This window comes from Nitrosospira sp. Nsp13, assembly GCF_900101945.1.
GTDB lineage: Bacteria > Pseudomonadota > Gammaproteobacteria > Burkholderiales > Nitrosomonadaceae > Nitrosospira > Nitrosospira multiformis_D.
In genome coordinates this window covers 57,672-114,256 of record NZ_FMVD01000007.1, presented here as the reverse complement: position 1 = coordinate 114,256, position 56,585 = coordinate 57,672, and the positions used below count along the sequence as shown (strand labels likewise).

At 52.2% G+C, this 56,585-nt stretch carries 59 protein-coding genes, 1 tRNA gene and 1 pseudogene (2 of these 61 cut by a window edge); 36 read left to right on the top strand and 25 right to left on the bottom strand.

The features are described 5' to 3' along the window. The 3 genes from pepP to BLO43_RS10180 all read right to left on the bottom strand — a co-directional run. A protein-coding gene (gene pepP / locus BLO43_RS10190) for a Xaa-Pro aminopeptidase (RefSeq protein WP_090906978.1) crosses the window boundary here: on the bottom strand, positions 1-531 show its 5' portion. Its footprint begins 792 nt before the window's first position; 531 of the gene's 1,323 nt are visible here — the first part of the coding sequence; the start codon lies at positions 529-531; the stop codon falls past the left edge of the window. A gap of 66 nt (positions 532-597) precedes the next feature. Continuing rightward, the gene (murU, locus tag BLO43_RS10185) at positions 598-1,302 is read right to left on the bottom strand and encodes an N-acetylmuramate alpha-1-phosphate uridylyltransferase MurU (RefSeq protein ID WP_090907018.1); all 705 of its coding nucleotides are present in this window, start codon (positions 1,300-1,302) and stop codon (positions 598-600) included. A gap of 19 nt (positions 1,303-1,321) precedes the next feature. Then, positions 1,322-2,326: an aminoglycoside phosphotransferase family protein gene (locus BLO43_RS10180; protein WP_090906977.1), complete on the bottom strand. Its 1,005-nt coding sequence runs from the start codon at positions 2,324-2,326 to the stop codon at positions 1,322-1,324. Positions 2,327-2,372: 46 nt separating this feature from the next. Here BLO43_RS10180 and BLO43_RS10175 point away from each other — a divergent pair, with 46 nt between their 5' ends. From BLO43_RS10175 to BLO43_RS10115, 13 genes are all read left to right on the top strand, one after another. Further along, a complete protein-coding gene (locus tag BLO43_RS10175) occupies positions 2,373-2,720 on the top strand; it encodes an accessory factor UbiK family protein (RefSeq protein ID WP_081346616.1) in 348 nt (115 codons plus the stop codon). Positions 2,721-2,830: 110 nt separating this feature from the next. Further along, positions 2,831-4,330, top strand: coding sequence for a YifB family Mg chelatase-like AAA ATPase (locus tag BLO43_RS10170; protein WP_175443930.1), 1,500 nt, complete (start codon positions 2,831-2,833; stop codon positions 4,328-4,330). A gap of 18 nt (positions 4,331-4,348) precedes the next feature. Then, a complete protein-coding gene (locus BLO43_RS10165) occupies positions 4,349-5,560 on the top strand; it encodes a tyrosine-type recombinase/integrase (protein ID WP_090906976.1) in 1,212 nt (403 codons plus the stop codon). An 85-nt stretch (positions 5,561-5,645) separates the two neighbouring features. After that, positions 5,646-6,383, top strand: a complete 738-nt coding sequence (locus BLO43_RS10160) for a hypothetical protein (RefSeq protein WP_139149267.1) — start codon at positions 5,646-5,648, stop codon at positions 6,381-6,383. A 99-nt stretch (positions 6,384-6,482) separates the two neighbouring features. Continuing rightward, positions 6,483-7,112 (top strand): hypothetical protein, encoded by a 630-nt coding sequence (locus BLO43_RS10155; RefSeq protein ID WP_090906974.1) that lies wholly within the window; start codon positions 6,483-6,485, stop codon positions 7,110-7,112. A gap of 213 nt (positions 7,113-7,325) precedes the next feature. After that, positions 7,326-7,526: a helix-turn-helix transcriptional regulator gene (locus BLO43_RS10150; protein WP_090906973.1), complete on the top strand. Its 201-nt coding sequence runs from the start codon at positions 7,326-7,328 to the stop codon at positions 7,524-7,526. Beyond that, entirely contained in the window at positions 7,526-7,951 is a 426-nt protein-coding gene (locus BLO43_RS10145) for a hypothetical protein (RefSeq protein ID WP_090906972.1), read from the top strand. Before BLO43_RS10150 ends, BLO43_RS10145 begins: the two co-directional genes overlap by 1 nt. Then, entirely contained in the window at positions 7,948-9,501 is a 1,554-nt protein-coding gene (locus BLO43_RS10140; RefSeq protein ID WP_090906971.1) for a YfjI family protein, read from the top strand. Before BLO43_RS10145 ends, BLO43_RS10140 begins: the two co-directional genes overlap by 4 nt. Further along, positions 9,498-10,004 (top strand): hypothetical protein, encoded by a 507-nt coding sequence (locus BLO43_RS10135; protein WP_090906970.1) that lies wholly within the window; start codon positions 9,498-9,500, stop codon positions 10,002-10,004. Before BLO43_RS10140 ends, BLO43_RS10135 begins: the two co-directional genes overlap by 4 nt. 96 nt (positions 10,005-10,100) lie before the next feature. Next, a complete protein-coding gene (locus BLO43_RS10130) occupies positions 10,101-10,382 on the top strand; it encodes a hypothetical protein (RefSeq protein WP_090906969.1) in 282 nt (93 codons plus the stop codon). After that, a complete protein-coding gene (locus BLO43_RS16795; RefSeq protein WP_175443929.1) occupies positions 10,370-10,537 on the top strand; it encodes a hypothetical protein in 168 nt (55 codons plus the stop codon). The genes BLO43_RS10130 and BLO43_RS16795 overlap by 13 nt, the downstream gene beginning before the upstream one ends. Before the next feature lie 468 nt (positions 10,538-11,005). Continuing rightward, positions 11,006-12,148, top strand: a complete 1,143-nt coding sequence (locus tag BLO43_RS10120) for a phage major capsid protein (RefSeq protein ID WP_090906967.1) — start codon at positions 11,006-11,008, stop codon at positions 12,146-12,148. A gap of 615 nt (positions 12,149-12,763) precedes the next feature. Further along, entirely contained in the window at positions 12,764-13,765 is a 1,002-nt protein-coding gene (locus tag BLO43_RS10115) for a hypothetical protein (RefSeq protein ID WP_090906966.1), read from the top strand. Between the two features lie 287 nt (positions 13,766-14,052). On the opposite strand, the gene BLO43_RS10110 is transcribed toward BLO43_RS10115, so the two are convergent. Further along, on the bottom strand, positions 14,053-14,271 hold the full coding sequence (locus BLO43_RS10110) for a hypothetical protein (RefSeq protein ID WP_090906965.1): 219 nt from the start codon (positions 14,269-14,271) through the stop codon (positions 14,053-14,055). Positions 14,272-14,632: 361 nt separating this feature from the next. Between BLO43_RS10110 and BLO43_RS10100 the strand changes: the two are divergent. From BLO43_RS10100 to BLO43_RS10065, 8 genes and pseudogenes are all read left to right on the top strand, one after another. Continuing rightward, positions 14,633-14,833 (top strand): annotated as a pseudogene (locus BLO43_RS10100) (ATP-dependent protease); the annotation flags it as partial. 385 nt (positions 14,834-15,218) lie between these two features. Continuing rightward, positions 15,219-15,950: a hypothetical protein gene (locus BLO43_RS10095; protein WP_090906962.1), complete on the top strand. Its 732-nt coding sequence runs from the start codon at positions 15,219-15,221 to the stop codon at positions 15,948-15,950. 27 nt (positions 15,951-15,977) lie between these two features. After that, entirely contained in the window at positions 15,978-17,096 is a 1,119-nt protein-coding gene (locus tag BLO43_RS10090) for a hypothetical protein (RefSeq protein WP_090906961.1), read from the top strand. 12 nt (positions 17,097-17,108) lie between these two features. After that, complete coding sequence (locus BLO43_RS10085; RefSeq protein WP_090906960.1) at positions 17,109-18,692, top strand: radical SAM/SPASM domain-containing protein; 1,584 nt, start codon at positions 17,109-17,111, stop codon at positions 18,690-18,692. Next, on the top strand, positions 18,689-19,936 hold the full coding sequence (locus tag BLO43_RS10080) for an aKG-HExxH-type peptide beta-hydroxylase (RefSeq protein ID WP_090906959.1): 1,248 nt from the start codon (positions 18,689-18,691) through the stop codon (positions 19,934-19,936). Before BLO43_RS10085 ends, BLO43_RS10080 begins: the two co-directional genes overlap by 4 nt. Beyond that, positions 19,933-20,607 carry a hypothetical protein gene (locus tag BLO43_RS10075; RefSeq protein ID WP_090906958.1) on the top strand — a complete coding sequence of 225 codons (675 nt, stop codon included), beginning with the start codon at positions 19,933-19,935 and terminating at the stop codon, positions 20,605-20,607. Before BLO43_RS10080 ends, BLO43_RS10075 begins: the two co-directional genes overlap by 4 nt. Next, a complete protein-coding gene (locus BLO43_RS10070; protein ID WP_139149266.1) occupies positions 20,588-21,211 on the top strand; it encodes a tetratricopeptide repeat protein in 624 nt (207 codons plus the stop codon). The genes BLO43_RS10075 and BLO43_RS10070 overlap by 20 nt, the downstream gene beginning before the upstream one ends. After that, positions 21,201-23,183 (top strand): flavin monoamine oxidase family protein, encoded by a 1,983-nt coding sequence (locus tag BLO43_RS10065; RefSeq protein ID WP_090906956.1) that lies wholly within the window; start codon positions 21,201-21,203, stop codon positions 23,181-23,183. The genes BLO43_RS10070 and BLO43_RS10065 overlap by 11 nt, the downstream gene beginning before the upstream one ends. Before the next feature lie 111 nt (positions 23,184-23,294). Here the strand turns inward: BLO43_RS10065 and BLO43_RS16790 are convergent, their stop codons facing one another. After that, positions 23,295-23,438, bottom strand: a complete 144-nt coding sequence (locus tag BLO43_RS16790; RefSeq protein WP_175443928.1) for a hypothetical protein — start codon at positions 23,436-23,438, stop codon at positions 23,295-23,297. On the opposite strand from BLO43_RS16790, the gene metH reads away from it, so the two are divergent. From metH to BLO43_RS10055, 3 genes are all read left to right on the top strand, one after another. Then, positions 23,437-27,162, top strand: coding sequence for a methionine synthase (gene metH / locus BLO43_RS10060; protein WP_090906955.1), 3,726 nt, complete (start codon positions 23,437-23,439; stop codon positions 27,160-27,162). The two genes, BLO43_RS16790 and metH, sit on opposite strands and share 2 nt — an antisense overlap. A 2-nt stretch (positions 27,163-27,164) precedes the next feature. Continuing rightward, positions 27,165-27,314 (top strand): hypothetical protein, encoded by a 150-nt coding sequence (locus BLO43_RS16785; RefSeq protein WP_175443927.1) that lies wholly within the window; start codon positions 27,165-27,167, stop codon positions 27,312-27,314. 696 nt (positions 27,315-28,010) lie between these two features. Further along, positions 28,011-29,156, top strand: a complete 1,146-nt coding sequence (locus BLO43_RS10055; RefSeq protein WP_090906954.1) for a GGDEF domain-containing protein — start codon at positions 28,011-28,013, stop codon at positions 29,154-29,156. Between the two features lie 75 nt (positions 29,157-29,231). On the opposite strand, the gene BLO43_RS10050 is transcribed toward BLO43_RS10055, so the two are convergent. The 4 genes from BLO43_RS10050 to trxC all read right to left on the bottom strand — a co-directional run bounded on the left by BLO43_RS10050 (position 29,232) and on the right by trxC (position 32,940). After that, positions 29,232-31,376: a RelA/SpoT family protein gene (locus BLO43_RS10050; protein ID WP_090906953.1), complete on the bottom strand. Its 2,145-nt coding sequence runs from the start codon at positions 31,374-31,376 to the stop codon at positions 29,232-29,234. 151 nt (positions 31,377-31,527) lie between these two features. Continuing rightward, complete coding sequence (gene rpoZ / locus BLO43_RS10045; RefSeq protein ID WP_074630586.1) at positions 31,528-31,734, bottom strand: DNA-directed RNA polymerase subunit omega; 207 nt, start codon at positions 31,732-31,734, stop codon at positions 31,528-31,530. A 101-nt stretch (positions 31,735-31,835) separates the two neighbouring features. Further along, entirely contained in the window at positions 31,836-32,462 is a 627-nt protein-coding gene (gmk, locus tag BLO43_RS10040) for a guanylate kinase (RefSeq protein ID WP_090907017.1), read from the bottom strand. Positions 32,463-32,508: 46 nt separating this feature from the next. Further along, positions 32,509-32,940, bottom strand: a complete 432-nt coding sequence (trxC, locus tag BLO43_RS10035; RefSeq protein WP_090906952.1) for a thioredoxin TrxC — start codon at positions 32,938-32,940, stop codon at positions 32,509-32,511. A gap of 266 nt (positions 32,941-33,206) precedes the next feature. Between trxC and BLO43_RS16780 the strand changes: the two genes are divergently transcribed. After that, entirely contained in the window at positions 33,207-33,371 is a 165-nt protein-coding gene (locus tag BLO43_RS16780; RefSeq protein ID WP_175443926.1) for a hypothetical protein, read from the top strand. 516 nt (positions 33,372-33,887) lie between these two features. Here the strand turns inward: BLO43_RS16780 and BLO43_RS10030 are convergent. Continuing rightward, positions 33,888-34,754 (bottom strand): YicC/YloC family endoribonuclease, encoded by an 867-nt coding sequence (locus BLO43_RS10030; protein WP_090906951.1) that lies wholly within the window; start codon positions 34,752-34,754, stop codon positions 33,888-33,890. Positions 34,755-35,030: 276 nt separating this feature from the next. Between BLO43_RS10030 and rph the strand changes: the two genes are divergently transcribed. From rph to hemW, 3 genes are read left to right on the top strand one after another with little or no spacing between them, the layout of a single operon-like run. Next, complete coding sequence (rph, locus tag BLO43_RS10025; protein ID WP_090906950.1) at positions 35,031-35,747, top strand: ribonuclease PH; 717 nt, start codon at positions 35,031-35,033, stop codon at positions 35,745-35,747. Then, complete coding sequence (rdgB, locus tag BLO43_RS10020; RefSeq protein WP_074630603.1) at positions 35,744-36,355, top strand: RdgB/HAM1 family non-canonical purine NTP pyrophosphatase; 612 nt, start codon at positions 35,744-35,746, stop codon at positions 36,353-36,355. Before rph ends, rdgB begins: the two co-directional genes overlap by 4 nt. Before the next feature lie 44 nt (positions 36,356-36,399). Then, complete coding sequence (hemW, locus tag BLO43_RS10015) at positions 36,400-37,617, top strand: radical SAM family heme chaperone HemW (RefSeq protein WP_090906949.1); 1,218 nt, start codon at positions 36,400-36,402, stop codon at positions 37,615-37,617. Between the two features lie 35 nt (positions 37,618-37,652). On the opposite strand, the gene trmB is transcribed toward hemW, so the two are convergent. Genes trmB through thiS form a run of 3 tightly spaced genes read right to left on the bottom strand, consistent with a single transcriptional unit; the run spans position 37,653 to position 39,422 of the window. Then, the gene (gene trmB / locus BLO43_RS10010; RefSeq protein WP_090906948.1) at positions 37,653-38,324 is read right to left on the bottom strand and encodes a tRNA (guanosine(46)-N7)-methyltransferase TrmB; all 672 of its coding nucleotides are present in this window, start codon (positions 38,322-38,324) and stop codon (positions 37,653-37,655) included. A gap of 46 nt (positions 38,325-38,370) precedes the next feature. After that, on the bottom strand, positions 38,371-39,171 hold the full coding sequence (locus tag BLO43_RS10005; protein WP_090906947.1) for a thiazole synthase: 801 nt from the start codon (positions 39,169-39,171) through the stop codon (positions 38,371-38,373). Between the two features lie 5 nt (positions 39,172-39,176). Further along, positions 39,177-39,422: a sulfur carrier protein ThiS gene (gene thiS, locus BLO43_RS10000; protein WP_074630607.1), complete on the bottom strand. Its 246-nt coding sequence runs from the start codon at positions 39,420-39,422 to the stop codon at positions 39,177-39,179. 242 nt (positions 39,423-39,664) lie between these two features. Between thiS and BLO43_RS09995 the strand changes: the two genes are divergently transcribed. From BLO43_RS09995 to BLO43_RS09980, 4 genes are all read left to right on the top strand, one after another. After that, positions 39,665-39,738 (top strand) — tRNA-Gly (locus tag BLO43_RS09995). Between the two features lie 13 nt (positions 39,739-39,751). Beyond that, the gene (locus tag BLO43_RS09990; protein WP_090906946.1) at positions 39,752-41,251 is read left to right on the top strand and encodes an AsmA family protein; all 1,500 of its coding nucleotides are present in this window, start codon (positions 39,752-39,754) and stop codon (positions 41,249-41,251) included. 23 nt (positions 41,252-41,274) lie between these two features. After that, positions 41,275-42,369 carry an A/G-specific adenine glycosylase gene (gene mutY / locus BLO43_RS09985; RefSeq protein ID WP_090906945.1) on the top strand — a complete coding sequence of 365 codons (1,095 nt, stop codon included), beginning with the start codon at positions 41,275-41,277 and terminating at the stop codon, positions 42,367-42,369. Positions 42,370-42,411: 42 nt separating this feature from the next. Next, positions 42,412-43,038, top strand: coding sequence for a 5-formyltetrahydrofolate cyclo-ligase (locus tag BLO43_RS09980; protein WP_090906944.1), 627 nt, complete (start codon positions 42,412-42,414; stop codon positions 43,036-43,038). 51 nt (positions 43,039-43,089) lie between these two features. On the opposite strand, the gene BLO43_RS09975 is transcribed toward BLO43_RS09980, so the two are convergent. The 12 genes from BLO43_RS09975 to BLO43_RS09920 form a co-directional block, all read right to left on the bottom strand. Next, positions 43,090-43,704, bottom strand: a complete 615-nt coding sequence (locus tag BLO43_RS09975) for a flavin prenyltransferase UbiX (protein WP_090906943.1) — start codon at positions 43,702-43,704, stop codon at positions 43,090-43,092. 60 nt (positions 43,705-43,764) lie between these two features. After that, positions 43,765-44,610: an RNase adapter RapZ gene (gene rapZ, locus BLO43_RS09970; protein ID WP_090906942.1), complete on the bottom strand. Its 846-nt coding sequence runs from the start codon at positions 44,608-44,610 to the stop codon at positions 43,765-43,767. Between the two features lie 64 nt (positions 44,611-44,674). Beyond that, complete coding sequence (gene hprK / locus BLO43_RS09965) at positions 44,675-45,643, bottom strand: HPr(Ser) kinase/phosphatase (RefSeq protein ID WP_090906941.1); 969 nt, start codon at positions 45,641-45,643, stop codon at positions 44,675-44,677. A gap of 136 nt (positions 45,644-45,779) precedes the next feature. After that, positions 45,780-46,112, bottom strand: a complete 333-nt coding sequence (gene raiA, locus BLO43_RS09960; protein WP_090906940.1) for a ribosome hibernation-promoting factor, HPF/YfiA family — start codon at positions 46,110-46,112, stop codon at positions 45,780-45,782. A gap of 20 nt (positions 46,113-46,132) precedes the next feature. Next, entirely contained in the window at positions 46,133-47,608 is a 1,476-nt protein-coding gene (locus tag BLO43_RS09955; RefSeq protein ID WP_090906939.1) for an RNA polymerase factor sigma-54, read from the bottom strand. A 171-nt stretch (positions 47,609-47,779) separates the two neighbouring features. Then, positions 47,780-48,502, bottom strand: coding sequence for an LPS export ABC transporter ATP-binding protein (gene lptB / locus BLO43_RS09950; RefSeq protein WP_090906938.1), 723 nt, complete (start codon positions 48,500-48,502; stop codon positions 47,780-47,782). A gap of 21 nt (positions 48,503-48,523) precedes the next feature. Continuing rightward, entirely contained in the window at positions 48,524-49,075 is a 552-nt protein-coding gene (gene lptA, locus BLO43_RS09945; RefSeq protein WP_090906937.1) for a lipopolysaccharide transport periplasmic protein LptA, read from the bottom strand. 63 nt (positions 49,076-49,138) lie between these two features. Further along, positions 49,139-49,714: an LPS export ABC transporter periplasmic protein LptC gene (lptC, locus tag BLO43_RS09940; RefSeq protein WP_090906936.1), complete on the bottom strand. Its 576-nt coding sequence runs from the start codon at positions 49,712-49,714 to the stop codon at positions 49,139-49,141. Then, positions 49,711-50,235 carry a 3-deoxy-manno-octulosonate-8-phosphatase KdsC gene (kdsC, locus tag BLO43_RS09935; RefSeq protein WP_090906935.1) on the bottom strand — a complete coding sequence of 175 codons (525 nt, stop codon included), beginning with the start codon at positions 50,233-50,235 and terminating at the stop codon, positions 49,711-49,713. The genes lptC and kdsC overlap by 4 nt, the downstream gene beginning before the upstream one ends. 241 nt (positions 50,236-50,476) lie before the next feature. Further along, entirely contained in the window at positions 50,477-51,421 is a 945-nt protein-coding gene (ispH, locus tag BLO43_RS09930) for a 4-hydroxy-3-methylbut-2-enyl diphosphate reductase (RefSeq protein WP_074630620.1), read from the bottom strand. Positions 51,422-51,766: 345 nt separating this feature from the next. Continuing rightward, positions 51,767-52,684, bottom strand: a complete 918-nt coding sequence (locus BLO43_RS09925; RefSeq protein WP_090906934.1) for a cobalamin-binding protein — start codon at positions 52,682-52,684, stop codon at positions 51,767-51,769. A 183-nt stretch (positions 52,685-52,867) separates the two neighbouring features. After that, positions 52,868-53,992: a hypothetical protein gene (locus tag BLO43_RS09920; RefSeq protein ID WP_090906933.1), complete on the bottom strand. Its 1,125-nt coding sequence runs from the start codon at positions 53,990-53,992 to the stop codon at positions 52,868-52,870. A 225-nt stretch (positions 53,993-54,217) separates the two neighbouring features. On the opposite strand from BLO43_RS09920, the gene BLO43_RS09915 reads away from it, so the two are divergent. From BLO43_RS09915 to BLO43_RS09900, 4 genes are all read left to right on the top strand, one after another. Continuing rightward, the gene (locus tag BLO43_RS09915) at positions 54,218-54,598 is read left to right on the top strand and encodes a YajD family HNH nuclease (protein ID WP_090906932.1); all 381 of its coding nucleotides are present in this window, start codon (positions 54,218-54,220) and stop codon (positions 54,596-54,598) included. 48 nt (positions 54,599-54,646) lie between these two features. Beyond that, positions 54,647-55,636, top strand: coding sequence for a tRNA (adenosine(37)-N6)-dimethylallyltransferase MiaA (gene miaA / locus BLO43_RS09910; RefSeq protein ID WP_090906931.1), 990 nt, complete (start codon positions 54,647-54,649; stop codon positions 55,634-55,636). Positions 55,637-55,706: 70 nt separating this feature from the next. Next, positions 55,707-56,066 carry a BON domain-containing protein gene (locus BLO43_RS09905; RefSeq protein WP_254773421.1) on the top strand — a complete coding sequence of 120 codons (360 nt, stop codon included), beginning with the start codon at positions 55,707-55,709 and terminating at the stop codon, positions 56,064-56,066. 64 nt (positions 56,067-56,130) lie between these two features. Further along, positions 56,131-56,585 carry the 5' portion of an acyl-CoA dehydrogenase gene (locus BLO43_RS09900; protein WP_090906930.1) on the top strand. The gene runs 1,945 nt beyond the window's last position, so the window shows 455 of its 2,400 coding nt (coding positions 1-455); the start codon lies at positions 56,131-56,133; its stop codon lies off the right edge, out of view.

Genomic DNA, 56,585 nt, shown 5'->3' with positions numbered 1-56,585 from the left:
CGTGCTTTTGAATAGACGCATCTCATCCAGCAGAGGACGGACATCATGAATTCCGGCGGGCGCGGTGATTCCGCTCCGCGTCTGTTGCCGTACTTGATTGATCCAGCCGGTTACACGTGTGTCCCATGCTGTATCGTGTCCCAACGAGTAATGCACAGTGGTCTGGTTTGCCAGTAACCCCGGCAGCATGTCGTCCAACCTGCATATAGGGTAGGCCTCATCGAAATCGAATGTATTTCGCGCAGCCTCGGGGCCATAACGGAAACCGTCCCAGATTTCCCGCTCCAGATCCTTGTCGCGGCAGAACAGTATCTGTCTGGACATCTCCCCATTGGCCTCCGCCACAATCACCAGTACCGCTTCCGGTTCGCGGAAACCTGTCAGGTAATAGAAATAACTGTCGAAGCGATAGGGATAATACGCATCGCGATTCCGCACCTGTTCCGGTGCGGTGGGAATGATGGCAACACCTTTTTGCATCCGGGATGCCAAATGCCGGCGGCGCTCGCGGAATGATTTAATTGGGATCATTACTAATCATTTTTACAGTATTTGCAGGATAACGCAAAGCAAGTATGAAGGTTTCTCATCCGTTTCTCATCCTTCACGCAGTTGAACATCAAGCAAGTGCAAACGTTCCGGCGTACCCACGTCCACCCATCTCCCTCGATAATATTGGCCGCTAATTTTTCCAGCCGCAATTGCCTGGCGCAGCAACGGCGCGAGCTTTGCCACCGTGCCAGGCACAACATCCTTGAACAATCTGGGCTGATACACGCCGATACCGCTAAAAGTAAGATTATCTTTCCCTGAAGGGGTTACTCTGTCGGAATCGAGACCAAAATCACCACTGATATGCTGGGCCGGGTTATCCACCAGCACCAGATGCGCGAGATCCTCATCAGGATTGGTTTGCATATGCCTCAGGACCGGCAATAGTATCGAAAAATCGATTTCGCAATAAATATCGGCGTTCACTGTCACGAATGGCTGCTCCCCCTCAGTATTTCTCGACCCAGCTTGCAAAATAGTCAGCGCCTGGGCGATACCGCCGGCGGTTTCCAAGGCGGCCGGCTCGCGCGAATAACGGATGTCGACACCGTATCGTTCTCCATCACCCAGCGCAGCCTCGATCATCTGGCCCAGATGAGCATGGTTGATGACCACGTCCACAAAACCCGCGCGTGCGAGGTTTTCCAGATGATACTCAATCAACGACTTGCCCCCTGCGCGCAGCAACGGCTTGGGCAGCGCATCAGTCAGGGGACGCATGCGATCGCCGCGTCCCGCGGCCAGAATCATGGCCTTGAACGGTGCCATTTCAGAATGTGTAGCCAACATTTGCTTCCGGCGGTTTGTTTTCCAGCCCATCCAGCAGTGTCAGCAAAGGATTAAGTTCGCGGTAGCGCTCACAGGCCTTGCGCAAGTATTCCATTACCAATGGCATATCCCTGAGATAACCCGCTTTGGCGTCGCGGTGATACAGGCGCGCGAATATCCCCAACACCTTGATATGACGCTGTACGCCCATCCATTCGAAATCGCGATAAAAATCAGCGAAATCGGCAGCCACCGGCAACCCCGCTTTTCGTGCTTCCTCCCAGTAGCGTATTATCCAGTCCAGGATACGTTCCTCGTCCCAGCGGATATAGGCGTCCTTGAATAGCGACACCAGATCGTAGGTGATGGGGCCATAAACCGCGTCCTGAAAATCAACAATGCCGGGATTGGGAGTCGTAACCATCAGATTACGAGAGTGGTAGTCGCGGTGCACGAACACTCTGGACTGAGCAAGGTTGTTCTGTATGATTTGTTTGAAAATTGCATCGAGTTCCACTTTCTGGTTTAGCCCAGGCGACGCCCCCAAATGCTTCGCCAGATACCAATCCGGGAAGAGATTCAGCTCTCTCAGCAATAACGCTTCATCGTATTCCGGCAACACGCCGGGGCGGCTCGCCAGCTGAATTTTAATGAGCGCCGCCACCGCATCGCGATATAAGCGGTCGGCGTTATCGGGATCGCCATTCAGCGCCTGGAGGTAAGTGGTACTTTCAAGATCCGAAAGCAGCAGGAAACCCTGTGTCAGATCCTGCGCCAATACGGCGGGCACATGCACACCGGCGGCGGCGAATAGTTCGGCCACATGCACAAAGGGCACGCAATCCTCCCATCGCGGAGGTGCATCCATCACGACTAATGTTCCATCGTCGAAAGTCGCACGAAAATAACGGCGGAAACTCGCATCGGCGGAAGCCGGTGACAATGTGAAGTCTTTATCGGGAAACTGCGTCTTGATCCAGTTTTCCAGAAGTTGCAAGCGTTCCATAATAATCCGCTGATTTGCCTAAATGCCAGAAGTATGAGATTTTATCATGCATGCATCACTCCTCATCCAGCCGGATGACGGAGCGACAATCATGGAGGAAATCATGCTCAATCAAAAAGTATTGGACGAAATCGTAACCAAAGTCAATGATCTGCTGGCGCAGAGCCCTGTGAAGGATGTGGAGAAAAATCTGAGAGTGATGCTGTCGGGAATGTTCACCCGGCTGGATCTGGTAACGCGTGAAGAATTCGAGGTACAGCAGGAAGTCGTAAAACGCACGCGCGAAAAATTGACCATGCTGGAAGCGAGAATCGCCGGGCTGGAAAATCCCACGAAATCAGACAGTCTGGATACTCCAGTAGAAACGCTAGATGATCTGACGGAAACGGAATAATCGAAATACGCAGGATATGCAAAAACGCTAGAAAATATGCCTCTATGCGATTTCAACAACCCGCATCTACTTGTGTTGATTCTACTTTCTCCTGACTGAGAATTTCTTGCATGCCGCTTGCTATTCTTTATAGCCGCGCTATCTCGGGTATGGAGTCGCCGCTGGTTACGGTGGAAGCTCACATCGCCAATGGTTTGCCCAGTTTCACCATCGTCGGGTTGCCGGAAGCGGAAGTCAAGGAAAGCAAAGACAGGGTGCGGGCAGCGCTGCAAAACGCGCAATTCGAATTTCCCGCCCGGCGTATTACGGTCAACCTCGCCCCCGCCGATCTCCCCAAGGAAAGCGGGCGCTTTGATCTACCTATCGCGTTGGGCATACTCGCGGCGACGGGGCAAATTCCTTCGAATAAACTTGATCAGTACGAATGGGCGGGCGAACTCGCCCTGACCGGAGAATTGCGCGCGATACGCGGCGCATTGGCGATGACTTACGGGGCATCGCGTTCGGGGCGCAGTTTCGTGCTACCGCAACAAAATGCCGCCGAGGCCGCTCTGGTTAAGGCAGCAATAGTCTATCCCGCAACATCATTATTACAGATTTGCGCACACCTTGCCGGACGCGAGCTGTTGTCGCGTTATATCGCAGATGATGGGGCAAGCGCGGAAGGCAACCCGGAAACCGGCGTAACTCAGTACCCTGGCATGGAGGACGTCAAAGGCCAGGCGCATGCAAAGCGCGCGCTGGAAATTGCAGCAGCCGGCAATCATAGTATGCTGATGGTGGGTCCGCCCGGCACGGGTAAATCCATGCTGGCGGCACGTTTCCCCGGCATTCTGCCGTCCATGACCGAAGATGAGGCGCTTGAATCCGCCGCGATGCAATCCTTGAGTAGCGGAGGCTTCAACGTTGCCCACTGGAAACGCCGCCCTTACCGTTCGCCACATCATACCGCCTCAGGCGTTGCCCTGGTCGGTGGCGGCAGCAATCCGCGCCCTGGCGAGATCTCATTGGCAATGAATGGCGTGCTGTTTCTCGATGAACTGCCTGAATTTGACCGTAAAGTGCTGGAGGTACTACGTGAGCCGCTGGAATCGGGGCGTATCACCATATCGCGCGCAGCGCGCCAAGCGGACTTTCCCGCCCGATTCCAGTTGATCGCGGCGATGAACCCCTGTCCCTGTGGTTACCTCGGACACTACAGCGGGAAATGCCGCTGTACCTCCGATCAGGTGTCCCGTTATCGCGGCAAAATCTCCGGCCCCCTGCTTGATCGCATCGATATACAGATCGAAGTGCCCGCCGCGCCCCAGGAAGACCTCATGCGCCAGAGTCAGAGTGAATCAAGTGGTTCCATCAGGCAGCGGGTCGAGTCAGCCTATCAGCGGCAATTGACACGCCAGGGCAAGCCCAATGCACGGCTAACGGTAAAGGAAATTGACAAGTACTGCGTGCCGGATACTTTGGGAGAGAAAGGCGTCAGGGTAATATCACAAAGTTTCATATCCTATCTTAGAGCCTTTATACAAGCTGTTTTTAGGCTATTTACGGTTTCACACTGTATCACTAGGTATTGCATAATCTCAATTGTTGTTGTAGAGTGGCACGTATAGCATCTCTATGGCTACAAAATGGGCGCAACAGAAAAATTCTCGGATCTTACAGTCAAGCGGCTGAGCAAGCCCGGCGTGTATGGCGACGGGCGCGGCTTGTATATTCGCGTGACTGAAGGTGGATCCAAACATTGGATACACCGCTTCACACTCCGAGGTAAAGCTCATTGGATGGGGCTCGGCCCTTATCCGGAAATTACCCTTACTGAAGCTCGCCTAAAGAACCTGGAGGCACGGCGCACCCGGCTTACAGGTGTCAATCCCATCAATGCGCGCAATGCCGCAAACGCCAAAGCGCTGACCATTACCTTTCAGGAATGTGCTGATCAGTATATTTCCTCCCACCGTAGCGGCTGGAAAGACCCTAATCATGTCGTCAACTGGACAAATACCATTGCGACTTATTGCGGTCCGATTATTGGCAAACTGCCAGTGAATGAAATCGATGTCGCCTTAATCATGAGAGTACTGGACCCGATCTGGTCAACGAAGGTTGCAACGGCGAAGAGTCTGCGTGGCCGGATGGAATCAATAATTGATTGGGCAACAGTGCGCGGATACCGGGAAGGCGAGAATCCGGCTCGATGGAAAGGGAAATTGGATCACCTGCTACCGAAGTCAAGCAAACTGAAAAAGACAACGCACCATGCTGCGCTAGGTTACACGCAAATGGCAGAGTTAATGTTAAGACTAAGGCAACAGGACGGAATCGCAGCCAAGGCCCTAGAATTAGCTATCTTGACCGCTTGTCGCTCAGGCGAGGTTCGGTTAGCTACTTGGGGAGAGATTAGCCTTAAAAATCGGGTATGGATTATCCCTGAAGAGCGCATGAAGGCCGGCAAAGAGCATCGCATACCGCTTTCTGATGCAGCAATGGCCGTACTCGATCAGATGGACAAAACTACCGAGTTAATTTTTCCTGGACAGCGAGGGCGGCCATTAGGCGATGGACGCCTGTATGAAGTGATTCGCAGAGCGGGTTTCGACAACGTGACCGTTCACGGGTTTCGTTCAACCTTTCGGGATTGGGCGGCTGAGTCTACCGCATACCCTCAACACGTCGCTGAGATGGCCCTGGCGCATTCAATCGGGGATAAGGTAGAGGCGGCTTACCGCAGAGGCGATCTATTCACCAAGCGCACCAGAATGATGCAGGACTGGGCCCAATTTTGTAATCAGACACAGAGCGGGGATGTAGTGCCGCTGAGAAAGAGCAACACCGTGACCTGACGGACTTCAGGAAATAGCGGGGCGAAAGGTGGTTGAGACACCAGACACCCCTGACCACAACGCAACCTTAGCGGAGGTACGCATCATGGCTAACGCCAATTCTACACCTGTTTCAAATAAATCCATCGAAGCACAACGTTTGCTGACCTATAGCGGGCATCACGGCAAATCTTATAGCGGCACAGGGCCGGAGCTCGTCTCGGCGGGGCTTGTTAAGTTAGAGTGGCTTCCTGGGGTTAATGGCAACGCAAGAACGGCCACCAGAGTGGGCATGATTGATGGCGAGATGAAGCTTTTACCTTTTGGGAAAATGGCAACGAGCGCGCAAGAGGAAGACGGCCTCATCCACATTCACAGAGCAAGCAAAACTAAATTCCATGTTTCAGTCAGATTAAAAAAAGAAGAGAGGCAGCGCCAGCAGGAGCAATGGGAACGGGAAGCTCGAATGAAGGAAATCGAGAAGGCTCATAAAGACAGGGATGATGGTATTGCCTGTATCCCCGCGGATCATAAAGCATACGTGGAAGATCAGGTCCGTTCTCTTGATTGCATGATGTCAGTAATGCGTGACAAGCTCACTAGGGGCTTCGGGTACAGCGGTGGATATTATTTCTCTCAAGAGATCGTGGATGAGTTTGATACCGTTGTCGAGCGTCTTACTCAACTTCTTCAGGAAGGGCGCGTCTATTTTAATAAAGAGACAAGAGGGCGAGAAATTGCCAAGATAGAAAGTAAGTTCAGGGATAAAAATCCGGACTTTTCTGCATTTATGGCAACCACACTGGCGATCGGCAAGGCTGCGACATTGAATAACCTAGAATAGCCGTCACGGTTTCACGTCACCCCTAGCTCGGCCAAGCGAAAAGCGGAAACCTTCACCGCCTGGGGTGACATCTTATTGAAGGCACTTGAGGGAGTGCTCATGGAAAGTTGGGATTTTTTGCGATTACGGAGTGCGGTGTTACATGATCTTCATCAATTTGTAAAGGAGGGTTATTACGGCTCCCTTCCGTCTTATAGCGCCGAGAGTTGCAAACTCGACTATGAGCTCGGTAAGGACTTGCTGTTTTCTTCCCGTCCGGAAATGACTATGAGACAGCGCGCGGCGAGCGATGTATTAATGCGGCTGGGGCTCTGTGGCGCCATTGAGGCTTCGCTCGAGCTATTCGAGGATGAGGAGACCCGGAATAACGCAAGACAAAAGCTTAGCGCCATGAAAGCGGAATTGCCTGAGTTCGTTCATCTCTATGCTGAGTATTTGCATGAGGAGGATCGGAAACGTTTGCTTGCGAATTTAGGAAAGGAACCGATCTCAACAGATATTCGTGCCGATCGCTGGCCATGGGGAAATCATGAAACCGAGTTGCTAAAAAAAATGGCGCTGGCAGCAAATAAGTTTTGGAAACTCTACGACCCTTCCGACCCGGCAACCGCGCCCACAAATGATCAGGTTGAGTCATTTTTGAAGGAGGAAGGGGTATCTTCTCGAACCGCACAAATAATGGCAACGATCCTCCGCGCGGACGGGTTACCAAGTGGTCCGCGCAAATGAGTTCCCCGCGCCCATCAAACCCAATACAGATAAAGGGTTCGCGTATTTTTAAGAGTGAGCCGCGCCCTCTTTGCCGCGCTAACTGCGCCTATTACTCCCCTGTATTAATTGATCTAATTGCGGCTGTTGTATCCAGTAATCTCACTTAATCCCACAACTAACGACAGTGACATATATGAATAATCAGTATCAAACCTCAGTACAGGAGAAAGTATGAAATTAAAAGAACCAGACTACATGCGTGAGAAAGCGCTCTTACGAGATAAGTTTCCATTTTCACATGCGACTTTATGGCGCAAGGCGAAAGAAGAGGAAGGGTTTCCAAAACCATACAGATTGTCCGCGCGAATTACTGCCTGGAAAACAAGCGAAGTGAATGCTTATCTGGAATCAAAATCAGCGAAGGGGGCTTGATGAACCCTATAAAAGAAAACGCCCCGGCGGGAACCAGGGCGTCATTTGAAACAAAACTCAACCAGAATTATAAACGAAGAATGCCCGCTTATGGCAAGCAGTTTATGGAAATGCGGCAAGCAAGAAAAATCCCAAGTAACAGAGTCATGGTTACATTCGATTGGAATCTGGCGAAAGCTTACCCGCGCATCGTAATCGCCGATGACACACCAGCAGGCCAACTGAATTTTAATTATCTGGCCGGCCTCGCGGTTCAAATCGTTTACCGTCGCAAAGACGCGCACCGCGTAAGAGATGTTGTCGATGCAATTCTTGAAATCAATCCCTCCTGCCTTGCGATCTTTGCGCTTGATCTGGTGGATACGGGTAACGCCGCAGTGCTCATAAAGCCCTACCAGGACATTCAAATAGCGGAGGCCGCATGATAAGCGCGCTGCAAGCAAGGGACACAACCCCTGAAGCACAAGCCGCTTTCATAGCTATAACGAAACCACCAATCGAGATAAAGATTCCTCGGCCCGAGCCACTTCCCACGCTTCCTGGTGTGTCGCCATTCGACTATTCCTATCTGCCGGATGCGCTACGCGATTATGTGCGGGATATTTCCGAACGGATGCAGTGCCCCCCAGACTTCGCGGCGGTGGGCGTAATGGTGATGATGTCTACAATTACCGGCCGCAAGGTTGGCATACGACCCATGCGCAATAACGATTGGACAGTGATCCCTAATCTCTGGGGAGCTGTTGTGGGAAATTCCGGCGTGATGAAAAGTCCCACATTAAAATCAGCGTTATCTCCAATTAAGAAACTACAGGCAACGGCTTTCGATGTCTTCAATAAGGCCAAAGCAGAATACGACACACAAACTGAACTTGCCAAGCTCCAACAGTCGGTAAACAAAACAAAGGCGCGTGAATCGTTAAAAAAGAGTGACACCGCCGATGTTTCGAAATTGCTGCAATCCAGTGAGCCAGACGCTGCGCCTATCCTGAAACGCTACATTACCAATAACGCCAGCTATGAGGCCCTGGGTGAATTGTTGATGGAGAATCCGAACGGCTTGCTAGTCGAAGCCGACGAGATAGTAGGATTGCTGAAACAGCTTGATGCAAGCGGCCAAGAGGTTGCGAGATCGTTTTACCTCACTGCTGCTGATGGAGATGCCCCCTACACCTTTGACCGGATCATGCGCGGCAAGGGATTGCATATTGAGGCCCTGTGCCTATCGATTATTGGCGGCATACAACCTGGCGTATTAGCGGAATATGTACGCCAGGCGACCGGCGGCGGTGCGGGGGCGGACGGACTGCTGCAGCGTTTTGGATTGGTAGTGTATCCCGACATTTCCCCCAACTGGAAAGAAGTAGACCGTTATCCAAACAGCACGGCGCGGGAGACGGTGAACATGGTTGCCGAAAGACTGGACAACTTAAACCCAACCGAGATCGGTGCGGAAGATGATCTGTACGGCAATGTTCCATTCCTCCGCTTCGACAATGAGGCGCAAATACTGTTTTCAGAATGGCGTTCAGCACTGGAACACAGATTAAGGTCGGGCGAAGAGCATCCGGCTATCGTGTCGCATCTATCGAAATATCGAAAGCTAGTCCCCTCACTGGCGCTTATAAATCATTTATGCGATACGAAGCATGGCGCTGTGACGGAAGCGGCTCTGCTTCGCGCTATCGCGTTCAGTGAGTACCTTGAAAGCCACGCGCAACGAATATACAGCTACGCCACCCGACCGGATATAGATGCAGCAAAAACGCTTCTCAAGCGATTGGCCGGCGGTAAGTTGCCGAATCCGTTCAAGGCCCGCGATATCTCCCAGAAGGGCTGGGCAGGGCTAGAGAACCCGAGCAAGACGCAATCCGCAATCAATCTGCTGCTGGAATACCACCACCTAACCGAAGAAGAGATAACCACAGGCGGACGACCAACAACGCATTACCACTGGATCAAGGGGGCAGTATGAGCGCATACCTTGCAAGACTGAAGCAGTTCGAAAAAGAAAAAAATTATCTATATACCCCTGAGATAGAACCTTCAAAACCCTCAAAAGCACCTTTTGAACCTTTTGAGGGGAACATTCCAGGGGATATATCAGAAAATATATTTGTTACGGAAGAGGACGGAACTGTCGCGAATGTCGCCACTGTCAGTGTCACAAACCCTTGGAAGGACGAAACCGATGAGCTAAAGGAAGAAGGCAGACAGCAGCGTGTATTGGGAATGCTCAGCAATAACCCGACGCTCAAGTATGCGGTATTGGTGGATGACGCTACCACCGACCCCGTACTGCTAACGGTAGGCATACGCGAGCTTGCAACGTTCGATATGGAAATCCCAAAGGCGAATTACGATGGAATTGCCTTGCTCCAGGTAATCGAGCAATTCAGCACTGAGGCTAACCCCTTACCGGAAGGGAAAGAATGCAGCCAAGCACATCCTGGCGAGCAGCAAAGGAAGGCGGCATGACACCGGGCCTTAGGTCTTCACAGCACTCCGCTCCAGACCGTGCTGCTACCATTCCCTTCATAAACCGTAACAATTTAAGTAAAAAAAGGAAAATAAATGAGTAATCCAGAGCTAGACGAAGAAATTATGAATACCCTTGAGAATGCGACCGGCGTTTATCAACAGGTCATAGATTTAATGATGATCGCAATTCGCAAGAACAGGCCGGAAGCTGCAAAAGATATTGATGACATAGTCAATGGAGGGCTGGCTAGACTTATCTTGCAGGCTGATGCTAAAGGGATGGAACTGTACGCGATCGATAAAGATAAGCAGGTTATTGGCGGGTGCCTGCTCGCGTACCGCAAAGGAGAGGAGAGCGAGCGATGGGTAAATTAAACGGACTTGGCCGGACTTTCTTTTCTTCCATGATCAAGGGTGCCAAGCGCAGCGATGCGCTGAGGAAAAGGAAGATCGAGAAAGAGCTTAGGGAAATGGGATTCTCGCGCATGAAGTCCAAGATGAAAGTCGCTGACTTGGACAACGGAAGGTGAGTATATCCCGCTACATTGAGACCTCATTACCACCGGGCCCGGAAAGAGATCAGATTATTGGATTGGTCAACCTGGGCTTGTCATTCCAGCAGCAACAGAATAAGGGGCGCCGACCCGGCCCCTTGAAAGCGTATCTTTTAAAGTTGATTCAGAAAATTGACGGCCCGGTAACCTTCGGCAGGCTGTTAGAAGAATTGGAGCTCGAGGCCGCTCGCCGGGATATGTACGGTATTACTGCAAGCCCTGTCGAGAAGGTAGACAGGATCTGGGAAACTCTGGTATTTCACCACCCCCGCAATGGCCGGCAGCCGCTGACATTCAAAACCATCCGAAACACATTGAGCTGGTGCAAAATAACTCAAAATAAATAATTCCCCGTTACGCCTAAATAGGGAATAACTCTTTGTAAACTATAACATACTCAGAATTTACTGAGTAATACGATGACATTTACAAGGAGTTTATCAGATGGGTGATTTCAGTGAAATAAAAGATTTGATGGAGAAGCAAGGGGAGTCGTTCCTCGAGTTCAAGAATGCTCAAAGCGAGCGCATTAAAAACCTTGAGAGTGAACTTAACAACTTCGCCAAGAAAGCGGGGCGGCCCGGAGCATCCTATGACGATGGCGGGACCACGCTGGAATCCAGAGAACACAAGCAGGCGTTTCTAGGTTACATGCGTTCCGGAAAAGAGCGCGACCTGGAATTAAAGGGAATGGCGACGAATGACGACCCGAACGGCGGTTATCTTGTTCCGGAAGAAATCGACACTACTATTTCGAAGGCACTGCGCGAGCTCTCCCCGATGCGCCAGCTTGCACGGGTTGTGCCGGTCAAAACTGGCAACTTTTCCATGTTGCACAGCGTCGGCGGGACGGCTTATTCATGGGTAGGTGAAAAGACCGATCGGCCAGAGACGGGTAGCCCTGGCTTCAGGATGCTTACCCCTGCAATGGGCGAGATATACGCCAGCCCGGCAATTACCCAGAATCTGCTAGATGATAATAACTTCGGTCTGGAAGAATGGCTCGTTGATGAACTTGCTGAAGCATTCGGAGAGGGTGAAGGCATATCGTTCATCAATGGGAATGGCGTCAATAAGCCGAAGGGCATTCTGACCTATGACATCGCAAGCACCGCGGACGGTACCCGCTCGGAATCAGCGCTTCAATATGTCGCCTCTGGTGGTGCTGGAGCGTTCGCCGCTTCTAATCCCTCGGATAAGCTCATCAAGCTGGTGCATTCGCTGAAACCCCGCTATCGCATCAATGCGGCCTGGACGATGAACACCAATACGCTGGAGCAAGTCCGCACTTTCAAAAACACGACTGGGGACTATATCTGGAAGCAAGGTTTAGAAGCCGGCCAACTCCCGACGCTGCTTGGCTACCCCGTACATGAAGATGAAAACATGCCGGATATTGCATCTGACAGTCTCTCTATCGCCTTCGGGGATTTCAAGCGTGGGTATGTGATTGTTGACCGCAGCTCGTCAATGTTGCGCGATCCGTTCACTGCCAAGCCTCACGTACTGTTTTACAGCACCCGGCGTGTGGGTGGCGGTATGCGTGATTTCCGCGCTATCAAGTTGATGAAGTTCGCGAGCAGCTAATGAATTTCCATAGGCGTGTATCAGTAAGTGCGCCCGATCAGTTGGCCAGTGCGGAAACCCCAACAGCCTGCAGCAATCCAACTCTTAGTTGCGTGGTAGGCAGAACCCTCAGCTCAAAAGGCTGGGGGTTTTTCACATGGGGCGCCTTCAAAGTCTGGAGCGTATCTCCTTGGACACCTTGTGCTATCCCACGCAGACAAAAAATCCCATATTTCAAAAGAATTCAAATGGCAGGTGCCAAAGGCCGCCGTAGAGGCGCGTCTTTCCTCAATCCAGGGCGGTAGGTGGCGCATCTTGAAATCGGCCAAAGAATCAAGATTCAGCAAATGGCGCTTGAGCCCCGCCATCCAAAGTCCAAAGCATTACGACTGGGTACCGTGTGCTAAGTCTTTTTCTCACATCCCCAAAATAGAAAATTGAAATATGGCAGATGCGCCTAATACCCATACTGATTCTCTGGTGTACCTCAAGTGAGTATTTAATATTGCTAATTTCGGTACAATCGCGTGGACTGCGTAAACTGAGCAGTTAGAGTCGATCCGTATAATAACGGGAACCATTTGATAGCACCGATTGCAGCAGTCAATTGACAACTTATTACATAGAGTGAAAATAATGGAAGATTCGAACGATAATAAGGTCGAGAGCTATCTGTATGTAATTATCGGACTCATCTCGGCGGGCTGTATATTTCTAAGTGTTTATCTTCATACGGTATGGGAAGGGAAAACGGATGATGACTCATTTTTCAGACACTTATTTTTGTTATTTATTGCGGAACTCGGGGTTGCTGGAGTGGTGGCGCTGGTCATTATTGTAACGATTGAAAAGTTTACTAGAGCCAAACATCAGCGCGCCGCTAAGCATCAAATTGATCTAATTAAAACTGATCTTTTCCACGCGATTTATGGTCGACATATTCCGCCAACCGTTTTCCACGAAGTAGAACGCTGCCTATTGTCAAAGAATATATTTCGAAAAGGATACGAGATCGATTATCACCTAAACATATTGTCGCCTTCGGTCCGAGCATTTAAAGAAAACGAATATGAGGAGAAGAGGTCTAAATATTTTAGTTGTGCGATTACGGCAAGATACGATTTGCAAAACATTAGTGACAACCCTGCGCAAGCGATGATAGAGATGTTCCTAGAGAAGCCTGTTGATAAAAGTATGCATGAGTGCGTAATAATCCACTCAGTAAAGCTTGGGGAAAAGTTCCTTACACCGGATGAATTAGATGAAATTCGAATAGATGATGCGACTCACGTTGGGATAACAACCTCTATCCCTATAAAACCGTTGGAGAGCGTACATTGTGTTATTCAGGCATCGTCAGTAAAATTGCAGACAGATATGGAAGTGTGGGCCTCAAGAATACCTTCTGATGGGATAATCTTTCGTGTATCCGCACCAGAATCGCTAGAAATTGATGCAAAAGCCAATCATTCCTGTGTGATTTCTCATGAGCCTTATCCTAACGGCACATTTCATGTTTGGGAATTAAAACACGGGATTTTTCCTCATCAGTCTATTGTTTTTTGGTGGAGCCCTAAAGTTCAAAAAATTCCTCAAGTAACGACAGAAGATTCCGTTAACCCCTCTGTAGTACCTTAATATAGTATCTGGATTGATATCTCATTTTGTGCTATAAATAGTATGTGACAAGAGAAACACTATGTAGAGTGATTTATAAGATAGAGCGGTAGGCAGTAAGATAAATAGTGTAATTCACTAATTATTGGTCTAAGGAGAGCACATGAAATTTATTATTACATCAATTGGTGGCGGCTCAAGTAACTGATTCTTAATTAAAAATACAACTACCAGCAGAAACAATTTAACAATAAAAAACCCGCCGAAGCGGGTTTTTTATTTGCTCACTAGCTAGGGAAGCCCCGCCCTCACTCCACTTTAAACGCCTCAATAGCCGTCCAGAATCGATAGCGATATTTCCCCTGCCTTCCAGTCATGCGCTGGCATTTAAATCGCACATGGCCAAATACCGGCAACTTGATCACGGTTTCGGTAAAATCTTCTTTCGATCTCTCAGCGTCCGGCAGCGTGTTAAGTGCCTCCGCGATATATTGCCCTCCTATTTTCCGTAGAATATTTTCGCTCATGATGTCTTTTCATCGTTGATATAAAGATCAGCAGTGGATAGCATGAAGGCCCTATTTAATCACAGGTTCCCCAAATGAAAAAACAGCCCCGCGAGTATTCTGTCGAGTTAGAAAGGGACGGCGTTTTATACTCTGGAACGTACACCATTGAACGCGGACTAATTACAGTCACATATGAGTTCATACCAAATACTACGCAGCTGGGAAATCAGGTACTGGCGCATGAGGCATTGGCAAAAGTTTTGTTAGGCGAGATTCTGGACGTCCTGGCGGCCAGAAAGGTTCCGCGTATGGAACGATAAGGAATCAATTTTGTATAGATACTTGTAGAGCAAAACCACCATGTACGCCCAGATCCTTTATTCATAGGCATCTTAGTACACTAGCGCATTTGGGAGAGAACTTGCTCAAACAAGCCATCAGCCGCTTGAATTTTTCCGCGCGGGCTTATCATCGCGTACTGAAAGTGGCACGTACCATCGCCGATCTGGCGGTAAGCGATGGTATAGTCAGTACGCATATCGCGGAAGCGGTTCAGTATCGGAGGCTGGACAGAAATTAGCCCGGACAAGATGAGCGAGTTATCTCGTCAGCATAACGCGAGCTGACGGGGTCAATCCGATTCATTAATTTTCATCCTTCACCATTTCCATAGGCGCAGGCTTTGTCGAGTTACGCTTCGCTAACCGATCTACGCCGCGTCTATTGAATCGACATGCCACCGCTTTGTTGCAATTTTGTGGCATAAAAAAATTTTACCAAGCACCTTGACAATGACAATCTCCTATACTAATTTTAAAATGTTGGAAAGAAGCACATGTCCCGGGAGATGGAACATGCGTTTATTCCCTCAAGAATAAACATCCTCAAGTCTTCAATCCAGCCTGTATCACATCTTTCAATTCCCTTGAATTATCGCTACCACTTCCCATAAAAAGGAGTTAATAATGTCTGATGAACAGAAACCAGAGGATTCTCCAGCACCCGCCCCGGAAATTGATCCACAGGCAGCGGGAGCGCCCCAACCTCGTGCGCTGGCTGCAAACGCCAGACTGGCCGATCTTACGATCGGCGATCTGAATTCCATTATTGCGGCTGAGACCAACAGAGCTATCGCATCCCGCTTAGGCAATCTGGGTAATATAGGCGCTGCCGGCAGCCACGTGAATTCCGGACCGCCAGGATTTGTCAACGGCGGTGGCCATGCCAATTTCGACCCGGCCAGAGGCGTTGGCGACCGCGTGAATGTCGGTGATCTCGGCAGAGCGGGTGTCCATGTAAACTCCGGCCCTCCAGGATTCGTCAACGGTGGCGGTCATGCCAATTTCGACCCGGCCAGAGGCATTGGCAACCGCTTGAATGTCGGCAATCTCGGCAGAGCGGGTGTCCATGTAAACTCCGGCCCTCCGGGATTCGTCAACGGTGGCGGTCATGCCAATTTCGACCCGGCCAGAGGCATTGGCAACCGCGTGAATGTCGGCGACCTTGGCAGAGCCGGCTCGCACGTGAATTCCGGCCCTCCGGGATTCGTCAATGGTGGGGGACATGCCAATTTCGATCCCAGGGTTAACGTGGGCGCTGGTCTCATCAACGTCACCCTACCGGACGGAGGCCAAGTTGCCATTCCGGCAGCCGGCCCGGTGGATTTGCACGTGCGCGGCTTCCACATTACGCGTTAGCCAACCCGATGAATCATATGCGGGTCCATGTCGGTTGACGGCGCGGCCTGGTCAGGCCGCGCCGTCCGGTCGCTGCGCGCTTTTGTCGAGGCGGCTTGCCGAGACGAGAAACTGCGCCGGTTACTGGAAAGCGATCCTGCGACGGCGCTGCGCGAGTGGCAGTGGGAATCCGATGTCGTGCCGGCGTCGCTGCCTCCCCCTATGAGCGCAGTGTCGGTCAGTATCGATGACGCGAGCCTTCTGGGTCCGATAGCGTGGCGAACTGAGCCGGATAAAGCGCTGTTGCGGCAAACGCAGCTGCGTCTTTTACTTGCGGGGGCCAAGCCTCTGGTGCTGATCCATGGCAGCGAGCAAAACCTGACCGCCTTGGCAACCTGGATGCGGGCGCGCGGCTTCTTCACGCTGCTTGGCCCGCATGAATTCCTGCCGCAACACGATTCATGCAAGGGTGGCTATAGTAATCGCATGACCGAGGTAACCGGTGCACGTGCCGGTTCTGGTGCATGGCGTGGATTGCTGGTTGCTCCCGACGAACAAACCGTGCTGATGGCCTGGCTATGCCAGCTTTTTGGATGGGAAAGCTTCCTGGGAAGATTACTCGGTTATCCGTCTTGCTGCTGCAACGCGTTCGAAAACCGCTGGCCCATCGCCGCCTCGAACCACGAAGGGGATGTCGGTCTCATGCTCCTGAGGGAATCAGAATCGGAGGCGGCACCACAGATCCATAACTTGAACTGGACCACAAATATTTTTGCACGCTATTTTGGGTGGGAAATAATTCAGCATTTTCCCTGCCGGTGGGATTGTCCTGCCACGGCAAATCTGGCCCGGCGCTATTTCGCCGTGCTTGCGCAGTATTGGCCGGCGGATGCACAGGAGATATTGGAATATTTGGCATCTCCCCTGCTGGTGATCCCCCATCATGGCTACAGCCTTTTTCGCGGTGGATGCGTAACGCGCGAGGACACTGGCACAAGCTTGATCTATGATCCCGAACGGGTCCAGATTATCGGTATGAACAGCATTTTTACCGATGAAATCGTATCTTCGTCCCGTTTGACGACGGGTACGAACGGAGGCTGGAAAATTGCAGGCAGCGACGTTCCAGGCCGGCTACTGGATGTCAGCCTTGATGAGACTGCTTAGGAGGATCGCGATATGAAATATTTCAGCAGGCCCTACAGAGAAAGCGCCGAAAGTACGTATTTGGTGGAGGCTCATGGCAAGCACTACGAACCTTTCGGCACGATCAGCTTAAGCGATCAAACGGTGCTGGGCACGGGGGGCGTCGTCCTGGAGGATATCATGGGCGAGACACTTGCCATTCACCCTGAGAATGCGGCGTGGGCATTTCTCAGTGCCGGCGAGTCAAAATGGTTTCGGCAACTGGATGAAAAGCCATTTGGCTGGTTACGCCATAATCTATTGCAATACGGTCCAGACAATGCCCTCGACTTTGCCGCGCAACTCTATCGGCGCGGTCTGCTGACGCTTAATGGACACGCTGCCGTGGACCGGCGGATGTTCGCGGACGGCCCCAATTACGACGAGGGAAACCTGATCGAATTGCTCATTACCGAGAAATGCAATCTTGCCTGTCCCTATTGCCTGGCGGGAGCCAACTCATCCATGCCGGCCATGGATCGGGATACTGCTCGAAAAACTGTGGATCTTGCATTTGCCATGCGCGAGAGCGACACACTGGCTTTCGAGTTTGCCGGCGGTGAACCGTTCCTGAAATATGAACTCATGAAGGAAACCGTGGCATACATTCGTAATCATCCATTACGAGGCAACCGGAGACTATTTCTTAGTACGCAAACCAATGCCACCTTACTGAATGAGGAACGAGTCCGCTGGTTGAAGGAAGAGGATATCCGGGTAGGAATCTCCCTCGATGGAGGCGCACAACAGCAGAATTTGAGCCGCCCTCAGGTCAACGGCAAGGAGTCATTCAGCAAGATTGCCAAGGGAATCGACTTGCTTCACCGGTTCGAGGTACCCTTCGGTGGCCTGGTGGTGCTGAACCGGTCCAATGCGGATGACCCGGCGGCCCTGGCCGCCACCATGCTTAATCTTGGTATCCATGGCTTCCGGCTAAATCCCGTGGCCTACCTGGGCGATGCGCGCAAGAACTGGAATAAGGTTGGCTTGAGCCAGGATCAGATTATTGATTTTATCAAAGACCTGATGAATCACGTAGTGGCGCAAAGATTGCCATTGCTGGAGGACAACGTCCGCAGCATGTGCGACTTTCTCACCAGCAAGCAACGCAGAACGCGCTGCATGCGAACTCACTGCGGGGCGGGGGATACTTTCCAGGCCGTTGCCGCCAATGGCGATATTTATCCCTGCGGCCGTGCCACGCAATCACCCGGACTCAAGCTGGGAAACATTTTCGATGCCGGCTTGGAGAGCCTGTCACAACCGTCCCGGCATAATGCCGTCATGCAGCAAATTCGCGAACGCCGCCCGGCTGATCTTGAAGGGTGCAGTACCTGCTCCTATCAGCAGCTATGCCAGTCCGGTTGTTCCGCGCAGGCCTGGGAGCGTTACGGCACAGTCCGGCACCGCACTCCCGAGTGCTCCTTTTACAAAACGCTTTACCCCTATTTGATGCGCTGGCTATCCTTCGACGAAATCGCGTTCGATCACCTGAACACCTGCAATTATTTCAATAACGAGGGTGAACGCTTTTCGCGCGACTTTGCATCCATAAAATACCAGGCGGTAGCGGTGTGAAGCTCGATGACGCCGGTCTAAAGGAAGTACTGCGGGAAGGACTGCCGAAGCATGTACTGACGGACTGTGCGGGCCTGTGTTACCCGGCTGAACCCGGCAAAACCGTTGACATATTGTTCGGGTTCTCCGCGCTGGCCCGTTCAGCACGCTTGCGGAGCCAGATCTACGTGGCGATGGGCACAATGGACAAAAACGAGCATCCGCTCGCGCAGCGTCTTGTCACCACTCTTGAAAGCTTGTCTGCCGATAGCCGCGCCCGGCTATTTTCCAACCCCCTGGCGGAAATAGACACCACCCCGAAGGCGGAACCGGACAACCCCGGCAATCCCGGCGCAAGACAGATATTATCCGGGGTGCGGCATTTTATTCACCATCCCGACGTACGTAATATCACTTTTATTTTCCCCCCCTGCCTCTTCTCGGCAGGGCCACTGTACCTGCCGCACGTCCATGCCATGCTGTCCAATGATGCGCCAGGCGTTACGCTGGCTGTGGCGGAAAATGAAGGCAAGACTCATTTCGTCTGGAGCGATGGATTGAGCCTGACGCTTGTCAATAACGGAAGCGGATTGCCGGCGGGCTTCAGTCATCCCCGCCTCGCGGCCCTGCCCCGTGTTGGGGGATTTCCCGTGCTCAACAGGGTCGCTGAAGTTGGCCCCCTGCTATCCTCTTTCGGGCCTGCGATGGATGACGAGATTGACCTGGGAAGCGGGCGTATCGAAGCAGCGCTGGGCCTTCTCAGCCAGATCTGGCCGCTCGCCTTCCATGGCCTCACTCGCCACGTCAAGGCGCTGTGTATTCTGAAGCAACGCGGGCACTCGCGCAGTCACAGCCCGCCGGAGCTGCCGGGAACCATATTTATGAGCGCCGATGACATCGAACGCATTGGCGATTTGCTGTGCCATGAATCGAGCCATATCAGAATGAATATTTTCCGGCTTTACGATGCGATTGCCCGCGCGCGTGATCCAGATGCGGAAGCCATCGGTTTCGTCTCCCCCTGGCGGCCGGATTTGCGTCCGTTGCGAGGGCTCGTGGATGGTGTGCATGCTTTTCTCAATGTTTGCCGCTATCATCGTCGGCTGGAGATGCGGTTTCCCGATGCGAGGGTCTCCGGCGCGATTTATGAGCGGCAAAAACGGAATGTGATCCAGGCCGGTATTACATTGCGCAAACATGCTGTACCGACACCGATCGGCGCCATGCTGCTGGAAGAATTTGCCCGGGAGGAGGCCCTGTTGTGAACACTTTCGCTTTGAGCCCGGCAATCGATGCCGGAACAGGTCTGGATATTGACCCCTCGTCGCTTGCCCGGCTTCGCATGGAATTCCTTGATCGTGGCGCGGCCGTGCTGGGTCCGCCTGCACTCGTCCATGATACGCATGCAAATCTTCTGAACGAGGCGCTCGCGCAGCGGCAGGATGCGAGCTGGAGCCTGATTGCAAAGCAATGTCCGGGAGAAATCTCTCAGCACAATCTCCGTGCGCATCTCGGACGGCACGCACGGAGCTTTCTCTCATCAGCATCCATGCTGGCCTGCCTGGAACATGTCACCGGCCAGCGGCTTGCTCCCTCCTGGAGTGCCAGTTGCTATACCTACTACGATGGTCCCGGCCAGCACATGGGCGAGCATTGCGACAAAAAGGAAGCCTGCCGGATTGCTCTGCTGGTCTATCTTCAGACCGCCTGGATGCCCGGTGTTCAACCGTCGGCAGGGCTTCAACTGCATGTCTTCCGCGGCGACAACGCAGCAAGCGGCCTATTGCTGCGCATCACCGGATTGTCGAACCGGATTGTCATCCTGAACGGCGCCGAGCAGGCGCACCTGCGGCCCGCACTGGCTGCAGGGGAACACATGACGATGCTGGCGGGTTGCTACCGATCAGCAACCGGGAGTGACTTCTGGACGACCTGAAGGCAATCTGAACGCCATGCAATGGAATGATTGGTCCCCTGATGATCCGGCGCTTTTGCCAGGCTACGAGGCATGGCGGGGCGGAAAGCTCGGAGAAGCCGAGCTGTTCTTTCAGGAACACGCCAGGAAACAACCGGATTGCGCCGATGTCTGGCGTGGATTAGGCAATGTAGCCTGGTCCCGCCAGGATTTTTCAACCGCCCTTGCCCATTTCAGCGCGGCATTACGCCTGGCGCCCTGGAATCCGATGCACTGGGGTAACATAGGCTTGGTTCGCCGCGACCTTGGCGAACCGCACGCCGCGATCTCGGCCTTCCGCGTTGCGCTCGGCCTCGATCCGGAATATGCGCCGGCGCTCAATGAATGGGCAAATGTCTTGTTCGATGTAGGTCGCTATGTGGAAGCGTTGCCACTGTATGATGCCTCGCTGGCGATCGACGATAATCGGGCGGTGGTACATCACAACAAGGGAGTCTGCCTACGCTATCTGGGAAGGCTGCCGGAAGCGGTGCGTTATTTTCGTGCCGCGTTGATGCTGGATCCCGGTTACCGCTATTCGCTGGAAGAGCTGCAATATCTGGAGAGCGAGATAGATGTCAAATGATAAGACCGGCAAGCGGATCGCTGAGCCCTATGACGTTGTGATTGTTGGTGGTGGAATTGCAGGATTGTATTGTTGCCACGAGCTGATCAAGCAGCGTGAATTGCTCAACATCAACAGTATTCTCCTGCTCGAAGCTTCGAAGCGGTTTGGCGGCCGTATAGAAACCTGGTCCTTGCTGAGAACTGATGAGAAGAATGGAGAAGCTATCGGGTTCGACGATACGTGGGACCCCTGCAACTGGGATTTCACCAGTGGAAAACCTGACCCTCTTGAAGCACAAGGTAGCAAGCAGTCTCCCTATCGAGGCCCCACCGAAAGACACTCAATAGAAAAAGATGGCGAAGATGTTGAAAAGCTATCCAGGATTGAATATTTTCGTGCTGAATTCGGGCCCATGAGAATAGAGCCGCGTGATCAGCCTTTATTGCACGCGTTGCTCGACGAACTGGGAATCAAGGAGCAAGCGCCCGGCGAAGAAGAAAGTCTGGACGATTTAGTACCGTTTTCTTCCTACACATCGGAAGATCCGATGGAGCCCCGATTTACCCTTCGCGAAGAGGAGGCCAAGCAAAAAACCCCCTTTGACTTGATGATACTGGCCCTCAGGCGTATTTTTGAACTTGTCGATCTCGATGATGCAGAAAAGCCGTGGAAGACCAGCGCAGCCAATGAACAGTGGAAAAATTTGACGGAAGAAGCCTTCTTTTATCGCCATTACTGGAAAGGAGAGTTGCTCGAATGGATCCAGAATATTACTGACGAAGATCTGGAAGTCATTAGAAAAACCGCGAGTTTCAGAGGCCAGCCGCTGTGGAACCTGGGCTTCTGGAATATCCTCAGTGATGTGTTAAGCCACTACGCCGTGGTCAAGATAAGGGACTGGGGGAGTTACTACCACTTTGTACATGAAAATTTAAATGCCGCGGAGTGGATTATTTTCTGGCTTAGGGCGATTCGAAGTACCGGATCGCTTCGCGGCATTCGCGGAGGAATGAGCCGGATCATCTGGAAGCTCCTGGAAAGGCTTTATGAAGAAGGAAAAAATAATTCTTCGTTATGCATTCAGAGAGGCAGAAAGGTACTGGGCCTTCAATCCGATGGTGACGGAGTGAATGTCATTGTCGAGAATGAAAAAGACGTCATCAAGGCGCGGAGAGTGATTCTTGCCTTGCCCAAGCGTCCGCTCGAAGAAATATCCTGGAATGGAGGCCCGCCGCAAGGTACGCTCAAAGCAGCGCTGAACGCCGTTACTTGCCTCCCTCTGTTAAAGTGCTTCTTCGTTATCGAAAAACCCTGGTGGGAAGACAACAGGCCTCTTAATCGCAATGCCGCAGATATCCCTACACGAGAGTTGCTCTATGTGAAAAGCAATGATAGGACCAAAGGGCTTATCATGGTCTACACAGACCGTCCGGCAATTACGTTCTGGTCCGATTACTTGAGAACAATCGAGTGCGATCATAATCACCTCGATCAAGCACCATCAGAAGACCCTCAACTTGAGAGCCAGGAAATAGCCAGCATCTGGTTCTTGAAGTTGAAGAAAGAAGTCCCGCACCCAGACGCCGGGGATGCGCCCCAAACACTCTATTTTAGTGACGGGAGCCCGGTTATTGTGAAAGAGCCCGGCTACCCTCGGTTGTGGCAGCGTTTCGTGCAGTTTGCGAGGGACTATGAGCACCATGATTTTACGCAGGACCGCCTCCTCGCCTGCGGAATGCGCGACTGGGGCAAGAGCCCCTTTGGCGCGGCGGCTCATGGATGGCTGCCGGGAGTGATGTCCTGGAGACATATTGAGTTCCTTGAGGCATTTTCCTTGAATCAGAATGCCTCGGAAAGAAAGAACGTCCATATTTGCGGGGAAGCATTTTCTGACTACCAGGGTTTCATAGAGGGTTCGCTTCGATCCGCAAGACGTGTCCTCCGCAGCATTGAAGGGCAGGCAAAAGCCGCTAGCAACCTGCGGACCTGAAGAATCCAAACGAAAACGGGGGAGGGTAGATTTTGATGATTCTAAAGGCCGATAATTGTCCTATTGGCCTTTATGAGCCGAAAGCGGCGAGACATGATCGGCCTGATGCTTCTACACCCGGCTTTTGCAGCCGATTTCCTTTAAATCCGACTGGCCGCCAACTGAAACCGCAACCCTGCTATTCCCGGTGGGGTCAGGCAAAATACTGATGGGGACATGATAGAATCCAGCCTCCACCTGAACCCATCTACCCATGAACGTACATCCTCGCGCTGCATTACTGCAAGACCTCCTGGCCCACCGCATACTGATGCTGGATGGGGCCATGGGCACGATGATCCAGAGCTACAAGCTCAACGAGGCGGATTATCGCGGGTCGCGTTTTGCCGATTTCCCGCATGACCTCAAGGGCAATAACGATCTCCTGACCCTCACCCAACCGCAGATCATCCGTGCCATCCATACCGGCTACCTGGAGGCCGGGGCGGACATCGTCGAGACCAACACCTTCAATTCCACCTCTGCCTCGATGTCGGATTACCACATGGAAGATCTGGTATATGAACTGAATTTTGCAGGGGCCAAACTGGCGCGGGAAGCAGTGCAAGCGATGGAAGCCAAAACACCGGACAAACCCCGCTTCGTTGCGGGGGTGCTCGGGCCGACCACCAAAACCGCATCGATCTCGCCCGATGTGAACGATCCCGGTTTTCGCGGCATTACCTTCGATCAACTGGTAGCGGACTACTCGGTCTCCATTAGCGGCTTGATCGACGGGGGCGCCGACATCATCCTGGTGGAAACCATTTTCGATACCCTGAATGCCAAAGCCGCGCTGTTTGCTGTCGATCAATATTTTGAGGACCACGGCATACGCGTGCCTATCATGATCTCGGCAACCATTACTGATGCTTCCGGCCGCACGCTTTCCGGACAAACACCTGAAGCCTTCTGGAATTCCGTCAGTAACGCACGTCCATTATCCGTAGGACTTAATTGCGCCCTGGGAGCGGAATTGATGCGTCCTTACATTGAGGAACTATCGCGGGTTGCCGGCGTGTATGTCAGCGCGCATCCTAATGCCGGCCTGCCCAATCCGCTGGCGGAAACCGGTTATGACGAGTCGCCCGAATACACCGCGAGTTTGATCAAGGGGTTCGCGCAATCCGGCTTTGTCAACATCGTCGGCGGCTGCTGCGGTACCACGCCCGCACATATCAAGGCCATCGCCGATGCGGTGAGCGATATTGCACCACGCCCCATTCCCGACGTTCCCAAAAAGCTGCGACTGTCTGGTTTGGAACCGCTGAGCATCGGCGATGACTCACTATTCGTGAACGTGGGTGAGCGGACCAATGTTACCGGCTCGAAGGCCTTTGCCCGTTTGATACTGGGCAACAATTATGCGGAGGCGCTGAGCGTTGCCCGCAACCAGGTGGAAAGCGGTGCGCAGATCATCGACATCAACATGGATGAAGCGATGCTCGATTCGCAGAAGGCGATGGTGACGTTCCTGAATCTTATCGCCGCCGAACCCGACATCAGCCGCGTACCGATCATGATTGATTCGAGCAAGTGGTCGGTGATCGAAGCAGGGCTCAAATGTGTGCAAGGCAAGGCCATCATCAATTCGATCAGCATGAAGGAAGGCGAAGCGGAGTTTATCGAACATGCGAAACTTGCCCGCCGCTATGGTGCCGCAGTCATTGTGATGGCTTTCGATGAATTAGGTCAGGCCGACACGAAAGAACGCAAGGTGGAAATCTGCAAGCGTTGCTACCGCATACTTGTTGACCAGGTGGGTTTCCCACCTGAAGATATCATTTTTGATCCGAACATTTTCGCGGTCGCCACCGGCATCGAGGAACACAACAATTACGGTGTCGATTTCATCGAAGCCACTCATATCATCAAGCAGACCCTGCCCTATGCCAAGGTAAGTGGCGGTGTGTCGAATGTGTCGTTTTCTTTCCGCGGCAATGAGCCTGTTCGGGAGGCGATCCATACCGCATTCCTCTACCACGCGGTTCGCGCCGGCATGACCATGGGCATTGTCAACGCCGGGCAGCTAGGGGTCTACTCCGACATTCCCAAGGACTTGCTGGAACGCGTCGAAGATGTACTGCTCAATCGTCCGGTCGAAGGGGACGTTACGCCCACCGAGCGGTTGGTGGAATTCGCGGAGAGCTTCAAGGGAAAAAGCAAGGAGACCATCGAAGATCTTTCATGGCGCGAGCAGCCAGTCCAGGAACGTCTGACTCACGCGCTGGTGAGAGGCATCACCACTTACATCGTGGAGGATACCGAGGCGGCACGGCTCGAAATCAGTAATCAGGGTGGGCGTCCGATCCAGGTGATCGAGGGTCCGCTCATGAATGGCATGAATGTGGTAGGCGACCTGTTCGGCTCGGGCAAGATGTTTTTACCGCAGGTAGTCAAGTCGGCACGCGTAATGAAACAGGCGGTAGCACATTTATTGCCATTCATTGAGGCGGAAAAGAAGTTGTCGGGTGATTCCAGGGCCAAGGGCAAGATCGTCATCGCCACTGTCAAGGGTGACGTCCACGATATCGGCAAAAACATCGTTACAGTCGTGCTCCAGTGCAACAACTATGAAGTCGTGAACATGGGAGTCATGGTGCCTTGCGCACAAATTCTTGAAATGGCGCGGCGCGAGAATGCCGACATGATCGGTTTGTCGGGATTGATCACACCTTCCCTGGAGGAGATGGCGCATGTGGCGAAGGAAATGCAACGTGAAGGATTTACCATTCCGCTATTGATTGGTGGCGCAACCACTTCACGGGTGCACACCGCGGTAAAAGTCGCGCCGCATTACAAAGGGGTTACCGTGTGGGTGCCGGATGCAAGCCGCGCCGTGGGTGTATGCAGCAACTTGCTGTCGGAGGATTTGCGGGCGGAGTACGTCAGTGGGCTACAGGCGGAGTACGAAAAAGTCCGCACCCAGCATAAGAATAAAAAAGGTCCTTCGCCGATGCTTACCCTTGCGGAAGCCCGGGCTAACGCCTTTAAAACCGATTGGGCGAACTACACGCCGCCCGAGCCGGATTTTATCGGTGTAAGATCATTAAGAAACTACCCCCTGGAAAAAATAGTACCTCATATAGATTGGACACCATTTTTCCAGGCATGGGAGTTATCGGGACGCTATCCGGCAATTCTGCAAGACGAGATAGTGGGAGAGGCTGCCACCACGCTGTTCCACGATGCCCAGGCCATGCTGAAGAAAATTGTCGAACAGAAATGGCTCGGCGCCAATGCCGTGGTCGGCCTGTTTCCGGCTAATACCGTGAACAGCGACGACATCGAAATTTATACCGACAAAGCCCGCACCAAGCTGGGGATGACGTTCCACAATCTGCGGCAGCAGACCACGAAACCGGCCGGACGTCCTAATCTATGCCTGGCAGACTTTATAGCCCCCAAGGAAACCGGGATTCGGGATGCCATCGGTGCATTCGCGGTGACTGCCGGGCTGGGCATAGACGCACGGGTCAAGGCTTTTGAGGACGCACATGACGACTACAGCGCGATTATATTGAAAGCGCTGGCCGACCGTCTGGCGGAAGCTTTCGCCGAGCACATGCACTGGCGGGTGCGGCGCGAATTCTGGGGCTTCATCAAAGATGAAAACCTGAGCAATGAACAACTGATCAACGAGGAATATCGCGGTATCCGTCCCGCGCCGGGTTACCCTGCCTGTCCTGACCACACCGAGAAAGGTCCATTGTTTGAAATGCTGAAAGCGCCGGAAAACGCAGGCATTATCGTGACCGAATCCTACGCCATGGTACCAACGGCTGCGGTATCGGGCTTTTATTTTTCTCACCCCGAAGCCGATTATTTCGCTGTGGGGAAAATAAACAAGGATCAGGTGGAGGATTATGCAAAGCGCAAAGGCTGGACATTGGAAGAAACAGAAAAATGGCTGGCACCGGTGCTGGCCTATGAACGATAGCGATGCACGGGATCAAGATCAAGACAACCCGTCACACAGCCACTATCTATGATCTGATGAGCGGCAGGATCAGCTTCCTTACCCTCGATGCCTTCGAAAATATGGCCGCCGCCGGCCTTCACGTCGAAATGCGCATACCGAAGGCAGGGTAAACAACCAATCAGCCTAAATATTGGCCACTATCCACGAGTTCTTTCCATACGCCAAGCAATTGTGCAAGTTCATTCCACGGAATCGGCATAGATAGCAAGGAAATATAACGTAAGATCAATCCCTAATATCTCTTTTAGGATTTCAGAATAAAAAATGTCACCCATGCCAATCGCTAAACTGGTATCAACAACTGTTGAATGAGCTTTGCAGTCTCGCCTGATTGAGCATTCTGGTCGTCGGTTGATGCTGGCGCGTAGCCGATTTTCATGCTTAGTACCCCATCCTTTTTGCTACAGCCTTTTGGCACACTGCGAAATAGAAAAATACGTTGGCATTGTTATTTTTAGTGTGACAAAAGGGATGGCACGCATTACGTGCGGCCCCAGTTCTCACCTGTGATACTGAGCTTATTCGCGTACGTTATTCTTGATGGGTCGAAATAGGACCAGTATTAGGCAAACAATTAGCTGCTCTCCGCCGCTCTGTTTCATGGTAAATCGCGCCCGTTTCTATTCCCAATAGTTTCCCTTAGAATAAAATCAATGTTTCCCCAATATGCTCATGTTATTAGAAAAAAGTAAAATAGAGCCTCCGTTTTTATTTTGTATGCTCTGGAAGCAAGTGAATTCAATGATTGCGGATACATTCTGATTAACATTACTACTTAGAAATAGAACTTGGAGATTAATAATAAGATGATTTCTAACCATGGTTCGTCACGGACCCCGGCAGAAAAAAAACCTCCGTTGGAAAAAGTGCTGAGGAAAACCCGGAAAATAAAAAAAAAGATGGAAAGTTATGCTACTGAGCTTCTTACTGCCAATGAAACTGTAAAACAGAGAATCGTAGCTGGAAGGTCGCTACTTGAAGCAAAAAAAGTTTTGGCACGAAGCGAAGGATTTGAAGATAAGATTCAAGGGTGTGCGGATGAGCTCCATGAAGTCAATAATGTGCTCGCTCAGGAAATTGATGAGCGACATACCGTAAATCGCAAACTGATAAATACATTACAGCTGCTGTCGACAACCAAGGATATTTTCTCGGCGCCCAAAGATATTCTGACGATTGCGCATGAGGTAGTGGAGGAAGCCAAAAAACGCACTTTGCTGGATTTTGCTACAGGGATTCCCAATCGAGAACTTTTCAATAACCGGCTTGAACAAGGAATAGCGATTGCCCAAAGGGGTGACTGGGATCTGGCACTTCTGTTTATTGATCTGGATCGTTTCAAATTCATCAATGACACATTCGGGCATCCGGTAGGTGATAGGGTTTTACAGATGGTGGCACGCCGGTTAAGCGAACAAGCCCGTACTGAGGATACGATCTGCCGATATGGTGGTGATGAATTTCTTTATTTATTATTAAATCCAAAAGGCCGGAAAAATATTCAACGCATTGCGCATAGGATATTTGATCATATTTCTCAACCACTGATAATTGATGATTTGGCGCTTTCAATTAAACTTAGCATAGGTATCGCAGTGTATCCGGAGTGTGGCGAAACGGGAGCTAAACTGATATCGAATGCCGATATTGCGATGTATCAGGCAAAAAAGACGAAAGCCGGGATAGTTAGTTATGATGAGTGTACAAACGAAAATTTAAGCGGATCACAAAAAAAGGAGATGGTAACGGCTGAAATCGATATGGAAAAAGAGCGAAAGTTATTTGAAAAGTTCTATATGGAATATCGCGGTTTCTACAAATGGCTGTTTGATCGAGATAAGAAAAATCATCATCGGTATCAGGCAGAGCTCACAAATCGAGAATTTGATAGCTGGTTAGCGGCGGCTTTTGACAGCGAGTACGGGCTAATAATGACAGAAGCAGGTATTTGATGATAAGCGCGGCTCTGGCTTTGCTTGGGTGAGGACGGGAAACGCCTGTGCGATTTGAAGCAAATTACAGTAGACTCAGCCTTTCATACGAGTGATTTTCGCCACTTCCGGAATTCGCCTCAAACTGCGCATGACTTGTGCAAGATGATAGCGGTTGCGGACCTGTAGCATGAAGTTCATGGTTGTATAGGCGCCATCCCCTTCCATGACAACGTTGTCGATGTTGGAACCGGCCTCGGCGATTGCCGCCGCCACCCTTGCCAGTACACCGCGCTGATTGGCTACCACTGTTCTGATACTGACCTCGAAATGCCTGGCAATTCCTTTGCCCCATGCCACGTCCAGCCAATTGTCCGAATTACCCCGGTTTTTGGAGATTACCGGGCAATCGTGGATATGAATCACCAATCCCTGATCTTTCTTGATGAAACCGACAATGGGATCCCCCGGGATCGGGCGGCAGCATTTGGCGAATTGGACCGCCATGCCCTCGGTACCCAGTATGGTGATGACACCGTTACCCCCATTTGCTCCGGAAGCGGATTCTCCCGGCGATGCCAGACGCCTTGCGATGACTGCCGGCAGGTGCATACCCAATCCCATGTCCGCCAGTAAATCCTTTTTGGATTTGGCACTGCTCTCACGTGCCAGTTTCTCCCACTGCGTCTCGCTTATTGTCTGCGGATCAATCTTGAGCGACATTAAAGCCTGATTCAGCAAGCGCTCCCCCAGTTTCGCCGACTCTTCGTATTGCATGGTCTTGAGAAAACGGCGGATATGCGAGCGCGCCTTGCCGGTAACCACGTAATTCAGCCAGGCGGGATTGGGTTTTGCATGTGACGCAGTGACAATCTCCACGCGATCGCCACTTCTGAGATGGGTGCGCAATGGCGCATTCTCACCGTTTATTTTCGCAGCCACGCAGCAGTCGCCGATATCAGTGTGCACCGCGTAGGCGAAATCCACGGCCGTAGCGTCCTTGGGCAGGGCCAATATCTTGCCTTGGGGCGTAAATACATAGACTTCGCCGGGAAACAGGTCAACCTTGAGATGTTCCAGAAATTCCAGAGAATCGGTGGAGTCACTCAGTGTCTCCAGCAGGCTTTGCAGCCACTGATGAGTTTTCATATGCAGATCATTAAGATCGGCATCGGTGCTCTTATAGAGCCAGTGTGAAGCGACGCCGGCCTCCGCTATCCGATGCATGTCGGCGGTGCGGATCTGCACTTCAATGGGTGTGCCGTAGGGTCCCCATAGCGTGTTATGCAAGGACTGGTAGCCGTTTGCTTTGGGAATCGCGATATAGTCCTTGAATTTGCCAGGAATAGGGTTGTACAAGCTGTGCAATGCGCCCAGCGCTATGTAGCAAGAGGGCACATCCTTGACGATAACGCGGAAACCGTAAATGTCGAGCACCTCGGAAAACGTAAGGTGCTTCTCCGCCATTTTCTTATAGATACTGTAAAGCTGTTTTTCACGTCCAGTCACCTCCGCATCCAGTCCCGCGGCCTGCAGGCGCTGCTTGATGGAATCCAGAATTTTAGTCACCACTTCGCGCCGGTTTCCTCGCGCCGCCTTGGTGGCATTGGTCAGTACTCGGTAACGTGTGGGGAAAAGGTAACGGAAGCTGAGCTCCTGCAGCTCCTGGTAGATATTGTTAAGCCCCAGCCGATTGGCGATAGGCGCATAGATCTCCATGGTTTCGCGGGCGATGCGGCGCCGTTTCTCGGGTCGCATCGCTTCCAGCGTACGCATATTGTGCAACCGGTCCGCCAATTTGATGAGTATGACGCGCACATCGCGTGCCATCGCCAGGAGCATCTTGCGAAAATTCTCCGCCTGGGCGTCCGCATGGGTCTGGAATTCGATCTTGTCGAGCTTGGAAACCCCATCCACCAGCTCGGCAACCGGCTTGCCAAATCTGTCGCTGATTTCGGCCTTGGAGACGTGAGTGTCCTCCATCACGTCGTGTAACAACGCGGCGGTCAGCGTCTGGGGATCGAGGCGTAATTTTCCGAGAATGCCGGCTACCGCAAGCGGATGAGAAATGTAAGGTTCACCGGATTTCCGGAACTGCCCGGAATGGGCGCTTTGGCTGAAAAGGTAGGCGTTCTGAAGCTCAGAAATATCCTCCGGCTTGAGATAGCCGGATAATTCGCCAAACAGGAAATCCGCCTCGGGTAAAGTAGCAGAGGGGTCCGGCAAACCTCGTGCTCGCATGGTAATTTCCTTCATTCACTGTGATAGGCCCAGCGGTACGGGCATCTCAGGATGGCAGCATCCTCATGACAGTCTATAAATCCAGCTGTAGATACCTTGGGTTGGCCATTGATTTCAACCAGATTCTAGTATAGATATGCTTCCGGAAAAATCAAAGTGGGACACTGGTAAGAATTTCTATTCCGACCTTTCCCTGGGCCAGTTCACGCAACGCTATCACAGTAGGCTTATCCCGTGCGGGTTCCACCATAGGGCTCCCACCGATGGAAAGCTGCCTTGCTCGAATGGTCGCGACCAAGGTCATATCGAAACGGTTGGGAATTCTTTTTAAACAATCATCAACGGTAATGCGTGCCATAGTATATTGCTCCAGAAATCAGGAATAACGGTATAAAATGAATTGACTTTGACTCTTCATCCCGAAGTACGGGGGGTACAGAAAGATCAAGAAACTCTTCTTTATGGAACAGGCATTCTTCCGAATTGCGTTATCAGGTTACGATGGCGATCAAGTTGCCTCGATATTCTCAAGCGCTCAGCGTGTACGATACAGATCAAATCCTGCAATGCCGTGCCCAGTTTCTCGTTGATGATAACATAATCATATTCACTCACATGAGCCATCTCCTGATGGGCAGCAGCAAGGCGCCGCGTGATCGCTTCCAGGCTATCCTGGCCCCGCTGCCTTAAGCGTGTCTCCAGTGCCCCCGGTGAGGGCGGCAGAACAAAAATTCCCACCGCATCGGGAAAAACGCATCGCACCTGTTGCGTACCCTGGCTGTCGATCTCCAGCAGAATATCGTGTCCCGACAAGATGGTTTCATTTATCCACTTCTGCGAGGTTCCATAGAAATTCCCGTAAACTTCAGCACTTTCCAGGAACTCACCCTGCTTTAGCCGCTGCTCGAAAACTTCCTGGCTTACAAAATGGTAATCACGCCCATCGACTTCTTCGGGGCGCGCTGGCCGCGTGGTGTATGAAACCGACAAGCGCAGGTCGATGCCGGTTTCAAGCAACGCCTTAACCAGACTGGTTTTTCCGGCGCCCGAGGGAGCGCTGATAATGAATAAATTACCTGGCGTCATTTGCAGTAGTTTTTCCAAAGTGTAGCAAGTTGCCGTCTGGTTCACGCTAGCGGGAATGAACCCAGCGCACAATATCCTGAGCCGTCATGCTACCAGACTGCCGCGCAACCTCGCGCCCGTTCCTGAATAAAGCAAGCGTCGGAATGCTGCGGATATGGTATTGCGCACCTAACGCCGGCTCAGCCTCGGTGTTGACCTTCGTCAGGCGGACATGCGGCTCCAGTATACCCGCTGCCTGCACGAAAGCTGGTGCCATCATTTGGCAAGGCCCACACCAGGGCGCCCAGAAATCCACCAATACTGGAATGTCGTTACGATCGAGCTGTCTGCCAAATGTAGCGGCGGTTAACTCTACCGGATGACCGGTGAACAATGGCTGGTGGCATTGTCCGCAATTGGGTTGCTGGTCCAACCGTGCGACGGGTACGCGGTTAATCGCCTGGCAGTGTGGACAGACAAGATGCAAGGAGTCGCTCATGAGAAATTCCCGGTCTGATGGGATTGAAAGATTCTACCTCATCTTTGAAATCCGCGAATGCCACGCTTAGAAGCAAGGTGGGCGGCGAGACCACTTCCATCCCACAAACCGTTATCAGCAGCAGAGTAACCAGGCGATTCTCAACGATTTATGCATAATATGGAATAAAAAACTGCTGAATGTGCGATAACAAACAGTGACAAGCTCGACAGTAGGTTATCTTCTTCCATGGGTATCAGACTAACTACTAAAAAAAGGAAAACCTAATGAAAAACTTAAAACTGTTTGCTGTAGTGCTAATCTTCACCGGACTGAGTGGATGTATAGCGATTGGCTCCAAGGGCTCTCCCGGACCACAAGGACCCCAAGGACCCCAGGGTCAATCCGGCACCACTGAGAAGGTTATCGTGGTTCCAGAGAAACAATACTGATCGAACTGCAACGGCATGCAATGTAAAAGCCGCGTAGTCAGCGGCTTTTACAATTCCGCGCCTCGGGAAGATGGCACGATATTGCACATAATAGTTAATGGAAAGAATTCTGGATAAAATCTACGCACGCCAGCAAAAAATTGGAGTCTAACCCTGAGCTAGCCTTGATCCACGCGCTCCGTCGTCTCGATTATTTATAGATGGCAACAAAATACCCGTTAATGCAAATGGTAGAATTTCCGTAACGGAGGATTAAGAAGATGGAGGAAGAAAATAAGCCAGAAAACGGCCTTTGGCCAACAACAAGGGCGACTGTCCGATTCCTGCTTTGGACCATTGTATTTTCTCTTGTGGGAATGGCAGTAATTTCGACCACGGGGTTTCGCTTGCTATAAGGCACGGACTGGGGCCAATTTCTTAATGGCGGATCGGCTGTGCTGAACCCAAGTATTAACCGAACCAGAAGTGTCTGGTCTGCCTGCTGAATATTGAGACTATCTTATTCTTTATGAAAGGTCATTCGATATTCTGCACCTGCTCCCGCATCTGCTCGATCAGTACTTTGAGTTCCAGGGAAATCTTCGATACTTCCACATCCACGGATTTTGAACCTATCGTGTTGGCTTCGCGATTGAGTTCCTGCATCAAAAAATCCAGACGCTTGCCGATTGCCCCCCCGCTCGACAGGACTCGTTCCACTTCATCCAGGTGAGTCTGCAAGCGGGATAGCTCTTCGTCCACATCGATCTTGCTGGTAAATAGCAATAATTCCTGACGGATGCGATCATCATCCTGATTTATCATGGCCTCGCTTAATCGGGACTTGATCTTTTCCTGGAAAGCCATAAGTAATGCGGGGATACGCGGCGATACTTCGGCCACCAGATGGCGCATCTTGCCAAGACGCTCAAGCAGCATCACTTTAAGTTTCTCACCTTCGCGGGCACGTGCTGCGGCAAACTCATCCAGAGCAGTGCATAGCAATTCCATGCAAGACTCGCCCAAACTTTCCGCAGGTAGGGAATCTGCACCCAATATCCCAGGCCAGCGAAGTATGTCGGCCACTTCGAGACCCCGCGCATCCGGCAGGGCTACCCTGACGGCACGGTCTAATTCCAGCAATTTTTGTAATAAATTGGCATTGATATGCTGCGGATCTTCCGCACTCACGAGCCGGGAAAAACTCAAGCGGCATTCGACTTTTCCCCGGCTCAACCTGGCTGTCAGAAACTCACGCATTTTTGCCTCAAGCAAACGGAGTTCGTCAGGCAGGCGGAACTGAATGTCAAGGTAACGATTATTGACGGAGCGCAGCTCCAGGTTCAGGGAACCACGGGGCACTTCCTTCGCAACCGCCGCATAGCCGGTCATGCTGTAGATCATGCTAACTTAACCACCGGCGGGTCCTTAATACGTTAAAATAATAAAAGTGGCGCATATCACACGCCATCATCGCGGATTATGCCACAACGCGCTTGTGCCTAGCGGCCTGTCGGACTAATCCGAATGTTTCATACATTAACACGCATCAATTTATGAAACATCCGGGTTAAAGAACCCAAGCAAAAAAGCGCCTGGGTAAGAATAGGATGATTGTACCGGTGCGCCACCGGTGCACGCTCTGCCGACAACACTACCCTTTAAGGATTTACCATAATCATGCGCCCCAGCCATCGCACCCCAGCTCAACTCCGTCCTATTGAAATCACTCGGCATTACACCCGGCATGCCGAAGGTGCGGTGCTGATCGCGTGCGGCGACACCAAGGTATTGTGCACCGCCAGCCTGGACGAGAAAGTACCTCCCTTTCTTAGAGGTAAGGGTCAGGGTTGGCTCACAGCGGAATATGGCATGTTGCCGCGCTCCACGCATGAGCGAATGCAACGCGAGGCGGCCAAAGGCAAGCAATCCGGCCGTACCATGGAAATCCAGCGCCTGATCGGGCGCGCACTGCGTTCGGTCGTGGACCTGACCAAGCTCGGCGAGCGCACTATCCAGATTGACTGCGACGTAATCCAGGCCGATGGCGGCACCCGTACCGCCAGCATTACCGGAGCGTTTGTGGCGCTGCATGACGCGGTGGGAAAACTGCTGCAGCGGCAATTGATACAGACCACACCGATATTGACGCATGTCGCCGCCATCTCGGTCGGCATCTATGAGGGCGTGCCAGTGCTTGATCTGGATTATGTGGAAGATTCCTGTTGCGATACCGACATGAATGTCGTGATGACTGGCGATTTTGGCTTGGTGGAAGTGCAGGGTACCGCTGAAGGGGTCTCGTTCAGCCGGCAAGACCTGAACGCCATGCTGGACCTGGCGCAACATGGGATACAGGATCTAATCGAGATTCAAAAAGCGGCACTGGCGAAATGAACCAAGCCGCGAAAATACAAAAACTCGTGATCGCCAGCGGCAACGCCGGCAAACTGCGGGAAATCCGCCACTTACTCGAGCCCCTGGGAATTGAGGTGTTGCCGCAGTCCATTTTCAACATCACGGAAGTCGAGGAGCCTTATTGCACATTCGTCGAGAATGCGCTCGCCAAGGCGCGCCATGCCAGTAAATCGTCCGGACTGGCGGCGCTGGCGGATGATTCCGGCATTTGCGTGAATGCCTTGAACGGCGGGCCGGGCGTTTATTCAGCGCGCTATGCGGGGGAGCCTAAATCGGACGAGCGGAATAATCATAAGCTGGTAGATGTGCTAAGAAATCAGCCCGATCGCAGGGCTCACTATTACTGTGTCATAGTACTGGTACGCCACGCCGATGATCCGCAACCCATCATTGCCGACGGCGCCTGGCATGGCGAAATCATACTGGAACCTCGCGGTGAGGAAGGGTTCGGTTACGATCCCTATTTCTTTCTCCCGGATTTGGGTAAAACCGGAGCGGAACTTCCAATGGAGCAGAAAAATCGACTCAGCCATCGCGGCAAAGCGCTGGCGCGGCTCGCTGAATGCATCAAAGAAGAGACATCTTGAATCGTAGCTGATCACCACGCCTTCAATTTGTTGTCTTAATCGATATGACGGCAATCATTCCTTCTGCATCCATGCCGGGTGTCCAATCTCCAAGACTGGGATCGCTGCCCCCACTGAGTCTCTATATCCATATTCCGTGGTGCATGAAGAAATGCCCCTATTGCGATTTCAATTCCCATGAAGTTCGTGGTGGAAACGTTAATATGCCGGAGGCGGAGTATGTGACGGCGCTGATCCGCGATCTGGAAACGGCGCTGCCGCAGGTCTGGGGGCGTAGCGTAACGAGTGTATTTTTTGGTGGCGGCACGCCCAGCCTGTTTAGCGCCCGCTCCATTGATGCGATCCTCACCGCGGTAAGGGCCTTGCTGCCGCTGGAACATTTCGCCGAAGTGACACTGGAAGCCAATCCCGGAACGTTCGAGGTAAAAAAATTCGCTGATTTCCGTGCTGCGGGAATCAATCGCTTGTCCATCGGCATTCAAAGCTTCAACCCCAGGCATCTCCAATCGCTGGGGCGAATACACGACGGCAGCGAGGCGCATCGCGCGATTGAAATTGCCCGAGAGAATTTTGACAATGTGAACCTTGATCTGATGTACGCACTCCCGCATCAGACAATGGAAGAGGCCCAGAGCGATATTGAAACCGCGGCTGCGTGCGGCGTTACGCATATATCTGCTTATCATCTTACCCTGGAGCCGAATACGTTGTTTCATCGCTATCCACCGCCGCTACCGGATAACGATTTGTCGGCGGAAATGCAGATAATGATCGAGCAAACGCTTGCTCAGGGCGGCTACCTGAATTACGAAACCTCGGCATTCGCCCAGCCTGGGCGGGAATCGCGCCACAATATGAATTATTGGCTGTTCGGCGATTATCTCGGGATTGGTGCGGGTGCGCACAGCAAAATAAGCTTTGCCGATAGAATAGTGCGCCAGATGCGCTATAAGCAACCCAGGGATTATCTTGCCAAAACTTCGCCGGACATGACGGCTTTTGACTCGCCCATCATGGAACAGCATGAAGTAGAGCGAAACGACAGGGGATTCGAATTCATGATGAACGCACTGCGCCTCACTGGGGGTTTCGCGCCGGAAATGTTCATGGAGCGCACGGGTCTGTCCATTGACAGTATCCAGCAACAACTTGATGAGGCGGAGCGGCGGCACCTGATAACGCGCGATTACCAGCGAATCGCGCCCACTCTCACCGGCAGGCGATTTTTGAATGATTTGCTGCAAATCTTCCTGCCGGAATAAAGGAACGTATAGCGCTTCTCGTTTTTTTCGCTTGCCTATTTTCTTCTAAATACCAGGTCCCACACGCCGTGTCCCAGCTGCAATCCGCGCTGTTCAAACTTGGTTAACGGCCGGTATTCCGGACCCGGGGCATGGTCAATCGCGGTATTGGCGAGCTGCGATTCGTTGCTCAACACCTCCAATATTTGACCGGCATAATCTTCCCAGTCGGTCGCTGCATGGATATAAGCACCTTGTTTCAGATGCCGGCAAAGAAGCGTGATGAATTCCGGCTGTATCAGTCGCCGCTTGTGGTGGCGCGCTTTGGGCCAGGGATCAGGAAAAAAAATATGCACGCCGTCGAGACAATCGGAAGGCAACATCCGCTGCAGTACCTCCACTGCGTCATGCTGGATAACGCGTACATTCACTAATCCGGACTCATCAATCTGCTTCAGCAGACTGCCTACGCCGGGCGTATGAACATCGATTGCGAGATAGTCATATTGAGGATGGGCTTTGGCAATAGTGACGGTAGTCTCCCCCATACCGAAACCGATCTCCAGAAATTTCGGCGCGCTCCGGCCAAAAATCTGACCAAGATCGAGCAGACCGTCCGCAAACGGGATGCCATATTTCGGCATCAGGGTTTCATGCGCGCGGCGCTGGGCGTTTGAAACACGCCCTTGGCGAAGGACAAAGCTACGGATGGGACGATGCTCTGTCATTTAGAGGGAAGAATAGACCCGGGAGACTGGAGAGTCGGAATTTGGGTTAGGAGGCCTTGTCTTTGCTGCTGGCGATAGTGCCGCTGACGGGAGAACTGGGGCTTGCGCTATAAAGTTTTTTTGCCATGCGTCCAGCCAGATAAGCTTCTCGCCCGGCTTCCACCGCCTTTTTCATGGCGGACGCCATCAGTACCGGATTTTGCGCCGCGGCAATGGCGGTGTTCATCAGCACGCCATCACACCCCAGTTCCATGGCGATAGCTGCATCCGAAGCCGTGCCGACACCCGCATCGACGATTACCGGCACAGTGGCATTGTCGATGATAATCTGCAAATTCCACGGATTAAGAATCCCCATGCCGGAACCGATCAGCGAAGCCAGCGGCATCACCGCCACACAGCCGATCTCCTCCAGTTGCTTGGCGGCAATAGGATCGTCGGAAGTATAAACCATGACCTGAAAACCTTCTTTTATCAGGATTTCCGCCGCCTTGAGGGTCTCGACCATGTTGGGGTAGAGCGTCTTCGGATCCCCCAGAACCTCCAGCTTCACCAGGCTGTGGCCATCCAGCAATTCACGCGCAAGGCGCAGGGTGCGCACCGCGTCATCCACGGTGTAGCACCCGGCTGTGTTAGGTAAGAACATATATTGCGATGGCGGCAGCACATCCAGCAGGTTCGGCTCACCAGGATTCTGGCCGAGGTTAGTCCGGCGGATCGCCACCGTGATGATTTCCGCGCCGCTGGCATCAACCGCCGCACGCGTCTCGGCGAAATCCCGGTATTTGCCGGTACCTACCAGAAGCCGCGAGGAATATGTCTTGCCTGCAATGATGAAGTTATCCATAAGGCTTATCCCCCACCCACCGCGATCACGATTTCGAGCCTGTCCCCATCGGTCAGAATCTGCTCGTCGAACTTGCTGCGCGGGACAATCTCTCCATTGCGCTCGATGGCGATACGCTTACCCTGCAATGCCATGTGCGCCAGCAATTGCGTGATGTTCAGTGTCTCGTCATCCTGATCGCTTTTTAGCGATCGCGTTTGGCGAACCACGGGAAAGTGCTGGGGCTGCCCGTTAATGATGAGTTGTATCATTCTAGAACCACCTGGAAGCGGATACACGTTGGATAAAATAACTGCCGGATTTGGGTTGCAATACAGATTATACGGTGGGGCAGTCTCATAGTCGACAAATGACGCCCGTATCTTCCCCTACAAACTCGCTCTGCCAGGACGTCGGGAAGCCGTGAGACGGGCGACAGCGCAAGCCACCTCTTATCGCTCTCTTATTGCCGACAGCGCCCATAAAGCTGTTTCCATCGTATAATTCAATCAATGCGGGTGTAGCTCAATGGCAGAGCAGAAGCTTCCCAAGCTTACGACGAGGGTTCGATTCCCTTCACCCGCTCCACCTTCTCCCGCCTATGAATCGGTATCTCAGATACGCACTTATCGTATTTGCCGTCGTAACAACTTTGCTGGCCGGCCTTGTGATCTATATTGCCGCCATCTTTGACCCCAATGCCTATAAGCCCCAGATCATCCAATTGGTAAAGGAGAAAAAACAGCGTGCTCTCAGGCTCGATGGTGATATCAAGCTCACGTTCTTCCCCAGTATCGGCGCCACGGTCGGTAATGTCACTTTAAGCGAATATAACAGTGACAAGGAATTCGCCGCTGTAGAGAACATCTTTGTGTCCCTCGCCTTGATGCCATTGCTCAAAAAGCAACTGGCGATCAATGAAGTCGCTATCAGTGGACTCAAGGCCAATCTGATTCGTTTCAAGGATGGCAGCACAAACATCGACGATCTTATTGCCAAGAGCGAAGAACCCGAACAATTCAAAATCGGCATTGATCATGTACGGGTAGAGAAAACCCTGCTCGCGCTGCATGATGAAGCCAGCGGGGAACAGTACGTATTCAGGGACTTGAGTCTCAGGGTCGACGAAAGCGGTTCTCGCGCCCATTTGGAGGGTGACCCGATGCGACACAAGATGGTACTGGCGTTCAAGACCAACCCATCCAGTCAGCCAATGACTGATCTGGCCGCCAGGCTGGAGTTCGAATTAACGTCTGATTTCGATAAGCAGTATTACGCCCTGGATGGCCTGAATCTGGAGATCAACGGTGCCGTTAAGAGAATCAATGATCTTGTGGTACGTTCCAGGGGTGATTTGTCTATCAGGCCGGCTGCCGGCGAATTCGTCGCAAGCAAGATTACGCTGAGCATCACTGGAACAAGCGGCACGAATAATCTCGACATCAAATTGGACGCGCCGCGCTTGAGCCTCACCAGAGAAACAGTGTCTGGCGACAAAATAACCGTGGCGGCAAAAATGGCCCGTCCTAAGGGTAACACCAGCGGCACGCTCTTCCTTTCAGGGGTAGCGGGCACCGTAACCGATTTCGAGAGTAATGCGCTGACCATTGAACTGGAGTCGAAGGAAGGGGAACTGGCCGTCAGGGCCTCGCTGGCTTCTCCACTTACCGGCAGCCTGGATACTCGCCAATTGAAACTGCCGGACTTAACCGCTGCTATCAGCGCCAATGGCCCGGAGATTCCCGGCAACGGCATTAGCGGCAATCTGCTGGGCAGGGCCGCCTTGGATGGCTTGTCGCAAAACTTACAAGCTAATCTCACTGGTAAGCTTGTGGATAGCAATATCCGGGCTCAGCTGGGAGCGACGGGCTTTGTCCAGCCAGCCTTCAATTTTGAAGTGGACATCGATCAATTGGATGTGGATCGCTTCCTGCCAAAACAGAAAAAGCCTACGGAAAAAACCATAAATGGAGCAACCCTGGAGGAATTGCCGGGTTTATCTGTGCTGAAAGATCTAAATGTTCGAGGCTCAATCCGTATTGGTCTACTGAAAGGCGCCAACGTCAAGTCATCCAACGTGAAGTTCGACATTAATCCTTAGGAAGGCGGCACCGGACCCATCACATGTCTACTTTCTCCGCCAAACTGATCCATTGGCAAAAACTCCATGGACGTAGCAACCTTCCCTGGCAGAACACGCGCGACCCGTATGCTATCTGGGTTTCCGAGATCATGTTGCAGCAAACGCAGGTAACCACCGTCATTCCCTATTACCTGCGGTTTCTGCAGCGCTTTCCCGATATCGAAAGTGTCGCCTCAAGTTCTGTGGATGAAGTATTAGCGCTATGGAGCGGCCTAGGTTACTACTCACGTGGAAGGAATCTGCATCAGGCGGCACGTTTGATCGCCAGAGATCAGGGTGGCATATTTCCGCGAAACTTCGAAGTCATTCAACAGCTCCCCGGCATTGGGCGCTCCACCGCTGCCGCCATTGCGGTGTTCGCCTATGGAGAGCAACGCGCCATACTCGATGGCAACGTCAAGCGCGTTTTTGCCCGCTGCTTCGGCGTGGATGGCTACCCCGGAGAAAGAAAGAATGAGTTGTTGCTGTGGCGGAAAGCTGAAGAACTACTGCCGGAGAGTTACGAAGGTAACCAGATAGAGATTTATACTCAGGCACTGATGGATCTGGGCGCAACCGTTTGCACCCGCGGCCAACCCAAGTGCATGACATGCCCGTTGCAGCAGGATTGCATCGCGCTGCGGAATGACTGCGTGGCTCGGCTTCCTGTTTCCCGGCTCCGCAGGCCGCTACCGGAAAAAGAAACGGTTCTGTTGATGCTAATGAAGCAAGGCAAAGTGCTGCTGGGAAAACGTCCTGCCACAGGGATTTGGGGCGGACTATGGTGCTTGCCCGAAATGCCGGTGGGCGAAGACGCCATCGCATATTGTATGCAGCACTTTGGAATGAAGGTAAAGCCGCTGGCTCACATGCCGCCATTGGATCATACCTTCACCCATTTCAAACTGCGGATTCATCCGCGGCCGCTGCAAGTCGTTTCCTATCCCGCCGTTATGCAGGCGCAGGAGCAAGACGAGACAATGTGGATAATGCTTGACGACGCCTTGGAAGCGGCCATTCCCGCCCCGGTCAGAAAACTGATTCTGCAACATGGGTACCCGCAATCAGGTCAATTGCCGTTCGAAAAACAACGATGATTTTACGCAATCAATATTTTCTACAAGTAGTTCACCAAAATAATGCATAACTGGCGGGAATGGAGAAAACATCGGCGCACTGAATTGATGACGCGAAGGGAATTAGTAAGCGAGTCGGAGCAGCGCTGTTGGAATACGGCTATCACATACTCGCTAGAACGAGGCTTTCCCTCGTTGCAAAACAGCGTAGTCGGGTTTTGCTGGCCCCATCGTGGCGAATATGACCCGCGTCCCGCGATGAACTATCTCAGAGAACATGGCGCAACGCTTGCATTGCCCGAGATCGTAAATAAACATGAGGCGCTGCGTTTTCGCAAATGGTGGCCGGAAGCACCCATGAAAATCGGTACTTACGATATCCCGGTGCCTGATAATACCGATCCGGTAACGGTTGGCGCGGTGATAACACCCATGATCGGCTTCGATCAATTGGGTTTCCGGCTTGGGTATGGCGGCGGCTATTTTGATCGCACCCTGGTTGCAATCGTACCGCGTCCGCTGGCTATCGGTGTGGCGTTTGAAATACTGCGTCTGAGCAGCGTCCACCCCCAGCCGCACGATATTCCGATGGATTTTATTGTGACCGAGGCCGGGATTTATCGGGTAACGTCCATCGGCCTGGATTTGATTTCCGTCGAGGAGTGTGCGGCGGAAAATGCGTTGAAATAAATATACGTTCCTGAAATTGATAGGCTCTATTCCATATCGCACGGCATAAGGCTAATTTTCTGTGCCCCAGCGCGGCATAAGCGTATGCGCCACCCCGAGGTGATCAAGTATGCGCGCCACAATAAAGTCGACCACATCCTGCACCTGCGCGGGATGGTGATAGAAACCCGGGTTGGCAGGCAGGATCACCGCGCCACTGCGCGCAAGTTTCAACATATTTTCAAGGTGAATGACAGAAAATGGCGTTTCGCGCGGAACCAGAATGAGCTTCCGGCTTTCCTTCAGCATGACATCCGCTGCACGCTCGATCAGCTTCTGACTGAGCCCCGCCGCAATAGCGGCAAGCGTTCCCATGGTGCACGGGCAGACCACCATCGCGTCCGCCGGATTGGAACCGGAAGCCACCGGCGCAAACCATTCCTCTCGTCCGAATACTCGCAACTGTCCTTCAGCGGCATTAAATCGATGCCCGAATAATTCTTCCGCTTCTTTGGCGCGAGACGGCAGCACCAGTTGCATTTCCTGGTGCGCAACAATCTGTGCCGCTTGAGAATACAGCAGATAGACACGATTGCCACCCGCCAGCAACGATTCCAGCAGGCGTATACCGTACGGCATTCCGGATGCGCCGGTAAAAGCAAGGGTAATGGTTTTTATTGTACTCATGGGCGTCGACCGTTTATTTTCTGATAATACTGGCGATTTATCTTTTACAAGTCAGTTGAATCACAGGGATGAATCCAGCTCCCTATGCCGCACCAGAACCTGGTTGTTTCCCGCGAAATAACGTGCCAGCCGTTCCACGAAATACACCGATCGATGACGCCCGCCGGTGCAGCCGATAGCCACGGTCAGGTAACTGCGATTGTCGCGAATGAAGCAAGGGAGCCAGTCATCGACAAATCGCCTGATATCATCGAACATTCGATTGACATCGATATTCGCATCAAGATATTCGATTACCGGCCCATCTCTCCCGGTAAGCGGCCTCAGGAGCACCTCATAGTGTGGATTGGGAAGGCAGCGAACATCGAATACCATGTCGGAATCCAGTGGAATGCCATGCTTAAAGCCGAACGATTGAAACAGGAGCGTCAGGCTTGCGGGATTGAGACCGATGAAATCTCTGACCCACGCACGCAATGAACTGGCACTCAGGTCGCTAGTATCAATGCGACTTGCAAGATCGCGCACCTCGCGCAGCATTTCGCGCTCCAGCTGTATGCATTCGGGCAACGTCGAGTGGTCGTCACTGAGTGGATGGCGGCGGCGTGTTTCCGAAAAACGCTTTACCAGTGTATACGTTTTAGCCTCCAGGAACAGCAGGTGCACATCTATCTCCTGCCGCCTCAAGTCAGCCAACTGCTGCGGCAGCAGGTGCAAAGTCTCACGGCTTCGGGCGTCGATACTGACAGCCGCTCGCGGATGCGCCGATCCTTTTAAATAAAGCGTAACCTCTCGCAACAGGCTTGCCGGAAGGTTATCCACGCAATAATAGCCGCTGTCCTCCAGCGCGGTAAGTGCGATGCTCTTGCCGGAACCGGCGAGGCCGCTAATGACGATCAGTTGCATTTCTTATCAAGATGTAAGAATGAAGAATGCCCCTAAAAGACACCGATAGATACCGATTTTGAATTCACGGCTCATTTTCCAGGTTTTTATCATTTTCCTGATTCTCCATTTCCTGCTGATGCCGCGCAAGAAACTCCTGGGCGCTGTCGATCCCTCGCAGCTGCAAGACATAATTACGCACCGCCGCTTCCACCAGTACGGCCAGATTGCGCCCCGCGGCAACCGGGATGATAACTTTTCGGATATTGACGTCCAGAATGTTTTCGGTGACGTCATTGATCGGCAGCCGTTCCAGGGAATTAAAATCCACACTGTTGGGTTTTTGCAGATGCACGATAAGCTTCATGTTTTTTTTCCGGCGTACCGCGGTCTCGCCAAAAATAGTACGAATATTCAGCATTCCCAACCCGCGGACTTCAAGAAAATCGCGCAACATCGGCGGACAGCGTCCCTCCAGGGTTTCCGGAGCGATGCGATAAAGCTCCACCACATCATCCGCGACCAGCCCGTGACCACGGCTCACCAGTTCCAGCGCGAGTTCACTTTTGCCGACACCGCTTTCGCCGGTAATCATTACACCCATTCCCAGAACGTCCAGCAGAACGCCGTGCCGGCTACTGGAAGGAGCCAGGGCGCGCCCCAGATAGGGGCGCAATATCCAGATCACCTCCAGGCTGGAATGCGGCGAACAGAACAGCGGAGTATGAGTGGAGTCTGCAAAAATCTTTATTGAGGCTGGCACGGGAGCGCCACCGGCGACGATAACGCACCATAGGTTGCTTTGCGCAAGCCGCTCCATATTCTGCCGCAAGGAAACAGGATCGAGCTGATTGAGATAATCAGCTTCTGGATCGTTCAGCACCTGTATCCAGTTAGGGTGGATGAAATTGAGATGACCGATTATCCCCTGTGTAGAGCGGGCGATGGCGTCATCGTCGAGTTGCCTGTCACCACCGTCCCTGCCTCCCTCCCAGGTCAGAGTCAGCTTTTGCCGCTTTTCTTCAAATAGTTGCGTGATACTGATTCGGGACATTCGATAGGGCAATAGTTGTGCAATACGATTGATGAGAATGTAGCTGTGCGTTTAAGCTACCGAATCATGACGATGGACGTTTTCCCAATGTTACAAGAGAAGACGCCAGGCTTCTACGATCCTGAATCCGTTCCGGCTACTCCGGCTGTTCCGTTTCCTGATTTTTCAACGCACCATTATTGCGGCGGCTTGTATTCTTTTCCTTGTGCCTGAGAATCTGTCGATCAAGTTTATCCACCAGACTGTCTATTGAAGCATACATATCGGCACTGTCAGTCTCCACAAAAATATCTTTCCCTTTCACGTGTACATTGGCCTCTGCCTTCTGCTGAAGTTTTTCCACTGACAGTATCACACTGACATCAATAACATGGTCGAAATGACGCGTGACCTTGCTCATCTTTGAAGCGACATAATCACGCAAGGAGGGGGTAATTTCTACGTGGTGACCAGTAAGATTTAGATTCATCATGCCTCCTGAGCTTGGGGTTAAAATGATTTACGAAGATTAACGGGAGGAATCTGAATGGACTCCCGGTATTTTGCGACAGTACGACGAGCAACCACAATGCCTTGCTGTCCCAGAATTTCTGAAATCTGACTATCACTCAGTGGTTTCTTTGCATTTTCAGCATTTACCATTTGCTTGATCAGCGCACGAATGGCGGTGGCGGAACAGGCGCCACCGGTATCGGTTGCCACGTGACTGCCAAAAAAATACTTTAACTCGAATATACCACGCGGCGTGCGCATAAATTTTTGAGTGGTCACACGCGAAATTGTGGACTCATGCAACTCAAGCGCTTCCGCAATTTCCCGCAACACCAGCGGGCGCATGGCGACTGCACCGTGCTCAAAAAACTGCCGTTGGCGATCGACGACAGCAGAGGAAACCCTCAATATAGTGCCGAAACGCTGCTGCACATTCTTGATGAGCCATTTGGCTTCATGTAACTGGCTCACGAGTCGACGCGCGGAATCATCATGGCTCCGTTTAAGGATGTCCGCATAGAGACGATTGATCTTGAGGCGCGGCATTGCCTCCGGATTGAGACTGGCTACCCAGGAACCATTGATTTTTGTTACGATCACGTCAGGGATAATGTAACGCGCTACCGCCGAACTGAATGCCGTACCCGGTCTCGGATTCAAGTGGGTGATAAGATGCTGAACTGAACGCAGGCATTCGTCATCACAATGCAACAACTTTTTGATTGTGCAAAAATCCCGTGACGCCAGACTGTCGAGATGGCTATCAACCAGAAGTAGCGCGCGATCCCGGAAGGGAGTATCTTCCGGCAGAGCGTGCAATTGCATGCTCAGGCATTCCCTCAAATTACGCGCGCCCACACCAGGCGGATCAAGATGCTGCAGATATTCAAGGGCAATGTGCAGAGCATCGATATCTATTTCAAGCTCCGGCGGCAAGAAGCTAACGAGTTCTTCCAGATCCTGAGCAAGATAGCCATCGTCATTCAAGCTGTCGATCAGTAAGCCGACAATTCGCCGGTCGCGCTCGCCGATCTGGCTCAGGCTGAGTTGCATGTTAAGATGCTCACGTAAACTGGGGGGCTCTGCCGCCTGTTGCGGAAAATCTCGCTCCTCGTCCTCATCACGCGTGCTGCGAAAAGCGCCATCGTCGCCGGACCAGTCCGATTCATCGGCCATGCCATTTTTTGTACCAGAATCGCTCTCGGTCGCAGGCATCTCTGCCATGGTGTCACCGGAGGCTTCCAGCAAATCCGGGGCGAGCGGTTCCACCGAGCTATCGAGGAGGTTAGGCCGATATTCAGTGACATCGCTACCGATGCTGTCATCCAGCTCCAGCAGGGGATTTTCCTGCACGATGCGCTCAATCTCCTGATTCAGTTCAACCGTGGAAAGCTGTAGCAACCGGATGGCTTGCTGCAATTGAGGAGTAAGCGCCAGGTGCTGCGACAGTTTAAACTGGAGGGTAGGCTTCATAATCCTAAATCCGCTGGTTGATCGCTCATTTATCAGTCTAGAATTATGATTCGTAAAGAATTTCTTTGCTATTTGATTCTCACCTTTTGGGTGAGCCTGCTACGGGGCGGATTTAGGATAGTATGGAAAAACAACGGTAAAACCGAATTCGTGCAGATCAAATCCTTATTTTCACAGCCGGAAGTGTTCCCCCAGATACACTTTTCTTACATCTTCATTATAGATGATTTCATCAGGCTTACCGCTCGCCAGCACCATACCGTCACTGATGATGTAGGCGCGGTCACAAATCCCTAGTGTTTCCCTGACGTTATGGTCGGTAATGAGAACACCGATGTCGCGTTCTTTGAGGAACTGGATAATTTTCTGGATATCCAGCACGGCAATGGGATCCACCCCGGCAAATGGCTCATCCAGCAGAATGAACCGTGGCTGCGTCGCGAGCGCCCGGGCAATTTCCACACGGCGGCGCTCACCGCCGGACAAACTGATACCCTGGCTGGTACGGATATGGCTGATATGCAGATCATGCAACAGATTATCCAGACGCTGCTGCATTTCATCGGCTGTGTAACTCTTCAATTCCAGCACCGCGCGAATATTGTCAGCCACGGAAAGCCGCCTGAAGATTGAGGCCTCCTGCGGCAGATAGCTCAAGCCCAGGCGTGCCCGCTGATGAATCGGCAGCTGAGTCAAATCGCGCTCGTCCAAGTATATGCCACCGCCGTCCAGAGGCACCAATCCAACCATCATGTAAAAACAAGTGGTTTTTCCGGCACCATTAGGCCCCAGCAGACCGACTACTTCGCCGCTGTTGACGGAAAGCGACACATCCTGCACAACCGTGCGAGATTTGTAACGCTTTCTTAGATTACCCGCTCTTAACTCACTCATCTCGGGGACGGCATTGCGACGCTACGGACTCTCATCCTTCGGTTTTTGCTCCTTTTTCTTCGGCTGAATTACTGCCCGCACTCGTCCGTCAGTATTTGTTTGAGTGCTGCTCGCCCCATCGGTGTTGCTCGTAACCTGAAAAAATTCATTGATAGCATCGTAGGCAATATAATCTCCATGAACTTCATCGTGCCCTCTTTTCAATCTTGCTTTCTTGAAGAGCTGGACCTTGTCGGCCTTGCCGTCGTATTCCATACGTTCGCTCCAACCTTCGATATAATCATCCGCGCCATCGCGCTTCTGCCGAAAGCTGGCGAGATTACCGAAAGCGGTAGCATATTGAAAACCGTTGGCATCTTCTTTCACGGTCATCTTGTCAGCACGGATGACCAGCGTACCCTGTGTGAACACCACGTTGCCAGTAAATGTGGCAAGTTTGTTGGCATCCTGCACGGTGGCCTTATCGGCTTCCAGATGGATGGGTTTATCGCGATCCGCGCGCTCGGCCAGTACCGGTCGCGTGAATAGCAGGGCTGCCATGGCCCAAAAAAACATGACGAAGAATGATTTCATGCCCGTCTCACGAATATGCTCATGGATAACGGGAAATACGTGTAATGCGCCTGACGCACCGCACTAACGCGCTTTGGCATGAACAACTCTGACCTGCGATAATAACTGGGTAACCTGGGTACGGTTACTGACTTCCATACCGACCGCTTTGATGACCGCATTCGCTTCGGTGATAACCACAGGCCTGTCAGTTTTGGCAATGCCGTCATCAGGAAGGAGATGCAAAAAGCTGGTAGTCATGACCGTCTCCTTCCGGCCTTTACCCCCGCCCCGCAGTACCTTGACGTTACCCGTTAAATAGATATCTTCGCCGTTGGCGGTCATTTTCGCCTGGTCCGCATCCACCCGCATCACCGGTTTACCGGGCTCGGTATTGATGAAGCGGGGTTGTTCCAGATCAGTGGTATCGTCGTCCGGATAATGCAGCATTCTTTTTGCGGAAAGCAAGTGACGCGTAACGCCATCACGGTCCATGCGCACTGCGGAGAAATTTTCTATCATGTAGTCAGGTGCGGCGCCACGCGACCCATCGGCCTGGACCGGAGAGGGCGCTTGTGCCGACTGGTTCAACCAGAACAACAGCGCCGCCAGCAAGGTAGCCAGAAGGAGCAGAAATCCGGAAAGCATCCAGCTGGTCATTTAAGGTACGTTACCAATTGAGCATCCAGCGTATCCTGCGCCTGCATTATCATTTCGCAGATCTCCCGCACCGCGCCGCGCCCGCCTTCGAGACAAGTCACATAATGCGCGTGCCTTTTCACCAGCGCGGGTGCGGCCGGCACACAAATAGCCAGACCGCAGCGCAGCATTACCGGTAAATCTATCAGGTCATCACCCACATAGGCACAGGCGGAAGCATCCAGTTCCAGTTTCTGCAAAAGCGCTTCGAATGCGGGCAGCTTGACTTTCGCGCCCTGATAAACGAGCGTAATGCCCCAGTCTTTCGCTTTCAAAGCGACGCAGCGGGATTCCCTACCCGTGATGAGAGCAATATTGATTCCACTTGCCTTGAGCATTTTTATGCCGTGACCGTCGTGACTATTAAACGCCTTCATTTCCTCACCGCTATCCGTAAGATAGAGACTTCCATCGGTAAGTACTCCGTCCACGTCGAAGACAACTGCGCGGATTTTTTTCGCTCTTTCCAGTATATGTTGCATCGATATTCCAACGGCAAGTTGCCAGAGGGGGTTTGAAGGCTAGCCAGGCAACTCTGAATAAGTCCCGTGGAGCGCATTGTCGGCACAGGCAAACCAGCATGCGCCTGGGAGCATTCTGACGATCGTGATACCACTGCCCCCATGAGACCCGATGCGGGCCCCGCCAGGACAGCCATTTAAATACTCCATTAATTACGGAAATAGGCCACGGACTTATTCAAAGTTCCTGACCTCCGCCCCATCAATTTTTAGGCAATGGAAATACCACCGACTCAACCACGCCGCTGAGTTCCTCTACCACCACTTCCCTGCCAGCCTGTCCGGCTCCAATCTGTCTGAGGCGCGATATGACTTCCTGCACGAGCACTTCCGGTGCGGAAGCGCCAGCGGTAATACCGATCCGGTCCTTCTCCTCCAGCCAGCTTTCCTGCAATTGCTCGGCACGATCTATCATAAATGCATCCACACCGGCGTTTCGTGCGACCTCACACAGCCGATTGGAGTTGGAACTGTTGGGAGAACCCACGACAATCACCAGATCGCACTGCTTTACCATCATTTTGACCGCATCCTGGCGATTTTGCGTGGCATAGCAAATATCGTCCTTTTTCGGTCCGGTGATTTTTGGAAAGCGCTTCTTCAAGGCCTTGATCACCCGCGTTGCATCATCCACCGACAGCGTGGTCTGGGTGACATAGGCCAGGTGAGTCGGGTCTTTAACCTGCAAATTGTCGACGTCCTCTTCTGTTTCCACCAGATACATGCAAGGACCGTCCCCTTCGGCCTGGCCCATGGTGCCCTCCACCTCCGGATGACCCTGGTGGCCGATCATGATGATTTCCCTGCCCTGCTCGCGCATCTTTGCCACTTCAATATGAACTTTGGTCACGAGCGGACAGGTGGCATCGAATACCTTGAACTGTTGCGCCTGGGCTTCTCGCCGCACTTCATGGGAAACGCCATGCGCACTAAAAATCAGGATACTGCCAACAGGCACTTCATCAAGATTCTCAACAAATACCGCTCCTTTTTTTTCCAGATTTTCCACCACGAAACGGTTATGCACCACCTCGTGACGCACGTAAATCGGTGCACCATGCATGGCCAGCGCCCGCTCGACAATCTCAATAGCGCGATCCACACCAGCGCAAAAACCTCTGGGATTTGCAAGCAATACTTTAATCATTGGTCGTTCTCCATAAAAACTATTCTCATTGAGCGCCGATAATGTGTGTTCCAACGCGCACTCCTTCGCACATGTGCAATAGTGTACCTTTAATCCATAACAAAGCCGATGAATCATTATACTAGCTGCCTGCCGGACTTGAAAAAAATCGGCTGCAAAAGTGCCGCTTTTTTCGCTTCAATGTCGAGTTGGACAGTCTGCCTGCTGCTGATTAATACTGAATCCGGTAGCTGGATAGGGAGAAGAGTGTGGTTTTTGGGGCCAAAACTGTGCAATTCGCCCTTATAGTGAGCTCATCCGACAGATGAAACCAGATGGCAAAAACTCCGGGTTACTCGGAGTTTCTTAGCCTGAGCGGACTGCCTCCAACTGCGCGCATACTTTTTGCGCCGCTTGCAAAATGCGTGGCGTCTGGCGATGCAGGAAATCAGGGTGCACAAAAAATAAATGATTGTTTCTGACCGCGCTGATGGTTGACAAGCGCTCTCTGATCCCGGTTTCGGCGAATTCGAGCGATAGGCTGCTGATAACGGCCTGAGGATCGGCTTCCAGCAAGTTTTCCGCAGATATCACCGGCGTTAGGGAAGCTGCGGAAGCGAACACATTGATGCCGCCGCAAATATCGATGATATCGCTGATAATATGATGACCATTTACCGTCATGAATGGCTGATGCCAGATCAACTGAAATACCCTGACCGGCTGACGGCCGCTATAAGTGCGTTTGATTTGCCGCAACTCCGCTTCGTAAACCCTCGCCGCTGATTCCGACTGTATTGAGGTTTCTGCCAGCGCGCCGATTATTCGCAATAAACGGGGCACATCTTCCAGTCTGGTGGCTTCCGTGGCGAAAACAGTCAGCCCCAGTTTCTCAAGTTTCTCAATATCGGAAATGGAGTTGCCGCTACGCCATGCAACCACCAGATCAGGCTTGAGTGCAATAATTCTTTCCAGATCAAGACTGGATGAATCCCCAACGTCCGGAATGGATTTAGCCGCCTCCGGATAATCGCTGTAACGGCTGACGCCCACAAGCTTGCCGCCAGCACCTGCTGCGAATACCAGTTCGGTGATATGGGGAGAGAGCGAGATAATACGTGTAGCAAAATGATTCAGGCGGATATCGCGTCCACGATCGTCGGTCAGCTTAATCGGCAAAATAAGCGGCCCATTTGCCGGCGAAGTCTTGTGCGTCACATCCACAGCAGCACCGATGGAAATCCACGGCAATATAAGCAGCAGCGCTAAAACACCATATCTCATATTGTTGAGGGCATATTTAACGCGGATATCCAGCAATATTCACGGGGAATTTAAAATTGGTACCTCGCATGTAGCATGTAGCGAACCCAGGAATTCGAAATTCCATGCGGGGCGAGCGTGCAACCGGCGAATCGTTGCGATAAAGTGGATTGCGGAGATGTCTTACGGACGCGACGATACTGATTACGATTCCGCTTCCTGATAATGTCTGGCCAGGGCCACGCGTTGTTCGTAAGCGGCGCGTGCGATGCGGACATCCTCCAGAAAAAGCGGCAATTCTTTGATCAGTAGCGCCTGCGGCCCATCCACGAGCGCCTTATTCGGTACCGGGTGAAAATCCACCAGTACCATGTTGGCACCCGCTATCACACCTTGGGCGGTAACATGCATGATATCCAGGATGCCTTCTGGCGAAGATGCACGCAGACCAACCGAATGCGAAGGATCAATGCAAACGGGCATGCGCGTCAGGCGTTTGACCACCGGCACATGAGCGAAATCCACAAAATTGCGGTGGGGATCCGCCATGTTGGTTTTCATGCCGCGCAATCCAAACACGACTTTACGATTACCCTCGGAAGCCAGATATTCCGCGGCATTGAGCGATTCATCCAGGGTAATGCCGAAGCCACGCTTGATCAATACAGGAAAGTCCTGCTGACGTCCGACAATCTTCAGCAGTTCGAAATTTTGTGTATTGCGTGTACCGATCTGGAGCATGACGCCGGTCGCATTGCCGGTCCGGAAGAGTGCGTCACGAATTTCTTCCACATGGGACTCATGGGTGATTTCCATGGCGATCACCTTGATGCCATATTTCCCGGCGAGCTCGAATACGTAAGGGAGACATGCCTTGCCGTGCCCCTGAAACGAATACGGGCTGGTGCGCGGCTTATAGGCGCCCATACGAGTGCACACCTGCCCATTGTCGCGTAGCGCCAACATCATTAATTCGACATGCTCCAGGGTATCCACCGCACACAACCCGGCGAATACATTCAGCGTATCCTGGCCAAAGCGCACGCCGTTATAGTCGAAGTAGGTAGGTCTGTGATCGTCCTTGTGCCGGCCGAGAACACGATACTCCTCCGAAATCCGGACAACCTGCTCGACACATGGCAGGCTTCGCATATCCTCAACGGGCAACGCCTTGGTATTGCCAATCAAATATACTTCGGTCAGCGTCTGCTCGATGCCAACTTCGCTATGCACGCGCGTGGAGATACCCGGCAAATTAGCCAGGTGCACCATTAACTGCCTGTACTCGGAACTGTCAGCCCGGGTATCCGGGCTCAGGACAAGAATCATGAGATAGTATCGGGAGTTGACAAGCCAGCGCGGGAAGCGCAGCGGCAAAAATGGAATTCTAACCGAAAAAACCGGCGCTTGCCATGCAATCGAATATGGCGTTTAATCCCAGATGTGTCAGTTGAACGGGGTGGAGTGTGCGGTCAACTACCGGATTCTGGTTAGTGCTTTCCCATGCGGGATTTACATGGATTTTGAAATTTGTTCCGGCTTCCCTGCGAACCCATGACATCTAAATCAACCCCACCGGACAACGCCAGGCTGGATCGTGTTGTCGCCGAAGCCCGGCACAACCGGGATCAACGCAACACAACCTATCGCGAACAGGCACTCAGGATTTATCCCTGGATCTGCGGGCGATGCGCACGTGAGTTTACTCACGTGAACCTCCAGTTGTTGACGGTACATCACCGGGATCACAATCACGACAACAATCCGGCTGATGGCAGCAATTGGGAATTACTGTGCGTGTACTGTCATGAAAACGAGCATTCCCGATACCTGGATAGCACCGGCGGTGGTGGTTTATCGAGTAGTAAAGAGGAAACCCACGCCACGCATAATCCCTTTGCAAATCTCAAAACTTTGCTCAAAAATAAAGAGTAAGCAAGCGATCAAAATAAATCCCGGTCAAATCTGGCGCTTCATCGATCCATGACAGAGCAAAGTTCAGAATTTCAAAACCAGGATTTCGCATCCTTTCCGCCTGCCATTGTTCTAATGGGGCCCACCGCAAGCGGCAAAAGTGGCATCGCGCTGGAAATCGCCAGAAATCTGCCGGTGGAAATCGTTAGCGTGGATTCGGCCCAAGTCTATCGTCATATGGATATTGGTACCGCCAAACCCGATACACAATCCATGGCGGCAGTGCCACACCATCTCATCAATCTGATCGAACCGCACGAGCGATATTCCGCCGCGCAATTTGTGAGTGATGCGCTTGTCGCAATGCGCGAAATCACGGAGCGAGGGAATATTCCGCTGTTGGCGGGCGGTACGATGCTTTATTTCCGGGCACTGCTGGAAGGTCTTTCCGAACTTCCTTCCGCGGACGCCAGCATACGCATGCTGATTGAAACCAGGGCTCAAGAGTGTGGCTGGCCGGCGCTGCATAATGAACTACTGCAGCTTGACCCGGTCAGCGCGGCACGCATTCAACCCACCGATAGCCAGCGCATCCAGCGCGCCCTGGAGGTGTGTTATCTCGCTGGCAAACCCATGTCGGAAATTCTGAAAAAACCCAGACATTCTAATCTTCCTTACCGTGTGATTCGCGTCACCCTGGCTCCCGGTGATCGTGAGGTATTGCATCAGCGCATCGCGCAGCGCTTCGAAAAAATGCTTGAGCTGGGATTGATCGATGAGGTTCGTGCAATCCGTGATAAATTCTGTCTGAACGACAAAAGCCCTTCGATGCGCTGCGTCGGCTACCGGCAGGTGTGGATGTATCTGGACAATGAAATCAGTTTGGGCAAAATGCGTGATATGGCGGTTGCCGCCACGCGCCAGCTCGCAAAACGGCAACTCACCTGGCTGCGCCCCATGGAAGGGGTAAAGAAATTCGATTGCCTGATGGAAAATTTGCCGGAGCATGTATGGAAATATCTGCGTAGCACTGGTTTGAAAGCGGCGTTGGTTTCATAATCGTGGCTTATCAGTAAAGGGTCGATTTGATCGTCGATTTTTTGATCAACTCCAGTTGGGAGAAAAAAATATGAATGATAAATGTAAATGGATGGTTTTTACCGGAACGCTTATCGGTGCCCTCTTCATCACCGGCTGCACGAAGCATGAAGACAAGGTGCACGACTCCTGGGTAACCCCCCCGACAGGGCCTGTCATCGACGATACCGCCCTTACCGCCAACATACGATCAGCATTGCGCGCCGATCCGAATGTCAAAAACCTGGATGTAAAAATCGAGGCGCGCAATGGCGAAGTCATGCTGGGTGGTTTGGTGGATAATCAAACTCAGATGGATCGCGTTATCATGCTCGCATGGATGGCGGAGGGCATTAAAAAAGTGGACAATAAAATGAGCTTAAAGAGTGCCGGCGCGGCTGCAAAAGATTGATCGCGTCCGGATTTCCCTACAATAATATGATGTGGCTGTCTCAAATCCAAGCGGAAAAATTACCTTGATCTCCTCTGTGCTGCTGGCGCTGCTTGTCGTTCTCGGCGTTATTCTATTTGTCCCGCCGCTGAGGCGTGCGCTCATTTCGAATCGAATGCTGAAATTTTTCCGCAGAATCCTGCCGCAGATTTCGCAGACAGAACAGGAGGCACTGGATGCGGGAACCGTATGGTGGGACGGGGATCTGTTCAGCGGCAAGCCGGACTGGAACAAGCTGCTGGCCTACCCCAAGCCGAAACTGAGCGCGGAAGAAAAGAGCTTTCTCGCCGGCCCGGTTGAACAATTGTGCGCGATGCTGGATGAATGGCACATTACGCGCGAGCTGCACGATCTGCCTCCCCATGTTTGGCAATTCATCAAGGACAATGGTTTTTTCGGCATGATTATCCCCAGGCAATATGGGGGCCATGGCTTTTCTGCGCTGGCACATTCCGAAGTGGTGATGAAGATCAGCTCGCG

Excerpts from the sequence above, each read along its gene's own strand:
- ispH (WP_074630620.1), bottom strand. The coding sequence starts at position 51,421 with ATGATTAAAGTATTGCTTGCAAATCCCAGAGGTTTTTGCGCTGGTGTG.
- BLO43_RS10005 (WP_090906947.1), bottom strand. The coding sequence starts at position 39,171 with ATGGATAACTTCATCATTGCAGGCAAGACATATTCCTCGCGGCTTCTG.
- gmk (WP_090907017.1), bottom strand. The coding sequence starts at position 32,462 with ATGACGCCAGGTAATTTATTCATTATCAGCGCTCCCTCGGGCGCCGGA.
- lptA (WP_090906937.1), bottom strand. The coding sequence starts at position 49,075 with ATGAAATCATTCTTCGTCATGTTTTTTTGGGCCATGGCAGCCCTGCTA.
- BLO43_RS10130 (WP_090906969.1), top strand. The coding sequence starts at position 10,101 with ATGAGTAATCCAGAGCTAGACGAAGAAATTATGAATACCCTTGAGAAT.
- BLO43_RS10165 (WP_090906976.1), top strand. The coding sequence starts at position 4,349 with ATGGGCGCAACAGAAAAATTCTCGGATCTTACAGTCAAGCGGCTGAGC.
- BLO43_RS10050 (WP_090906953.1), bottom strand. The coding sequence starts at position 31,376 with ATGCGAGCACGAGGTTTGCCGGACCCCTCTGCTACTTTACCCGAGGCG.
- lptB (WP_090906938.1), bottom strand. The coding sequence starts at position 48,502 with ATGAGTGAGTTAAGAGCGGGTAATCTAAGAAAGCGTTACAAATCTCGC.
- BLO43_RS10055 (WP_090906954.1), top strand. The coding sequence starts at position 28,011 with ATGATTTCTAACCATGGTTCGTCACGGACCCCGGCAGAAAAAAAACCT.
- lptC (WP_090906936.1), bottom strand. The coding sequence starts at position 49,714 with ATGACCAGCTGGATGCTTTCCGGATTTCTGCTCCTTCTGGCTACCTTG.
- BLO43_RS10145 (WP_090906972.1), top strand. The coding sequence starts at position 7,526 with ATGAACCCTATAAAAGAAAACGCCCCGGCGGGAACCAGGGCGTCATTT.
- BLO43_RS16785 (WP_175443927.1), top strand. The coding sequence starts at position 27,165 with ATGCACGGGATCAAGATCAAGACAACCCGTCACACAGCCACTATCTAT.
- BLO43_RS09925 (WP_090906934.1), bottom strand. The coding sequence starts at position 52,684 with ATGAGATATGGTGTTTTAGCGCTGCTGCTTATATTGCCGTGGATTTCC.
- BLO43_RS10175 (WP_081346616.1), top strand. The coding sequence starts at position 2,373 with ATGCATGCATCACTCCTCATCCAGCCGGATGACGGAGCGACAATCATG.
- BLO43_RS09920 (WP_090906933.1), bottom strand. The coding sequence starts at position 53,992 with ATGATTCTTGTCCTGAGCCCGGATACCCGGGCTGACAGTTCCGAGTAC.
- thiS (WP_074630607.1), bottom strand. The coding sequence starts at position 39,422 with ATGATACAACTCATCATTAACGGGCAGCCCCAGCACTTTCCCGTGGTT.
- hprK (WP_090906941.1), bottom strand. The coding sequence starts at position 45,643 with ATGTCCCGAATCAGTATCACGCAACTATTTGAAGAAAAGCGGCAAAAG.
- metH (WP_090906955.1), top strand. The coding sequence starts at position 23,437 with ATGAACGTACATCCTCGCGCTGCATTACTGCAAGACCTCCTGGCCCAC.
- BLO43_RS16780 (WP_175443926.1), top strand. The coding sequence starts at position 33,207 with ATGAAAAACTTAAAACTGTTTGCTGTAGTGCTAATCTTCACCGGACTG.
- BLO43_RS10095 (WP_090906962.1), top strand. The coding sequence starts at position 15,219 with ATGTCTGATGAACAGAAACCAGAGGATTCTCCAGCACCCGCCCCGGAA.
- BLO43_RS10085 (WP_090906960.1), top strand. The coding sequence starts at position 17,109 with ATGAAATATTTCAGCAGGCCCTACAGAGAAAGCGCCGAAAGTACGTAT.
- BLO43_RS09905 (WP_254773421.1), top strand. The coding sequence starts at position 55,707 with ATGAATGATAAATGTAAATGGATGGTTTTTACCGGAACGCTTATCGGT.
- BLO43_RS16790 (WP_175443928.1), bottom strand. The coding sequence starts at position 23,438 with ATGGGTAGATGGGTTCAGGTGGAGGCTGGATTCTATCATGTCCCCATC.
- hemW (WP_090906949.1), top strand. The coding sequence starts at position 36,400 with ATGACGGCAATCATTCCTTCTGCATCCATGCCGGGTGTCCAATCTCCA.
- BLO43_RS10140 (WP_090906971.1), top strand. The coding sequence starts at position 7,948 with ATGATAAGCGCGCTGCAAGCAAGGGACACAACCCCTGAAGCACAAGCC.
- rdgB (WP_074630603.1), top strand. The coding sequence starts at position 35,744 with ATGAACCAAGCCGCGAAAATACAAAAACTCGTGATCGCCAGCGGCAAC.
- BLO43_RS10065 (WP_090906956.1), top strand. The coding sequence starts at position 21,201 with ATGTCAAATGATAAGACCGGCAAGCGGATCGCTGAGCCCTATGACGTT.
- BLO43_RS10155 (WP_090906974.1), top strand. The coding sequence starts at position 6,483 with ATGGAAAGTTGGGATTTTTTGCGATTACGGAGTGCGGTGTTACATGAT.
- BLO43_RS10135 (WP_090906970.1), top strand. The coding sequence starts at position 9,498 with ATGAGCGCATACCTTGCAAGACTGAAGCAGTTCGAAAAAGAAAAAAAT.
- mutY (WP_090906945.1), top strand. The coding sequence starts at position 41,275 with ATGTCTACTTTCTCCGCCAAACTGATCCATTGGCAAAAACTCCATGGA.
- BLO43_RS16795 (WP_175443929.1), top strand. The coding sequence starts at position 10,370 with ATGGGTAAATTAAACGGACTTGGCCGGACTTTCTTTTCTTCCATGATC.
- BLO43_RS09990 (WP_090906946.1), top strand. The coding sequence starts at position 39,752 with ATGAATCGGTATCTCAGATACGCACTTATCGTATTTGCCGTCGTAACA.
- raiA (WP_090906940.1), bottom strand. The coding sequence starts at position 46,112 with ATGAATCTAAATCTTACTGGTCACCACGTAGAAATTACCCCCTCCTTG.
- BLO43_RS10180 (WP_090906977.1), bottom strand. The coding sequence starts at position 2,326 with ATGGAACGCTTGCAACTTCTGGAAAACTGGATCAAGACGCAGTTTCCC.
- miaA (WP_090906931.1), top strand. The coding sequence starts at position 54,647 with ATGACAGAGCAAAGTTCAGAATTTCAAAACCAGGATTTCGCATCCTTT.
- rpoZ (WP_074630586.1), bottom strand. The coding sequence starts at position 31,734 with ATGGCACGCATTACCGTTGATGATTGTTTAAAAAGAATTCCCAACCGT.
- BLO43_RS10120 (WP_090906967.1), top strand. The coding sequence starts at position 11,006 with ATGGGTGATTTCAGTGAAATAAAAGATTTGATGGAGAAGCAAGGGGAG.
- BLO43_RS09955 (WP_090906939.1), bottom strand. The coding sequence starts at position 47,608 with ATGAAGCCTACCCTCCAGTTTAAACTGTCGCAGCACCTGGCGCTTACT.
- kdsC (WP_090906935.1), bottom strand. The coding sequence starts at position 50,235 with ATGCAACATATACTGGAAAGAGCGAAAAAAATCCGCGCAGTTGTCTTC.
- BLO43_RS09975 (WP_090906943.1), bottom strand. The coding sequence starts at position 43,704 with ATGAGTACAATAAAAACCATTACCCTTGCTTTTACCGGCGCATCCGGA.
- rph (WP_090906950.1), top strand. The coding sequence starts at position 35,031 with ATGCGCCCCAGCCATCGCACCCCAGCTCAACTCCGTCCTATTGAAATC.
- trmB (WP_090906948.1), bottom strand. The coding sequence starts at position 38,324 with ATGACAGAGCATCGTCCCATCCGTAGCTTTGTCCTTCGCCAAGGGCGT.
- rapZ (WP_090906942.1), bottom strand. The coding sequence starts at position 44,610 with ATGCAACTGATCGTCATTAGCGGCCTCGCCGGTTCCGGCAAGAGCATC.
- BLO43_RS09915 (WP_090906932.1), top strand. The coding sequence starts at position 54,218 with ATGACATCTAAATCAACCCCACCGGACAACGCCAGGCTGGATCGTGTT.
- murU (WP_090907018.1), bottom strand. The coding sequence starts at position 1,302 with ATGATTCTGGCCGCGGGACGCGGCGATCGCATGCGTCCCCTGACTGAT.
- trxC (WP_090906952.1), bottom strand. The coding sequence starts at position 32,940 with ATGAGCGACTCCTTGCATCTTGTCTGTCCACACTGCCAGGCGATTAAC.
- BLO43_RS10110 (WP_090906965.1), bottom strand. The coding sequence starts at position 14,271 with ATGAGCGAAAATATTCTACGGAAAATAGGAGGGCAATATATCGCGGAG.
- BLO43_RS10090 (WP_090906961.1), top strand. The coding sequence starts at position 15,978 with ATGTCGGTTGACGGCGCGGCCTGGTCAGGCCGCGCCGTCCGGTCGCTG.
- BLO43_RS09980 (WP_090906944.1), top strand. The coding sequence starts at position 42,412 with ATGCATAACTGGCGGGAATGGAGAAAACATCGGCGCACTGAATTGATG.
- BLO43_RS10160 (WP_139149267.1), top strand. The coding sequence starts at position 5,646 with ATGGCTAACGCCAATTCTACACCTGTTTCAAATAAATCCATCGAAGCA.
- BLO43_RS10030 (WP_090906951.1), bottom strand. The coding sequence starts at position 34,754 with ATGATCTACAGCATGACCGGCTATGCGGCGGTTGCGAAGGAAGTGCCC.
- BLO43_RS10115 (WP_090906966.1), top strand. The coding sequence starts at position 12,764 with ATGGAAGATTCGAACGATAATAAGGTCGAGAGCTATCTGTATGTAATT.
- BLO43_RS10150 (WP_090906973.1), top strand. The coding sequence starts at position 7,326 with ATGAAATTAAAAGAACCAGACTACATGCGTGAGAAAGCGCTCTTACGA.
- BLO43_RS10170 (WP_175443930.1), top strand. The coding sequence starts at position 2,831 with ATGCCGCTTGCTATTCTTTATAGCCGCGCTATCTCGGGTATGGAGTCG.